Here is a 43,258-nt window from a genome sequence, read left to right on the forward strand (position 1 = left end):
GCGCCATGGCTTCGTCGACCAGTGCACGGGATCCTTTGGTAATGGGCATAGGAGTCTCCTTCAGGGTCAGGCGTCAAACACCACGCCATCTTGCAACGTTGCAGCGCCGGAGCGCACTAGGTCGTGCACCAGTTGCTGGGTGGCCTCTTCCAAGGTGGCGCCGGCAAAGTGCTTCTCGAAGGTGTGGTTGAAATAGCTGGTGTTGCGCGCCCACGCGATCAGCGCGGGCAGGGGCAAATGGCGGGCTTCGAGCAATTTGAATTTCAGCAACACCTTGGCTGCGTACTGCAGGTGCTTGGCCGGGTTTTGCACAAAACCGTTGAGGCGCTGGCGTGCATAGGCAATGGCTTGTGGGGCATCTGTGAACGGGGCGCCATGGCCGGGAATGACGGTGGCGGGGTTCAGCCGCTCAATCACATCCAGCGTGGCGGCCACTTCGTCGAACGCATCATCGCCATCAAGTTCGGGGAATACCACGCCAAAGCCTTTTTCCCACAGGGCGTCTGCCGACACCAGCGTGCGGCTTCGCGGCTCAAACAGAATGACCGAATGCGGGTCGTGCCCCGGTGCTGCATGTACCTGCCAATGCAGGTCGCCCAACAGCATCTCGGTGCCCGGTTGCAGCGTGGCATTCAGATGGAAGCGCGGGCATTGCTGGCCGGTAGGGGTGTAGCTCAGGGCGTGGGCGTCCCATACGCGCACATAGTCGGCGTGGCCCGGTGGAATATGGGTTTGCAGCGCGGGGTGACGCGCCTGCAGTGCGGCGTTGCCCCCGCAGTGGTCGCTGTGCAAATGGGTGTTGAGCAGCAGATCCAGTGGCCGGCCTTGCAGCGCCGAGTCCACCAGCGCAAGCGTCTGCTCGGCGTGGGTGCAGTAGCCGCTATCGATGAGCGCGGTGCCCCCCTCACCCTGGATCAGGATGTTGTTGCTGGACAGCCAGCCCCGCTCAAAGACGGTGACGCCGGCAGGCAGATTGGCGGCCATGGTCTTTAAGCCAGTGCGCGCTGGATGATGATCTTCTGCACGTCGCTGGTGCCTTCATAAATCTGGCACACACGCACGTCGCGGTAGATACGCTCCACCGGGAAGTCGCTCACATAGCCGTAGCCGCCCAGGGTCTGGATGGCGGCGCTACACACCTTCTCCGCCATTTCGCTGGCAAACAGCTTGGCCATGGCGGCTTCTTTCAAACACGGGCGACCGGCATCGCGCAGTGCAGCGGCATGCCAGATAAGTTGCCGCGCCGCTTCCAGCTGGGTGGCGCAGTCCGCCAAACGGAAGCCGACGGCCTGGTGATTGAAGATGGGCTGGCCGAAGCTTTGGCGGTCCTTGGCATAAGCAATCGCCACATCGAGTGCGCTGCGGGCCATACCCACGCTTTGCGCGGCAATGCCGATGCGCCCGCCTTCCAGGCCGCCCAGCGCGATGCCATAGCCCTCGCCCTCCTTGCCGATCAGGTTCTCGGCGGGAATGCGGCAGTTGTCGAAATTGATTTGCGCGGTGTCGCTGCTGTGTTGGCCGAGCTTGTCTTCCAGGCGCGCGACCACATAGCCCGGCGCGTTAGTGGGAACCAGGAATGCGCTCATGCCCTTCTTGCCGGCCGCCTTGTCGGTCACCGCGATAACGATGGCCACATCACCGTTCTTGCCACTGGTGATGAACTGTTTGACACCATTGATTACGTACTCATCGCCTTCTTTAACCGCCGTGGTGCGCAGGCTGGAGGCATCGCTGCCCACATGCGGTTCGGTCAGGCAAAAGGCACCCAGCATCTGGCCTTGGGCCAGGGGCTCCAGCCACTGCTTTTTCTGCTGCGCGTTACCGAATTTCATCAGGATGGCGTTGACCGGGCAGTTGGTGACGCTGATCACCGTACTGGTGCCGCCGTCACCCGCAGCAATTTCCTCCAGTACCAACGCCAGGGTCACGTAGTCCAGCCCCGCACCGCCCAGCTCTTCGGGCACGCAAATGCCGTAGGCGCCCAGCGCGGCCAGCCCTTGGTGCGCGGATTTGGGGAAGGTGTGTTCCTTGTCCCACTTGGCGGCGTTGGGCCAGAGCTCGGCTTGGGCAAAGTCGCGCACGGCGTCGCGGATCATTTCCTGGTCTTGGGTCAGCAGCATGGGGATGTCTCTCGGGTCGTTGTGTTGGTGTTGGATTTACCAGCTGGAAAACGGCGTTCCATCCCAGCGCAGGTAGGGCACGTCGCGGCTGGAAAATCCGGTGCTTCGGGTGGTGCGCGCGGCCACGGTTGCGCGAATGGCGGCCACACTCTCTTCAGGCAGCAAGGGGGCATCGGGCGTGCCCATATCGGTTCGCACCCAGCCCGGGTGAATCAGCAGAAACTGCGCATTCGGGTAGTCGGGCTGCGCTGCCACTACGGCCATGTTCAATGCGGCCTTGCTCACGTGGTACACCCAGGCGCGGCTGCTCTCGACGCCGCCGATTTGCCCGAAGTCGCTGGTGATGAACACAAACTGGCCCCGCGCCTCCTCGACCCAGGGTGCCACCTGCGGCAAGGCCTGCATGGCGCCCAGCACATTGGCGTGCATCATCGCGTCAAACGCCTGCTGTGTGGGGGGCGACTTGGCGTCGTCCGCGCTGAAGACACCGGCCACGTAATAGGCTCGGTCGATCTTTTCACCGTCCAGCTGCCAGCTCAGGCCGCTGACGCTGGCCGGGTTGGTCACATCCAGTTTCATGGCTTGGGCACCCAGATCGCGCAGCCGCTCCAGCCCCGCCGCATCCCGCGCGGTGGCAATGACGCGCTCGCCCGCCTCCAGGTACTGGGGCACCAGCTCCAGGCCAATGCCGCGTGAGGCGCCCACAATCAAAATAGTCTTCATGGTGGTGGTGCCCCGTGTTCAGGCCAGATAGCCCGCGTATTCAAAATAGCCCGACCACGCGGGGTCGAAGCTGACCTTGATCTCAGCGTCTGCGGCTTCGAGTCGCACCAACAGGGGGGCCAGTGTCTGGCGCGCCAAGGCCTCGTCGACCACGTAGTAGAGCGCTTGCCGGCGGCCTTCTTTGGTCAGGGTCAGCACCATCAGGCCCTGGTGCATTTGCTGCAGCAGCATGCCGGCCTGGTCTTGCAGGGCTTGGGCCCGAGCTTGGGCGTCCTCGTCTGCCACCGGCAGGTCCAGGGTCCATGCGGTGGCCAGGTCGGCGCGCATGGCAACGGCATCTGCACTCAGGTTCACCGCCACAAAGCCGGCTTCTTGCGCGTCAGAGGCATCCTCGGTGACGGTGTCGTCGTCGCCCCAAGCAAAGTCGTCGAGCTCGATCTCATTGCCGGAATCATCGACCGCGCAATTGAACTGGAGCTCCATGCCCTCCCAATGCGCCTCGCCGGTCGGGAAAATGCCGGTGCGGCCCAAGGTCTCCACCCAATAGGTGTCGAACACCTGCGCGAGTGCGCTCAAGGGCGTCCAGGAGACCGGGGCGTCAGGCGCCGGGGTCACAAAGTCGATGGCCCCGACCTTGACCGCAAAATCGTACTCACCCAGCACATGGTCGAGCATGATGAAGGCCATGTGCCGGGCCTGCTCTGCCAGGGCCTCGGGCACCTCGGGCTTGAAATGGAGCTCCAAGGCCACACGGCCGTCGTCTTGCTCCAGGGCGACCATCACCTCCGAGGTCGAGAGCTCCAGCCCGTCCATCTGGATCGAAAAATCGGCTTCCGGGCTGCGCGCCCTGAAGGCAGTCACCCCGAAGTGTGCCAATGCCGGCGCAGCACCCGCCACCTGGGACAACAAGGGGAAAAACTCGATATGGCCATGGGCGGTCAGCACCAACTTCAGCCGGGGGACATCGGGGGCGCCCAGCACCTCCAGCGTCACACCGTGCAGGTATTGGCTGGCGAGTGCGTTGATTTGCTCCACACGCTCGGCCGGCGGGAGTTGAAAGAACGCGGCTTCCTGGACTGCGAATTCGCGCCAGAAGCTGGCGATCTCGGGGGTGGGCTGCATGGATATCCTGAAAATAGTGAAGGTCGCTAGTATTTCAGAAGCTGGGTGCGCAGCCCGCCCGGTTTACAGCAGTTCCAGGGCGACGGCAGTCGCCTCACCGCCACCAATACACAAGGTGGCTACGCCCTTTGTGAGGCCCCGGGCCTTCAACGCGTGAATCAGGGTCACCATGATGCGCGCGCCGGACGCGCCGATCGGGTGGCCCAGCGCGCAGGCGCCGCCGTTGACGTTCACCTTGTCGTGCGGAATGTTCAGCTCAGCCATCAGCGCCATGGGCACCACGGCGAAGGCCTCGTTGATTTCCCACAGGTCCACGTCTTCCACTTTCCAACCGGCTTTCGCCAGCACCTTTTGGGTGGCGCCTACCGGCGCGGTGGCAAACCAGTTGGGCTCCTGGGCATGGGTGGTGTGGGCCACGATTTTGGCCAGCGGCTTGCAACCGAGGTCTTTGGCGGTGCCCTCGCGCATCAGCACCATGGCGGCTGCGCCGTCGTTGATGGAGCTGCTACTGGCGGCGGTGATGGTGCCGTCTTTTTTAAACGCGGCTTTGAGGGTGGGAATCTTGTCCAGCTTGATCTTGCCGGGGCCTTCGTCGATGCTGACCTGCACCTCGCGGGCACGGGTCTTGACGGTGACGGGCGTAATCTCCGCCTCAAACGCTCCTGATTTGATAGCTGCTTGCGCACGCTGCACGCTGGCTGTGGCGAAATTGTCTTGTTGTTCGCGGGTGAAGCTGTATTTGGCGGCGCAGTCTTCACCGAAAGTGCCCATGGAGCGGCCGGCCTCGTAAGCGTCTTCCAGGCCGTCGAGCATCATGTGGTCCATCACGCGGTCGTGGCCGATACGGATGCCACTGCGGCCCTTGAGCAGCAGGTGGGGTGCGTTGGTCATGCTTTCCATGCCACCCGCCACCAGCACATCGTGGCTGCCGGCCAGCAGCATGTCGTGGGCGAACATGGCCGCGCGCATGCCGGAGCCGCACATCTTGGAAAGCGTGACTGCACCGGCGCTCTTGGGCAGACCGCCCTTGAAAGCCGCCTGGCGCGCAGGCGCCTGGCCTTGGCCCGCCATCAGGCAGTTGCCGAAGATGACTTCCGTGACCAACTCGGACCTGATACCGGCGCGCTCCACCGCAGCTTGAATGGCGGCACCACCCAAGTCGTGGGCAGCAAGAGAAGCGAAGTCGCCCTGAAAGCCACCCATGGGGGTGCGGGCTGCGCTGACGATCACAACGGTTTCTGGCATGGTCTTCCTCGGGGTCAGGTGAATGGCACAACGCCAACCCTAGATTGACGTTTACGTAAACGTCAATTGTGGCAGAAAATCTTTACCGCAGCTTCACCCCGGGCTCACACGTCTTCATGTGGGGAGTGCACCATGACGGCATGACCCATGATGCCCGCTTATCACCCGCCACCTCGGCCGCTGCGCCCCACTCTGTGCCCACGCTGCCACGCCAGTACCACCGCCTCACGCGGCTGGCCGCATTGCTGTGCGCAAGCGCCTGTGTGTGGGCCAGTGCCCAGGCACAAACGGCCCCCGCACCGCTCGCGCCAGCTGCCCCGACCAGCGCCATTCGCAGCCTGGGTACCCCGGACTTTGCCCAGATCGTGCAGCGCTACGGCCCGGCGGTCGTCAACATCAGCACCAGCGGCACCCGGCTGGTCACCGCAGACGGCAAAGACGGGGCGGGCAACACCAAAGGCGCCGACAACGACGACCCGACCCAGCTGTTTTTACGCAGATTTCAGGAGCAATTCGGTGCCAGCGGCGCGAGCATGCAGATTCCGGTGAATGCCAAAGGCTCGGGCTTTATCGTGAGCGCTGACGGGCTGGTGTTGACCAACGCCCATGTGATTGCCCACGCCAGCGAGGTCACCGTGAAGCTGACCGACCGGCGCGAATTCAAGGCCAAAGTCTTGGGCAGCGATGCCAAGACCGATGTGGCTGTGCTCAAAATTGAAGCGGCAGGCCTTCCGGTGGTTGCCATCGGCCAACCCGCCAACCTCAGCGTGGGCGAATGGGTGCTGGCGATTGGCTCGCCCTTCGGGCTGGACAACACAGTCACCACCGGCGTGGTGAGCGCCAAAGGCCGCACCTTGCCCGACGACTACACCGTGCCTTTCATTCAGACCGATGCGGCCGTCAACCCCGGTAACTCGGGCGGCCCGCTGTTCAACGCCGCAGGCGAGGTGGTGGGCATTAACTCGCAGATCTACACCCGCAGCGGCGGCTACCAGGGCCTGAGCTTTGCCATCCCGATCGACCTGGCGCAATCGGTGGCGCGGCAGATTGTGGCCACGGGCCAGGCCTCGCACGGGGTGCTGGGCGTCTCAGTGCAAGAGGTCACCCAAGCGCTAGCCGATGCCTTCAAGCTGCCACGTCCCATGGGCGCCCTGATTTCAGACGTCCGCCCGGACAGTGCCGCTGCCAAAGCCGGCCTGCAGTTCGGCGATGTGATCGTGGCGGTGGATGGCCACCCCATCCAATCCGGCAGCGACCTGCCGCTGTGGATTGCTATGGCGGTGCCCGGCCAGCAAGTGGTGGTGGATGCCCTGCGTGGAGGCCGTGCTGTGCAGGCCCGCGCCACGATGGACGACCCCGCCCAGCGCGCAGCCGCCCCTACCAAAGGCCAGTCGCAAGTGCCCTTGATTCCCCAACTCGGCGTGGCGGTGCGCCCCTTGTTGCCGGTAGAGCTGCGCGCGGCGGATGCCCGTCACGGCCTGATGATTGAAGCCGTCCAACCCGATGCCGGCAAAGCTGGCCTCACCCCCGGCGACATCCTGCTCGCTATCAACGAAGTGCCGGTGACCTCGGTAGAGCAAGCCCGCGCCTTACTGGCCCAGACCCAAGGTTTGGTCGCCCTGCTGGTGCAACACGAGGGCGAGAAAAACTACCTCGCGGTGACGGTCAAGCCGGCGGGCTAGTCGCCCAGCCGGACAGCAAAGCGGTGCAGGCCGCCTCCGGGTCGCCTGCCTTCGTGATGGCCGAAATCACCGCGGCACTGGCTGCACCTGTGGCAGCCACCTCTGCCACATTGCCCGTATCAATGCCCGCAATACCCACCACCGGCAAAGGCAACACACCGGACCAGTACCGAAGGTTGTCCAAGCCCTGGGGGATCCACGGCATGTCTTTGCTTTGCGTGGCAAAAATGGGGCCGCAGGCGATATAGCTCGGCCGCAGCGCCCATGCGCGGGCGACTTCCCAGTAGCTGTGGGTGCTGAGGCCGAGGCGCACTCCGGCGCTTTGCAGGGCCTGCAGGTCCACCTGGGCCAGGTCTTCCTGACCCAGATGCACCCCATAAGCACCATGCTGCAGCGCGAGTTGCCAGTGGTCGTTGATGAAGAGTTGGGTGCCGGGCCTAGTGCGGGCCACCGCCACCGACGCCTGGATGTGCGCCGCAAGTGTGGGGTCGGCAGGGTCTTTTATGCGAAGTTGCACGGTGCGGATGCCAGCTGCCACCACCCGCTCGACCCAAGCGGCGCTGTCCACCACCGCGTACACGCCGAGATCCGGATGGCTGAGCGCCGCAAAAGGCGGTGCTGCGTTATCCACCACCGGCGCGGTCGCACCGAGCAGAGTGAATGCAGGCAAGTTGGCGATGTGCTGCGCAAAGTCCGGCTGCGGGTTCACCGGGCCGGCGCCCTGCCCGGCCGGATACGCATGGCGAAGCGCATGGGTGGTGGCCATTTTGGCCATGACGACCGCATCCGCAACACAGTAGCCACTGGCCAAGGCGGCCGCGGCGGTGGAGGCAAAGGTACAGCCGGTGCCGTGATGGTGGGCGGTGCTCACCCGAGGCAGGCTGAGCCAGCCCGTGGCTTGGGGGCTTTGCAACCAGTCGCAGGCCAGGCCATCCGCCTGCCCCTCATCCCCGCCGGTGATGACCACAGAAAAACAGTCCTGCACCACCGTTGCATCAGACGGCGCCCACTCCCGCGTGCCCATACGCCAACGGGCTTGCAGGGCTTGCAGGGCTTGCGCCAGCGCTGGCGCAGCCGCGGCCTGCAAGGGGTGGCCCGGCTCGCCGCCGTGGAGTAAGCGCAAGGCCTCGGCGCGATTGGGGGTGATCAAGGTGGCGCGGGGCAACAGCTGGCGGCAATAGGCGTCGAGTAAGGCTTCGTCAACAAAGTGGGTTCCCGTGGTGGAGCCCAACACAGGGTCTACCACCAAGGCGACCGCATGGCCTTCGGCACGCAGCCGGTCCACCCACCGGCAGACCACGCGCAGGTTATCCACACTGCCGAGCAAGCCGGTCTTGATGGACTGCGGCAGCATGTCTTGGGCGAGTGCGGCCAGTTGCGCATCCAGCAGCTCGGCGCTGACCGGCTCCACCCGGGTGACCGCCACTGAGTTTTGTGCGGTGATGGCGGCCACCGCCGTGCAGCCGTGCACGCCGAATGCCTGCAAGGCTTTCAGGTCCGCCTGCAGGCCGGCACCGGCGCCGGAGTCGGCGCCTGCAATGCTCCAGACCACCGGACGTTGGCCGGCAGGTGCGCGGGCGAATTCCGTACCAAAAGTGCTTCTAGCCCTCATAGGTATTGCGCGAGTAGCTTCATTTTTCATAGCAATCTCACAACAGAATGGGGTGACCTGCGACGGGGGTAGACGCCACCGCCATGTCCTGGCGGGGCATGACGCCGGCCTCATACGCCAGGCGACCAGACTCGATACCGAGCTTGAACGCCCGGGCCATGCGCACCGGGTCTACCGCATGGGCTACCGCGCTGTTGAGCAGCACCGCGTCCAGCCCCAGCTCCATGGCCTGGACCGCATCTGCCGGCGAGCCGATGCCGGCATCCACGATGAGGGGCACGCCGGGCAGGCGGGCCCGCAGGGTGCGCAGCGCGCCGGGATTGACCAGCCCCTGGCCCGAACCTATGGGCGCGCCCCAGGGCATGAGGATGTTGCAGCCGGCGTCCAGCAGGCGCTGGCAGCTCACCAAGTCGTCCATGCAATACGGGAACACTTCAAAGCCGTCTTTCACAAGTTGCGTAGCTGCGGCCAGCAGCTCGAAGGGGTCGGGCTGCAGGGTGTGGGCGTCGCCCACGACTTCCAGCTTGATCCACGGTGTGTCAAACAGTTCGCGGGCCATGTGGGCCAAGGTGATGGCTTCGCGGGCGGTGTGGCAGCCGGCGGTGTTGGGAAGCAGGTGGGCGCCCGTGGCTTTGATGAGGGCGAAGAAGTCGCCCGCCTCTGCCCCGTGAGCGAGCTGGCGGCGCAGGCCCATGGTGACGACTTGGGCGCCGGAGGCTTGGATGGCGTCTTGCAGAACTTGGGGGGAGGGGTAGGCTGCGGTGCCCAGGAAGAAGCGGCTGGTGAGGGTTCTGCCGCCTATTTGCCATTCGTTGGCTTCTGGGGGGTGACTTGGCGGCAGTGTGCTCTGCTCCGTGTCCCCCGCCCGCTTTGCGGGCTCCTCCTTGACCTGCGCAGAACACACTGCCGCCAAGCCACTTTGTGTGGCGGTTGAGCGTTCGAGTCCATCCAACTTTTGCTCGGCAGTACTTTGCTCAGCCGCTTCGTCTATTGTGTGTGTAGTCATGGGTCAACCGCCTTCGATGGGTTGAAAGGTGAGGATGGTGTCGCCCTCTGCCAGCAGCTGCCGGGCGCGCTGGCTGCGGGGTACGAAGTTGCCGTTGACGGCGGTGGCTAGCGCCGCCGGCAGCACTCCGCGTGCGTCTACCCAGGCTTGTAGGGTTCGGGCGCTTGTGGATTCCGGGGTGCCATTCACCGTGATGGTGATGGTCGTTGGCTCGGTGTCTGTGGTGGTCATAGCTTGAGCTCTTGCAATGCCTGCTCCACCAGCGCCGGGGCGATGAGCCAGCCGTGGCGGAAGAGGCCGTTGATTTCGGTTTTGCGTGCGCTGTGGCGGATGGCCGGCAGGTTGTCGGGCAACGCGGGGCGCAGGTTCGTCTCGGTGTGCACCACGCGCGCTTCGGCGAGTGCGGGCATGACGCTGTGCGCGGCACTCAACAGCTCCAGCGTGCTACGCAGGGACACGGGCGAGCGGTCTTCGCTTTCGATCTCGCTCGCACCCACCACGATCACATCCCCGGGGCGCGGCACCATGTAGATCGAGTGGCGCGGGTGCAGCAGGCGCACCGGGCGGTGCATCGGCACACCGGGCGCGTGCAGCCAGAACACCTCGCCTCGCACTCCGCGCACCGGCAGCGCAGGCTTGGAGCCCACGCCACGTACGTCGAACACATGGTCGAAGCGATGTTGTGCTCCGCCGGCATGGATCGCGCCTGCGTCCACCGCCGTGACGGTGCTACCCCAATGCCACTGCACACCTTGCACCGAGGCTTTTGCGGCCAGTGCCTGCAGCGCCTGCACGGGGTGGATCTGCCCCTCACTGGGCAGCAGCCAGGCCAGCGCCGGGCCTTGGATACCGGGCTCCAGCGCGCGCAGTGCATCCATCGTTAAAGACTGCGGCTGGTACGGCGCATCGGCCTTGGCTTGCAAGAGTCCGACAACGCGCTGGGCCGCACCGGCATCGCTGCGGTGCGCCAGCAGCAGGCTGCCCTGCATCTGCAGGGCTACCGGCTCAGACAGCGCCAGCACAGTCTGCGGCCAGAGCTGGCAGGAGCGCACGCCCAGCGTAAACACCTCAGCGCCCGCGCGCTCCAGCTCAGCCACAGGGCTGAGCATGCCAGCTGCGGTCCAGCCTGCAGCCTGCGAGCCGGACTCCGCACGCGGGCCAGGGCCCGATGCAGGGTCAAACACCTGCACGTCGTGGTCCGCGCGGCTGAGCGTGAACGCCAGCAGCCGCCCGAGCACACCGGCGCCGGCAATGCCTATGCGCAGCGCCATCTTCAAGCCTTGGTGTCGTCAGCTTGAGCCGGCACCGGGTTGATGGGGATGTAGATTTCCCCGCCCACCTTTTTGAACTCGCCCGACATCACGTCCATGCCCGATTGCAACGCCTGTTCCTCGCTCACGCCCAGGTTCTTGGCGTAGTCGCGCACCTCCTGGGTGATCTTCATGGAGCAGAACTTGGGGCCGCACATGGAGCAGAAATGCGCCACTTTGGCACCCTCAGCGGGCAGGGTTTCGTCGTGGAACTGCTTGGCGGTGTCGGGGTCCAGCGAGAGGTTGAACTGGTCCATCCAGCGGAACTCGAAGCGCGCTTTGGACAACGCATCGTCCCGCGCCCGCACTCCCGGGTGACCCTTGGCTACATCGGCCACGTGGGCGGCGACCTTGTAGGTGATGATGCCGGTCTTCACGTCCTCGCGGTCGGGCAAACCCAGGTGTTCCTTCGGCGTCACGTAGCAGAGCATGGCGGTGCCGAACCAGCCGATCATGGCGGCACCAATGCCGCTGGTGATGTGGTCGTAGCCCGGCGCGATGTCGGTGGTCAGCGGCCCGAGGGTGTAGAACGGGGCTTCGCCGCAGTGCTTGAGCTGCTCGGTCATGTTGGCCTGCACCATGTGCATCGGCACGTGGCCGGGGCCTTCGATCATGACCTGCACGTCTTGCTGCCAGGCCTTGTGTGTGAGCTCGCCCAGGGTGTGCAGCTCGGCAAATTGGGCTTCGTCATTCGCATCAGCACCGCTGCCGGGGCGCAAGCCATCGCCCAGCGAATAGCTCACGTCGTACGCGCGCATGATCTCCGTCATCTCGTCGAAGTGCGTGTACAAAAAGTTTTCTTTGTGGTGCGCAATGCACCACTTCGCCATGATGGAGCCGCCGCGCGAGACGATGCCCGTCACCCGGTTGGCGGTGAGGTGAATGAAGGGCAGGCGCACGCCCGCGTGCACGGTGAAATAGTCCACGCCCTGCTCGGCTTGCTCAATCAATGTGTCCCGAAAGATCTCCCAGGTCAGGTCTTCGGCAATGCCGCCCACCTTTTCCAGCGCCTGGTAAATCGGCACGGTGCCGATAGGCACCGGGCTGTTGCGCACGATCCAGTCGCGTGTGGTGTGGATGTTTTTGCCGGTGGACAAATCCATCACCGTGTCGGCCCCCCAGCGTATGGACCAGACAAGTTTTTCCACCTCTTCTTCGATGCTGGACGTCACTGCCGAGTTGCCGATGTTGGCGTTAATCTTCACCAGAAAGTTGCGCCCAATGGCCATGGGCTCCAGCTCGGTGTGGTTGATGTTGGCGGGGATGATGGCGCGGCCGCGGGCCACTTCATCGCGCACGAACTCGGGCGTCACGACCTTGGGGATGCTCGCACCAAAGCTGTTGCCGGCAAGGCGCTTCTCGCGGGCCGCGTTGCCGAGGTACTGGGCTTGCCACTCGAGGTTTTGGTTCTCGCGCAGAGCGACGTATTCCATCTCGGGGGTGATGATGCCTTTGCGGGCGTAGTGCATTTGCGTGACGTTGGCGCCACTCTTGGCCCGGCGGGGTTGGCGCTGCAGACCGGCGGCTTGGGCGCGCAGCGCGGCCAGGGCATCGGTCTCGCCATTCTTGAGGCCGTCGTCCAGCGCAAAGGGCTTGCGGCCTTCGTACAACTCGGTATCACCGCGACCGGCAATCCACTGCTCGCGCACCAGAGGCAAACCGGAGCGCACGTCGATGTGGGCACGCGGGTCGGTGTAGGGGCCGGAGGTGTCATACACCGTGATGGCCTCGCCATTGCTCTGCATGATTTCGCGCAGCGGCACCTGGATGTCAGGCCGGCTGCCTTGCAGATAGCGTTTGGTGGAAGCGGGAAGCGGTTCGCGCGTGAGGCGGATGAACTGAGCAAGCTTGTCGGGTGCGTTCACTGGGAAATCTCCGGGTTAACGCCCGAAGAAAGAGAAAAACACGCCCCCGAAAACTTGGAATGAGCCACGGCCCGCACGGCACACGGCCGGGGGGTACTGCTCTGCACTTCTTACGCTGGTATTAACCAGATCAAGTTCACGGGTTTGGTATCCATCTCAGCGCAACCACTGCGCACCCCGGGCAGTGCGGAGTGTACGACAAAGAATCTACTCGTTCTGATCGAAACCGTGTCTAGCGCCCTTCGAACTAAAGCGCTGTATCGGACTTGTACGCTTCAGCGGTCTCAGACGATTGGCCGCCATGAAACAAAAACAAGCAACCGCCAAGACCCCAATAGGGCGCCAAAAATAGCCCACCATAAGCCCAGAACAAGGCCATTGACTGCAGCGCCTCTGACCAGCCATGTGCATGAACTGATTGAAACAAAGGGTATGCAAGAAAGCCGATGACCGTTAGCACCGCCCCTGTGAGGGCCCCGACTTTCCCCACCCGAAGGTCAAGAACCCAAGCAAAACTCATCGCAATATGAGACATGAAATGCATCACTACTGTTACCGCCCAACACACGGCCAAGACAAAGACACTGCGAGGCGACTTCAACTCCTCAGCGACCATTGCCAAAGCCATGATGAGTCCCGGCAAGGACAAAAGGTACGCAATAGTGACAACAAAAAACCGTGAAAGCATGAAGTTTGATCTTTACGCAAACGCGTATTGAAGCGCGCCTGGAGTTCTAAATGCCACTGAGTACCGCGTCCATTGCCGCAACTATGTCATCAGCGCGCTCACGCAAGCTAGTGACTTTTGACTTCAGATGCCGCTTGTCCAACGGGGCGGCTTCAAAGGGCACCAACATCAGGCTCTGGCCTTTGACCTGCAGCAAGGGACACAAGCGCCTAGGCAGGCTGGAGGCGGGTAAGGAGGTCAACGCCAGCGGCACGACCATACGCGTGGCCAGTGCTTTAAGCAGATCGCTTTGCACGTCCAGCACATAGGGATACACATCCCGCATGCGCGGGCTCGGGTTGGGGTAGACGTCGTACTGCATCACCAAACTCGCAGATCATCACACCAGAGCCCGTTCTTTTCAAAGCGGGCGTTTTGCTCGTCTATCCATGCCTTGTGCGTTTGATTGAAGGCCTTTTGGCGCTCCGCCAAGGTCTTGGGTTGGCTGGCCGCTTTCAGCGCTTCAAAGTCTTGCAATGACAAGATCACACTGTCAATGCGGCCATCTTTTTCAACGAAAACGGGCTCCGCTTTCGCTTGTGCGCAGACGTAGCCGAAACGGTTTTTGGCTTCTGTGGCGGTGACTTGCATGGGGATGCCTCGTTCAAACGGTGTTAGCTATTTTAGCCAACCCACTCAACTCCGGGCGAACCGCTTGTCTTTCTCATACGGGTACACATCGTGCACGTACCCCGCCGCAATCCGCTCTTTCTGTGTCTGCCAGAAGGCGGGGTCTAGCAGGTTGGCGTGGTATTGCATGAAGATGTCGCGCACCAGCGGATTACCCAGCAAAAACGGTGCAAACGTCTCAGGGAACACATCGCGCGGGCCTACGGCGTACCAAACCTCGCCGGACATTTCTTCTTCCTCGTTGCGTGGCTCGGGCACTTTGCGGAAGTTGCAGTCGGTGAGGTACTCGATTTCGTCGTAGTCGTAGAACACGACCTTGTTGTTGCGGGTGATGCCGAAGTTCTTCCAGAGCATGTCACCGGGGAAGATGTTGGCGGCCACCATGTCTTTGATGGCGTAGCCGTAGTCGATCACGGAGCGCTCAATCTGGTGCCGAGCCCGCAAGGCCGCAGGGCTGTGGTTGTCCGGGTCCGCGCCGCCTGCATAAAAGGCTTCTTGCAGGTACATGTTGAGCGGGATCATGCGGCGCTCGATGTAGACGTGCTTGAGGATGACCTCGGTACGGCCATCGCCATCGCGGTCGCTGATCTCCAGTTGGCTGGGCGCAAACTGCTGCAGCTCGGCGATCAGCTCATCGCTGAAACGCTCACGCGGAAAGGCCACATCGCCGTAGTCCAGCGTATCGGCCATGCGGCCCACGCGGTCGTGCTGCTTGACCAACTGGTACTTGGCCCGCACCTGCTCGCGGGTGGTTTCTTTCTGGTGCGGAAAGTAGTCTTTGATGACCTTGAACACATAGGGATAGCTGGGCAGGTCAAACACCAGCATCACCATGCCCTTGATGCCGGCCGCGATGCGAAACTTGTCGCTGCTGTGCTGCAGGTGGTGCAGAAAGTCGCGGTAGAACAGGGTCTTGCCCTGCTTGGCCAGCCCCAGCGCGTTGTAAATTTCGTTGCGGGGTTTGCGCGGCATCATGCTGCGCAAAAACTGCACATAGGCGCTGGGGATCTCCATGTCCACCATGAAGTAGGCCCGCGCAAAGCTGAAAAGGCGCAGCAGGTCATCCTCCCCGAACAGCGCCGCATCGATACGCAGCTGGCCGTCTTTGCTGTGCAGCACTGGCAGTGCAAAACCGGCTTCGGTGTAGCCGTTGATCAGCTTGCCGATGATGTAGCCGCCCTTGTTGCGAAAGAACAAGCTGGAGAGCACCTGCACCTGAAAGTTAGCCAGCAGCTTGGCCTCGCCCAACTGCCGGGTCATCACCGCCAACACGCTGCGGGCATCGCGCTCCAGATCTTCAAACGGCACCCGCAGGTCAAAGTCTTGCACCATGCGCACCAGCTGCGCCTGCACGTCATCCACCGTGGGGTAGTAGCAGCGGTAGGTGGGCTGGTAGCGGGCGCCCGGCGCATCGAGGTTCTCGATGTACTCGGTGCTGACGGCAGGCCGCACGAAAATGAAATCGTTCTGGAAGTAACTGCGGTGCAGGATTTTGGTGGTCACCGAGTTGAAAAAGGTCTCGGCCAATTCCGGCTGATGGTGGTTCACCAATAGGCCAATGTAGTGCAGCTTGATCTGCTGCCATACCTCGGCGCCCTGCTCGCCGGCCTTGAACTCGCGCTCCAGCCGGCGCGAACACTCTTGCACCCGCAAGCCGTAAAACTCGATGCGCTCGCGCTGCGCGCGCTGCTGGCCATGCCAGTCGCGCGTTTCAAACCGGTGCTTGGCCCGCGCACTCTCGGTGCGGAAGAGTTGGTAGTGGCGGTTAAAGCCGTCGAGCAGCGCCCGCGCAATGTCGTAAGCAACCGAGGAATCAAGCCGGGTAGGAAACATGCGCGAGATTCACTATATTTTTGATAGCTGCTCGCGCATATTCCATGGGCGCCACAGGCCTTTTTGGTACTTAACGGGGATGACGGGGCATGAGCCGCACGCCGGAAATCGCTTCCCGGTACAGCGCATCGAGGTTGTCCTCGCGGCCCACCGTCATGTGCAGGTCTTGCACCAGGCCGTCGTGCACGCCGTACACCCAGCCATGCAGCGTCACTTCCTGCCCTGCGGCCCAGGCGTCTTGCAGCACGGTGCTTTGTGCGACGTTGATCACCTGTTCGATCACATTGAGCTCGCACAAGGCGGCGGCTTTGCCGTGGTCGGGAATGGCGTCCAGGATATCGCGGTGGCGGTCCCGCACGTCTTGAATATGGCGCAGCCAGTTGTCGGCCAAGCCGATGCGGGCACCTTCTAGTGCCGCTTGCACGCCTGAGCAGCCGTAGTGGCCCACGACCATCACATGCTTGACCTTGAGCCGCTCTACCGCAAACTGAATCGTGGACAGCGCATTCAGATCCGAGTGCACCACCACGTTGGCCACGTTACGGTGCACAAAAATTTCACCCGGTGCCAAACCGATGATTTCGTTGGCGGGCACCCGGCTGTCCGAGCAGCCGATCCACATGTACTTGGGCTTTTGCTGGTTGGCCAGCCCGGTGAAAAAGCCGGGGCGGGTGCGCTCCATCTCGGCGGCCCATGCGCGGTTGCGAGAGAAAAGGTCGTTGAGTTTGTCTGTCATAGCCCTGATTATTTCTTAAGAGAGATGCGCACATTCCAATCGAGGAGTGCGTACCGGGCACGTTCCTGCAAATCGTCTTGCGCATTGAACTCGCAGCTCTGCGGCGGTCGGGCCGCGGTGCATACAAACGACTTGGGGTTGCCGAGCTGCCACATGCCTTGGGCATTGCGCGCCTCGCCGGTGAAGAAAAGGCCGCGCGGGGCGTTCATCGGGTCGGGTTGTGCAGGCACGTCTTTGAGCAGGTTGCGCCCGGCGTTGATGTAATTGCCCTCAATACCGGCCAGCGGAAACAGCGTGTTGAACATGTCCCGATGGCTGGCCGGCTGGGTCAGCTGCTGGCCGCAACGCAGCTGCGAGCCCCAGATCACAAACGGCACCTGCCGCATCAGGTAGCGGCGGCTGGGCTCGGCGTACACGCCGAAGGAGCGCACATTGTGGTCACCGGTGGCGGCGATCAGGGTGGTGTCTTTCAGAGGGCCGCTTTGCACCTGCTGCACGAAAGCGCCCAACAAATCGTGCGCATAGCGGTAGGTGTGGAGATTGGGCACTAGGGTGGCTTCGCTGGTTTCGCCCTTCCACTGGGCCATGTCCAGAGCCACTTTTTGATAGTCGGCGGGCAAGTCGTAGGGCGGGTGGTTGGTCGCGGTGAGCACAAACACAAACAGGGGCCGGTCTTTGGGCTGGGCGGCCATCCGCTTTACAAGGTAGCGGTAAACATAGCTATCCCACACGCCCCATAGCCCGATGGTTGCATCGGGGTAATCGGCCTTGAGGTTGTTGGCGTCAATGACTTCGTCAAAACCTTGCACCTTGAGCACCCGGTTCAGGTCGCGCCAGCCGGAGCGGGCCGAGGTGACAAACAAGGTGTCATACCCCGCCCGCTTGGCCACCTGCGCCACACCCCAAGGCAGGGGCTTGCGACCGGCATCGCCCATGGTGAGCGGCGTGATCGGGCTCGAAAACAAAATAGCCTCCAGCGACGGGTGGGTGCCCGGCTGTGCCGACTCAAAGTTGCTGAAATGGCAGGCCCTGTCCAGGGTGGGGGCCATGCGGCCCAGCACGTCAAATGTGGGGCTTTGGTAGAGCATCGGCTCTGCACTCCACGACTCCATCAAGAAGAACACCAGGTTCTTTTTGGGGGTGCCGGCGGGCAGCGGCTCGTGGCGGTAGAGTGCGTCACGCACCTCCGCCTCGGTGGCATGGGGCAGGCCCAGCACCTCGGCTGCGGCCTGTGGCGAGTCAAAGCCCAGAGCCTTCAGGCCCACCAGCGGGTCTGACAGGTTTTGCGATTGGCGGCGGTTGTCCCACGCATATTTGAGCGCGATGACGCCGTTGGGCACCATGTCGTTCAGAAACTGGGAGGTGGTTACCGTCAAATGCTGGCGCTGCAATGCCATCTCGCGGAGGGTGCCCTTGCCCGCAAACAGCAAGGCGAACAAGGCCACCACCACTGCCAACATGCGCAAAGCGACTGCACGCTTTTGCAGCACCGTATCGGGCTCTACCCAGTGCACAACCCGGCGGTGAATCACCAGCCCCAGCAGCGCGGTAGCCGCGACTGCCACGAGGGTCCCGACCACGGGGAAATCGTGCCAGATGGTTTGCAACACGGCGGCCGTGTCGTCCTCAAACAAACCGAAAATGACCGAATCGATCGGGGTTTTGTAGAACCCGAAATAGTGCAGGTTGATAAACCCGAGAAACACATAGAGGCAAACCAGCCCGGTTACCAGCCTTCGGTAGACCGGACCCGACACCCAGGGGAGCACCAGCAGCAGCAAGAAGCCGGCAATCGCGCTGACCTTGAGGTCGAAACGGAAGCCCTGCACCGCCACGGTGGCAAGGTCGCTGCTACTGGCTTGGTAGCCTTGGGGCCAAAAATACGCCAACTGCCCCCACCGGATCACACTCAACGCCACCACCAGTGGCACGATGAGCACCCAGGCGCGCATCAGGCCGCGCAGGATGCCGTGGAGTGTGGATGTCAGGGTACGGGCAATGGCATGTTTCATAGCCCCTACATTGTCTCAGCGAACAGCTCCCGTCCGATGAGCATGCGGCGGATCTCGCTGGTGCCCGCTCCGATTTCATACAACTTGGCATCGCGCCACAAGCGACCTAGCGGGTACTCGTTGATGTAGCCGTTGCCACCAAAAATCTGCACGCCCTCGCCTGCCATCCAGGTGGCCTTCTCGGCGGTCCACAGAATGACGGAAGCGCAATCTTTGCGGACCTGGCGTACATGCTCGACGCCCAGCAAATCCAGGTTCTTGGCCACGGTGTAGGCGAAGGCCCGGCCGGCTTGCAGCACGGTATACATGTCGGCTACCTTGCCCTGGATCAGCTGGAACTCGCCGATGCTTTGGCCGAACTGCTTGCGGTCGTGGATGTAGGGGATCACGTTGTCCATCACCGCCTGCATGATGCCCAGCGGCCCGCCTGAGAGCACTGCGCGCTCGTAGTCCAAGCCACTCATCAGCACCTTGGCGCCGCCATTGACCTGCCCCAGCACGTTGGCCAGCGGCACTTCCACATTGTTGAACACCAGCTCGCCAGTGTGGCTGCCGCGCATGCCGAGTTTGTCCAGCTTCTGGGCGATGCTAAAACCCGGCATGGACTTTTCGATCAGGAAGGCGGTCACGCCGCGCGCGCCCAGCTCGGGTTCGCTTTTGGCGTAGACGACCAGGGTGTCGGCATCGGGGCCATTGGTGATCCACATCTTGTTGCCGTTGAGCAGGTAATAGCCACCCTTGTCTTCGGCCTTGAGCTTCATGCTCAGCACATCGCTACCGGCGCCAGGCTCGCTCATGGCCAGTGCACCCACGTGCTCGCCGGTGATGAGTTTGGGCAGGTACTTGGCACGCTGTTCGGGCGTGCCGTTGCGCTTGATCTGGTTCACGCACAGGTTGCTGTGCGCACCATAGCTCAGGCCCACCGAGGCGCTGGCGCGGCTGATTTCTTCCATGGCCACCATGTGGGCCAGGTAGCCCATGTTGGCGCCGCCGTATTCCTCGCCGACGGTGATGCCGAGCACCCCCAGGTCGCCCATCTTGCGCCACAAGTCCATGGGAAACTGGTCAGTGCGGTCGATCTCCGCGGCGCGGGGGGCGATTTCGGCTTGGGCGAACTCGCGCACTGCGTCGCGCAGGGCGTCAATGTCTTCGCCGAGTTGGTAGTTGAGTCCGGGCAGGTTGCTCATGGGTGTCTCCTCGTTGTAGTGGGGTTATGAGTCAGCGCGATGACGCGCAGCACAGCGGTCAGGCCTGTGCGATTTTTTTGCCAGTCGCTTTGCCTGGCACTTTGGCAGCTGGTTTGTGGGCCGGTTTCACAGGGGCTTTGTTACTTGTCTTGGAGGCCTTGTCGGCGTGGGCCTCGCTTTTGGCCAGCAGCGCCTTGGCTTCACGCTGGTGAACTTTGATCTCGTCGAGGTTGGCTTGCAGGTCTGCCATTTGCTCTTCGACCTGTTTGCGGTGGGCGGCCAACACGTCCAGAAACTTTTGCAACTGCGCGCCGGTGTCGCGCGGGCTGTCGTACATCTCGATGATGTCTTTGGCCTCGGTCAGGCTCAGGCCCAGGCGCTTGGCCCGCAGGGTGAGCTTGAGGCGGGTACGATCCCGCCCGCTGTACACCCGGTTGCGCCCGCCGGGGCCCGTGCGCTCGGGCTGCAAAAGCCCCAAGTCCTCGTAGAAGCGGATAGCGCGGGTGGTCAGGTCGAACTCTTTGGCCAAGTCGCTAATGCTGAAGGTGGTGCTCATGATGCGGTACGGCTACGGCCAGGCCGTAGAAAGTTGACGTTTACGTAAACGTCAATTATGAATCAAAAGATTCCATACCGGAAAGCCGCAAGCCCGCAGGGGCGGCTCAGGGCCTTACCACTTGGGTATTGCCGGATCCTTGAGGCTGTGGCGCAACTCGGCGTAGTCGGGTACCACGGTGCGCACCGTGTCCCAAAAGCGGGGGCTGTGGTCCATCACCCGCAAATGGCTTAACTCGTGGGCCACCACGTAGTCGATGACCGGTAACCTGAAATGAATCAAGCGCCAATTGAGGCGAATGGAGCCATCGCTTTTGGCACTCCCCCATCGGGTACCCGCATTGCTCAGGCTCAGCTTCTTCCACTGTACTTGCAACTGCGGCGCAAAGTGCTCCAGACGTTGCAGAAACAAAGCCTTGGCCTCGCGCATCAGCCAGGCCTGCACCGCATCGCGGATTTGCGCCGCTGTAGCCGTTTGCGGCAGCGCAACCCGCAGGCTCCGCACACCCGCGTCGTCTGCCTGCGCATCCAGCGCAGCGCCTTTGGCGGTGAACGCATGTGCAGAATCCAGCGCAATGCGCACCGGCGCGCCGAGGTAGGGAAACTCGGCGCCCTGCACCCATTCAATTTGCGCTTCTTGCTGGCGGGTGGTGCGTTCGCGGGTTTCACGCAGTTTGCGCATGATCCACTCGGCCTTTTCTTGCAAAGCAGCGTCTACTTCATACAACGGCGTCCAGCGGGGTGCCCGCACCGCCAAGCCGTCCGGCCCGACAGAGAAACCGATGGTTCGGCGCTTGCCCCGGGCAAAGGCGTAGCGTACCACCACACCGTCCAGCCGCACCTCGCGACTGGCCTGCGGGTGGCTGTAGTGGACGGCCTGAAGAGCCTGGGCAATCGGCTGACCGGGCTCAAAAGGCCCCCGCTCTAAAGGGGTTGCCCCCGTCACTACGCCGGCCAGCGGATCAGGAGCGGCGATGGGCGAGCGTCGTTTTGCTACTTTTTTAGGAGCTATAGGCGCAGTATTTACCTGAGCGGGAGCCTCAAAAGGCTCAAAAAGATCGAGCGTAAAGCGCAGCAGCGGATGCATGGCGCGGACCTGCCTCAATCTTTGGCGGGATAAGCCTCGGGGTCCAGGCGGCGCATCTCCGCCTCGATCCAGGTTTGTACTTCCTGCATCAAGTCTTTGGGGTCACGGCCTTCGCTGGGGATAGGTTTGCCAATCGACACTTCCACCACCCCGGGGGTTTTGATGAAGGCTTTGCGGGGCCAGCATTTGGCGCTGGTCACGGCGACCGGAATCACAGGAGCGCTGGTCGCCACAGCGAGGCGGGTGCCGCCCAATTTGTAAGTACCGGTCTGGCCACGGGGAATGCGCGTGCCCTCGGGGAACATGATGACCCAGATGCCTTGCGCCAACAGGCGTTTGCCCTGTTCGACCACTTTGGCAAACGACTCGGTCCGTTGGCTGCGGTCGATATGGATCATGTCCAAGCGCCCCATGGCCCATCCAAAAAACGGCACATAGAGCAGCTCTTTTTTGAACACATAGGCCAGCGGATGCGGCATCAAGGTGGGCATCAAAAACGTCTCGAACGTCGACTGGTGCTTGACCAGCAAAATGGCCGGCGCGGTGTCGCCAGTGGGCAGGTTCTCCCAACCGATCACGCGGGTGCGGATACCCAGCAGCACACGGGCACCATCAATCGCCCAGCCCAGCCAGCGCACCGCCATCCACCACAGCGGTTTGCCGCGCACACGGATCGAGGCGACCAACATGATGATGCCCCAGGGGATCACGGTCACCAGCATCCACAGCATGTGCAGGCACGACCGCAGCACGGCCATCAACCAGTTGGGCTTTTTGTGCGTGGGAATTGATACAACGGGGGGCATGCCGCTCATGTTCGGGTTACCAGGTAATCGGCAAAAGCCATCAGATCGTCATGGACGCGGGTGCCCGGCGGATAGTTGTCGGGCAGTGGCCGACCGCGCAGCGCGGCGGCTTTGCCGGTGAGCACCAGGTGGGGCTCGCAGCCGACCGCAGCACCGGCAATCAGGTCGCGGGCCGAATCGCCCACGCCGGGTACCCCATGCAAGTCGACACCGAACCGTTCGCCGATCTGCTCAAACAAGCCTGGCTCGGGTTTGCGGCAACGGCAGTTGTCGTCGGGTGCATGGGGGCAGTAAAAAATGGCGTCCACTTTGCCACCCACTGCCGCCAGCATGGTGTGCATTTTGGCGTGCATGGCGTTGAGCGACACCACATCAAACAAGCCACGCCCCAGGCCACTTTGGTTGGTCGCCACCACCACACGCCAACCCGCATGGTTGAGTTTGGCAATGGCTTCCAAAGCGCCCGGCAAGGGACGCCACTCGTGAGAGCTCTTCACAAACTCCGCACTGTCTTCGTTGATGGTGCCGTCGCGGTCGAGAATGCAGAGTTTCATACAGCGCTTTCGGTCAGGCTGCGAGCTTGGACAGGTCGGCCACGCGGTTCATGGCCACGTGCAGGCTCTTGAGCAGGCCCAAGCGGTTCAGGCGCAGATCGAGCTGCTCTGCGTTGACCATGACATCCTCAAAGAAGGCGTCAACCGGCACGCGCAAAGCAGCCAAAGACTGCAGCGAGGCGGTGTAGTCGCCGGCTTGCCACTGGCTTTGGGCCTGAGGCAAGACGGTTTGCATGGCTGCGAACAGCGCCTTTTCGGCCGCCTCTTGCAATAGCACTTCGCTCACGTGTGCGTCCACATCGTCGGTCTTTTTGAGGATGTTGCTGATGCGCTTGTTGGCGGCAGCCAGTGCAGCGCTCTCGGGCAATGCCGCAAAGGCGCGTACCGCGGTCAGGCGCTTGGCGACATCACCCAAACGCTGGGGCTTGAGGGCCAGCACAGCATCTACCTCTTGGGCACTGTAGCCTTGCTCGCGCAGGGAGCCGGCCAAGCGGTCGAACATGAAGTCCACGAGTGCTGCAGAGGCATCGGCAATCAGGTTGCCAAAGGCTGGCACCGCGCTTCGGACTAGCGCAGACACATCTAGCGGCAAGTCTTTTTCAACCAACATGCGGATCACACCCAGCGCGTGGCGGCGCAGGGCGAACGGGTCTTTGTCGCCGGTCGGCAGGTTGCCGATGCCGAACATGCCAACCAGGGTTTCCAGCTTGTCCGCCAGCGCGACCACCACACCCGCGGTGTTGCGGGGCAGCGTATCACCCGCAAAGCGGGGCTTGTAATGGTCTTCGATCGCGTGGGCGACGGTCTCACCCAAGCCATCGTTCAGGGCGTAGTAACCACCCATGATGCCTTGCAGCTCAGGGAATTCGCCCACCATATCGGTGACCAGATCCGTTTTGGCCAACTGCGCTGTCTGGTCGGCTTGGGCCACCAGCGTTGCATCGCCCAGTTGGGCTGCGATGGCCTTGGCAATCGCGCGCACGCGCTCAACGCGTTCACCTTGGGTGCCGAGCTTGTTGTGGTACACAACTTTGCCCAAACCGTCCACGCGGGAAGCAAGCGTCTTTTTGCGGTCCTGGTCGAAGAAAAACTTGGCATCGGCCAAACGGGGGCGCACCACCCGCTCGTTGCCGCCAATCACCAAGCTCGCGTCATCGGGGTTGATGTTGCTCACCACCAAGAACTTGTTGGTGAGCTTGCCGGCTGCGTCCAGCAGCGGGAAGTACTTCTGGTTGGCCTTCATGGTCAGGATCAGGCACTCTTGCGGGACGTCGAGGAATTGGGCCTCGAATTCGCAAATCAGCACATGGGGGCGCTCCACCAGGGCTGTCACCTCGTCCAGCAAGGCAGCATCTTCGATGGGTTTGCAGTCTCCACCCACTTTGGTTGCAGCAGCGTCCAGCTGGCGAACGATGTCGGCGCGGCGCTCCGCGAAGCTTGCAATCACCGCGCCATCTTTGGCCAAAGTAGCGGCATAGGCGTCGGCATCGGCAATCACTACGGGCGACACCGCAGCTTCAAAGCGATGGCCTTCGGTTTGATTGCCGGCGTGCAGTCCGAGAGCCTGCACCGGCACCACATCGCTACCATGCAAAGCCACCAAACCGTGCGCTGGGCGCACAAAGCTCACACTGGTCCAGCCGGGCAGCTCACAGCCGCTTTGCAGCTGGTAGCTCATGACCTTAGGGATAGGCAGCTTGGCAATGCTCTCCAGCAGGGCCTTTTGCAGGCCGTCCACCAAGGCAACTCCGGTGACCATGCTGTCGTAGAACAAGGCTTCTGCCTTGCCGTCCACGGCGCGCTTGAGGGTAGAAACCGCGCTGGCATCGGCGCCCAAGGCTTGTAGTTTTTTGAGCAAGGCGGGGGTGGCGTTGCCGGATGCATCCAGGCCCACGGCCACAGGCATCAGCTTTTTCGAGACGGCTTTGTCGGCCGCTTGGGCCGCCACCGCAGCCACGTGCACAGCCAAACGACGCGGCGATGCGAAGTGAGTCACTGCGGCATCCGCGGCCACCAGGCCTTGAGTCTTGAGGGAATCGGCCAGCACTGTGGCAAAAGCTTCGCCCAACTTCTTCAGCGCCTTCGGGGGCAGCTCTTCTACAAACAGTTCGACCAGAAGGTTTTTTGTTGTCATGTCTAAGTTTCTCCGTGCGCTTACGCGGCCTTCTTGGGCATCTGTTCAATCCACTCGCGCGGCGCCATCGGGAAGCCCAAACGCTCCCGGCTCTCGTAGTAAGACTGCGCCACGCTGCGCGCCAAATTGCGGATGCGACCGATATACGCTGCACGCTCAGTCACGCTGATAGCGCCCCGTGCGTCCAGCAGGTTGAAGCTGTGCGCGGCCTTGAGCACTTGCTCATAGGCAGGCAGGGCCAGTTGCTGTTCGATCAGGTATTTGGCTTGCTTCTCGTGCGCATTGAACGCGGTGAACAAAAAGTCGGCGTCGCTGTGCTCAAAGTTGTAGGTGGATTGCTCGACTTCGTTCTGGTGGTAGACGTCGCCGTATTTCAGCGTGTCGGTCCACTGCAGGTTGTAGACGTTGTCGACGCCTTGCAGATACATAGCCAATCGCTCTAGGCCGTATGTGATCTCGCCAGTAGCGGGCTTGCAATCAATGCCGCCCACTTGCTGGAAATAGGTGAACTGGGTGACTTCCATGCCGTTGAGCCAGACCTCCCACCCAAGGCCCCATGCGCCCAGTGTGGGGTTTTCCCAGTCGTCTTCCACAAAGCGGATGTCGTTCTTTTTAAGGTCGAACCCCAAGGCTTCCAAGGAGCCGAGGTAGAGCTCCAGGATATTGGCCGGTGCTGGCTTCAACACCACCTGGTATTGGTAGTAGTGCTGCAAGCGGTTGGGGTTCTCACCATAGCGGCCGTCTTTCGGCCGGCGGCTGGGTTGCACATAGGCAGCCTTCCATGGCTCAGGGCCAATGGCACGCAAGAAGGTGGCCGTATGTGAGGTGCCGGCACCGACTTCCATGTCATAGGGCTGCAAGAGCGCGCAACCCTGGCGATCCCAGTAGTCCTGGAGGCGAAGAATGATTTGCTGAAAAGTGAGCATGGTGTGAGAGCTATCTCCGGCATGAGCCGGTGCAAGGCAGGCGGTCAAGTAAACCACGCATTTTACGGGGTGACCGCAGGAGCGAGGGTGGTATCAGGAAGGGGGATGGGAGTCGCGTTGCCGCCACAAGACGGCCAATACAGCCAGCGCTATCAGCCACAGGGGCCATAGGCCGTATCGAGAGGCCCACCACGCAAATGGGGTGATGCCGCTTCGGCCCTGAACCTCACCTCGCAGCACTCCGCGGGTCTGGGGTGGGAGCAGGTCTTGGACAACGCCCTCGTGGCTCAATATGGCGGTCGCGCCGGTATTGGTGGCCCGCACGAACGGGCGCTGAAACTCGAGAGCGCGGGTGCGTGAAATGTGGAGGTGCTGATCCAGCGCCACGCTGCGATTGAACCAACCGAGGTTACTTACGTTGGCAAACACTGTGGGCGCAAGCGCGGCATCGGTAAACCGAGTCGCCAGCTCTTCGCCATACAAGTCTTCATAGCAAATATTCGGGGCGACCCGTTCGCCTTTCACGGTCAAAGAGGGCTGACCGAGCGGGCCACGGTTGAAATCACCGAGCGGAATATTCATCAGCCGGGTAAACCACTTGAACAGCGGCGGAATGAACTCGCCGAAAGGGACCAAATGGTGTTTGTCGTATTGCCAGCCGGTTTGACCGGCGGCGAGCGCGACCACCGAATTGGTGTAGCCCGCCTGATAGCTCCCTAGCGGTATGCCGACTAGTGCTGCCTGCGCCGAGGTCTCGAACTTGCTGCTTAAGCTGGTCCAGTAACCCTCGGGGAGCTGTTGGGGCAAAAGTGGAATAGCGGTCTCTGGTGCGACGACCAAATCGCCCTCGGCTTGCTGCAAGGCGTCGCGGTACCACTGCAACGCGAGTGGCACGCCGCTGCCGGTTTCGAACTTTTCGTCTTGGGGAATATTCCCTTGCAAGAGGGTGACCTGCAGGCTGCTTGTCGGCGTAGTCCACTGGTTGGCGCCTGCAGGCAGCAGCGTGGGCGCAAGCAATAGCACGCTGACCCACACCGCCGGTGCGATCTGACAACGCGCCAAAGCGACAGCCAGCGAAGCGGCCCAGGCGGCTGCCAAGGCGCTGACGCCGTAGCTTCCAATCCAAGGCAAGAAGAAGGCCAGCGGGCCGTCGATATGCGCGTACCCGATAGCGCCCCAGCCAAAGCCCGTGAGCCAAGTGCCGCGCGCCATTTCAGCCATGAGCCAAAGGGCCGCAAAGCCCACAATAGCGCCCCAGTAAGTACCCAGCGCCCACCGGCGCCAAGCCCACATTGCACCTGCGTAGTAAGCGGCTAACGCCACCGACAACGCAACCACCGCAACAGCCGCCAGCAGCGATGGCAAGCCACCATAGGTGTGCATCGCCACATACAACCACCAGAACGTGGTGCTGAGCCATACGGTAGCGAACCACCATGCGTAGTGGGCAGCCGCTTTGGGAGTTGGCGCCTGTGTCCCTGCGAAAACTAGCAGCGCAAGAGCAATGGGCTGTATCCACCAAAAGAGCTGCCCCTTGGAGAAATAAGCATCAAAAGGCCAGCTAGCGCTGATAGATTGTGCGATTGCCGCTATACAAAGAATAGCAACTATGCCCCAAGGAGGCGCAGGCAGTCGGTCCTGACCGCGGCGTACGACCGTCATCAGTCAGTGATGCCTGGTGCTGGAGTATGTGAAACCTTGAACCACTTCACCGCGCCACCCTTGGTGTGCAGCACCGTAAAGTCGAGTCCACACAAGCTGTAGCGCTCTCCGCGTTTGGGCACGTGGCCCATTTCATGGGCAATCAGGCCGCCAATCGTGTCAAAGTCGTCCTCAGGGTCTTCGCCCCGCATGGTGAGGGAGAACGCCTCGTTAATGCGTTCGAGGGTTGTGTCACCACTAACCCGGTAAGTCTGGTCGGCCAGCGCAAAGATGTCACCCTCGTCTTCGGCGATATCGAATTCATCCTCAATTTCACCAACGATTTGTTCCAGCACGTCTTCAATCGTGATGAGTCCAGCGACTCGGCCGAACTCATCGATCACGATGGCCAAGTGGTTGCGGTTGCCCCTGAAGTCGCGCAAGAGGTCATTCAACCCTTTGGACTCTGGAACGAAGACCGCCGGACGCAAGAGGGCGCGGATGTTGAGCTCGGGCGCGCGCTGCAGCTTGAGCAGGTCTTTGGCCATCAAGATGCCAATAATGTTCTCGCGCTCACCGTCATAAACAGGGAAGCGCGAGTGCGCGGTGTCTATGACCTTGTGCATCAGCTCATCCGGCGTAGCCTGAATGTCCAGCAGGTCCATACGGGTCGCGGGGACCATCACATCCCCCGCGGTCATGTCCGCCATCCGGATAACGCCTTCCAGCATGACCCGCGACTCAGCGCCGATGATGTTGTTGTCTTCGGCCTCAGCCAGTGTCTCAATCAATTCCGCAGTGGAATCGGGCCCGGGGTGGAGGAACTCGGCGAGCTTCTGGAGAAAGGTGCGCTTGTCTTCTCGTTCGAGATGGCGCGCTGGATGCGGATCAGACACTAGGGATTGCCCATGTCGGGCGGTGGTTTCGAAGCCTCAAGGATAGCGGATCTGAAGAGTCGCCTTCCAAGCCCCCCCCCACTTAAGCACTAAGGCGAACATATTTTTGCAGCGGCGATAGCCCGACTGCGGACACTCTGAAAGCCCTTCAGCATCTCCACCCAGATACGGCTTTGGGCCACGAGGCTGTAATGCAACCCCGCCCAATACTCTCCTGCCAACTCACGCAATCGTGACTCCAAATCAGCACGGGGCAACTTGAGATACGCCTCTGATTCTGAACCGTGCCGGTGAACGGTCGCACCCCGCTTGCGGGCTATCGCCAGCATTGCGGCATTTTCAGCGAGCGCTTGTATCTGAAGCACCTCGACACCCTCATTGCGAGCGTGCAAAGCGGCTCTTTCGTAGAGTCTGCCGCCAATTCCATGGCCGCGTAGTGACGGGGCCACTGAGACACCGAAGTCGCCTACTGGGGGGCCATTTGGGGACTGTCACTTTGCGGCATATAGGAGCCAGTGATTTTCGGCATATAGAGACCAGCCGGAGGGTGTCTGACGGACATCACTCGGGTATGGATTTTGCCTTTATTTGACGTCTTTTTGTTGCGTTGAATTCTTTGTTTTTGTCGGCATGGTGGTCGGCATCTGGCGTGGCGCCCGATAGGACTGGCCATCAAGCACCAGGCAGTATGCGTTGTGACGTAAGCGGTCCAAGGTTGCGGATGCCAAGAGCGGGTTGACTGGGAATGCCTGATCCCATTCAGTAAAGTCCAGATTGCTGGTGACGATGGTGGCAGTGCGCTCGTAGCGCTCGGCAATGAGTTCATGCAGGTCTTCGTCGGCCGGCGCACGCAGAGGCTTGAGTCCGAAGTCATCAATGATGAGTACCGGAATGCGACTCAAGGTCTGCAGCTTGCGCTCGTAGGCGTTGGTGGCGCGCGCGGCGTGCAGTGACTGCGTGAGTGCCGAGCAGTTGGTAAACAGCACATCCACGCCCTGACGGATCGCACAATGGCCCAAGGCCTGCGCAAGATGACTCTTGCCGGTTCCACTAGGGCCAACAATCAATACCGGAGAACACTCCCGCACGTAGCGCCCGGTGGCCAGGTCATGCACCAGCGCGCGGTTGAGTTGGGGTAGCCGCTCGAAGTCAAACTGCTCCAGCGTTTTGGTGGAGCGGAACTGGGCCCGGCGCAGGCGGGTACTGAAACTGTTCTGCTCCCGGCGGGCCACTTCATCGCCCATCAGGATGGCCAGGAACTCCGTATAGGCCAACTTCGATTCAATCGCCTGGCGGTTTCTGGCGTCCAGCGAATCCAGAATACCGGACAAGCGCAACTGCTTGAGATGTGGAACGAGTTCGGGGATGGGTGTCATTTGGGATGGTCTCCTGGATAGTTAATGCAGCAAATCCTGCTGCGGGTTGTGGGTATCGGGGGTGAAGAGGCTTGCGGCGTCGCGGACAAACCGGGCCTTTGCATAGGTAGGCACGATGCTGTGATCAGGCATCGGTAGCCGGTCGGAATTACTGCTCAGGATGGTCTTGACAGTGCGGTAATACGGACTGTTGTGGGCCATGGCACGTCGGCAGGCGAGCTCAACACGCTGGGCGCTGTAGGTCTTTGCCAGACCAATCACACCCTGAGCTGCGCGCAATCGCTCCAGAATCCGGTCACTCAGTAGCCAGTCAATAACCTGCTGACAGTACGGTCCGATTTGCAGCGCTTGGGTACCCAGCCACTCGCGGTCACGGGCAAAGAAGAGTTGTGCCTCGGGTGGCAAGTGGTCTTTGGTCGTGAGGCGTTCACCGGGACGCTGTCCCCGCGCATGGGTTGCCACCAATCGGTAGTCATCAAACAAAGTCACGCAGTTATCGGTGGCACGTAGCCACAGCTCTTTGCCCACCAGCGCAAAGGGGGCGGAATACAGCTTGTAGTCAAACTTGACGTGGCAGTCGCGGTGCAGCGTCACGCACTGCCAAACGCCCAAGTCCGGCGCCTGCGGTGGAAGCGGCTTGAGCAAGGCCCGCTCCAGCGCAAACAAATCCATGGGCTGCTGGCGGGTGGTGCCGTGAATGCGCACACCGGCTTCCTGCAATACCCACGCCTGCGCCTGTGCATTAAGGTCCGCCAGATCACGGAATTCGCGGGTAGACAGGAAGTTACGCTTGACGTATTTGACGCCCGACTCCACGATACCCTTCTTCTGCGGATCGTGCGGCGGGCACGGGTCAATCTTGAATTCATAACCTTCAGCGCACTCGGCATAGGAGCGCTGCACCTGCGGGTCAAATCGGCAAGCCTTGATGATGGCGCACTTGGCGTTGTCGATGATCACGCGCTCGGGCACACCGCCAAACCACTCAAAGGCACGGCGGTGGCAGCCCAGCCATGTGGCCACCGTTTGGTCCCAGACGAATTCCACATACTGATGGCGGCTGTGACACAAGGTCATAACAAAGGCCCAGGTGCGCCTACGCTGTCCATCCGGATGCACCAAAAATGGCCCCGCGCCAAAGTCAACCTGAGCGGCTTCGCCGGGCTTGAAGCTCAGTCTCACAGTGAGATCGGTACGCGGCTGTGCCTTGGCAATGTCACGCATGATGCGATAGACAGAGGAGTAGCTGCCGCAGAACTGGTGCTCGCGCACCAACGCGGCATGAATGGCTACGCCCTCAACCCCGGCAGCCATCCAGCGCGCCACTTGTTCGCGCCATGGGTGGGCTTTGGAGACCGTGCTGGATGGGCGCTTGGCCGCTGCGCACAGACTCAGGGCAATAACTTCGGGTTCGGGCAGCGGCAGCTCAGCCTCCAACCAGCCCAAGCTGCGGGCGTGTTCGCGAAAGCTCGCCACCTTGACCCGGCCCATAAGGCCCAGACGCGCGATCTCGCGATCGCCGTCACCGGCGCGTAGTCTGATTAAAACGTTTCTGTATTCATGCATCTCGATCTTTCTGCGACCCATCCGTTACTCCTGAACAAAAAATTCAGAAGGTAACGACAGTTACGTCGCGTTCGAGATGCCCGTCCAATCCCCCGGCTGGCTCCTATATGACGAAAACCAAATGGCCTATATGTGCCGAAAACGCTCTGGCTCCTATGTGCCGAAAACCAATTGGCCTGTATGTGGTGAAAAGTGACAGGGACTTACAGATAGCTAAGTGGGCCATCGCAACAATGTGCAGTCGGCGATTAAAGACCCCAAATACAGCATCGTTGATAAAGTCCAAGCGATCAACATATGCAGAAATCTGCTGGTCAGTGGCGACGTAGCCAAACCGTAGGAAACGATCGGCAGTCTCCAGCGCTAACAGATGCCTCCTTAAGCGCTCGCGGTGATTGGGGCCTAGCGCCCGTATGCTGACCGCTATGCCTGTATCTTTTGCTGCACGCACACGATCCTGGCTTCCAGCCTTAGGTGAGCTTTTGTCGTAATTCGTTGGCCGATCCATGGCCGCAAATATAAGGGTTTTCCCTTGGCTTGCGTAGAGGAAGGGCTTTAAACCCCCTCCGATGTGTTTCTTAGCCTCCAAGCCTTCCTAAGATCTCGAGCATGAAGAACCACAAAGGCGCCGATCAGATACACCGGGCATTTCATGAAATCGCGCTCCTTCGGAGCTCTAACGAATCTCACCCATCACGCAGTGTGACTTTACGGGCGGTCAAAGCCTACCAGAGCAAGCGCTTTCAAGAGACTTACCACGATCTGCTCGCTAGCGAGGCCTATGGTCCTGCATGCGACTTCTTTCTCACGGAGATCTATGGAGACCAAGACTTCTCACAACGAGACCGGGAGTTTGAACGCATTGCCAAATCTATAGAGCGCATGTTCACGAGGAATATCCTCGAGGTGGCCATAGACCTCACTGAACTTCACGCGCTGACTGAGCTTTTAGATACAAAAATGGCCAAGGCGATCGAATCATTGGGCTACAAACCTCGCCAAGTGCCGTTGGATAACGCGACCTATGCGGTAGCGTGGCGTGTGAGTGGACTTTCAGCACAAAGAACGCAGCAACTGAGAATGGTCTTGGATCTGGGCAAAAGGCTGGAACGCATAACAACCATGCGTGGGATTCGAATGACCCTTAGGGCGATGCGCCTACCCGCCCGCGCAGCCAATCTGTCTGCGCTTCAAGCCTTTCTCGAAAAGGGCTTTGAGACGTTCAGTGAACTGTAACCGGTCACTGTCCGGCGTTATTGCCTACGTTACCAAACCGTGTAATGGTGAACGCAATGGATTCTCGGCGAAGTGCTGCTTCCATTGACGAGGCGTCAGTTCTGAAACTCTGGAGGCGGGGTGGTGGCCTACGCGTTGCAAGACATCAACCAGGTAGGTGTAGGGGTCAATGTCATGTAAACGGCATGTCACGATCAGGCTCTGCATGATGCCCGCGCGCTTGGCGCCCACCTCCGTCCAGCAGAATAACCAATTGCGCCTGCCCATTGGTATCGCGCGCAAGGCGCGTTCCAGATGGTTCGTATCCATGGCCACATCCGCATCGCCCAGAAACACCTGCAGTTGCGCGCGGCGCTCGCGTGCATAGGCCAATGCCTTGGTCAACGGATTGCTGGGCAGGAAGCCTTGCCGCTCGAACTGCAAATCCACCCATTCAAAGAAGTTCTGCACCAGCGGTTTGCTGTGGCTTAGACGGTGCTCTCGTTTGGCATCCCCGTAGAGGTCACGTTCACGAATGGCTTCTTCCTGGGCGTAAATCTCGCCAATTTGCTGCAGCGCCTGGCCAGCGGCCTGTGGCTCGGCCCCTAGAGCTTCAAAGAAGCCACGCCTGCAGTGCGCCCAGCATTGGGCATGCGTAATGCCGGTCTTGGCAGCGTAACGTGCATAGGCCTCATAGCCGTCAGTGAGCAACACGGCATCTGTGGCCCCTGGCAGCCCCAATGCCTGCTGTACGTGCTCGTGGCGGCGCGACTCGAAATAGGCAAAGCACACCTCATCGAGTTCGCCGTACACAGGCCAGAAGTAGGCCGCCTTCATCTTGCCGGGCCCACTGCGCCCGGCCTTGATGGGGGTCTCGTCCATTGCCTTGACCCGGCTGTTGCGGATCGACTCGAGCTGCGTGTCGTAAATCGGCTCCAGCAGGGAAATGGTCTTTTGCGCCAGTTGCGTCAGCCACGCCCGGCTGAGTTTGAAGCCCGCTTGGCTCAGGCGCTGGTGCTGCCGGTACAGCGGAATGTGCCAGGCAAACTTGTCAACAACAACGCCTGCGAGCAAGCTCACGTCAGCGCGGCTGCCCTCAATGATGCCTGTTGGCGCGCCCGCACAGTGCAGGGTTTGCGTGTCGTGGCGCTTGATGACAGAGCGCACATACTTCAGCACCACATAGGCACCGGGGCGCTGTGCCAAGCGGTGGCTGACCTTCTGGCTGACAACCTCGTACTGATCGGGCGAGAGGTCTTTGGTCTCGGGGTTGGCCAGCTCGATGGTGTGCACGGGCACCTTGGTTTCGTCAAAGAACGATGCGGGCGTGCCCTCGTCGGCAAAGTTGCTGCGGGGTTTGCGTCGCTGGTGTGCAGGGATGGTGTTGGAGTCGGAGTCGGCTTCGGGCGCATCAGTGGCAGGGAGGTCGCCCAGGAGTTGCCCCAGGTGCATTTGCTGCGCATCGGGCAAGGGTGCAAAGCGCTCGCTCTTCTTGCCAAAGAGTTGGCGTTTGAACCATTCGAGCTGCTGCTCCAGCGCGCTGATGCTGGCGGCCTGTGCTTGCAGTGTCTGCGCGATGCTCTGCGGCGACAGCCCCATGACCGTTTCGACGGTAAATGTGGGAGTGCTGGTATTGGGCATCGACATGGGCCTTATCTTGCGGCCTTTAGGGACAAAGCAAAAGAGTGCTTCTCCGGATTGAAAATGGGCACATCGTCACCTCCGCGCAGGGTGTTGGTAGCGTTTGTGGCGTCGGCGCACTTCGATGCCTTCGAGCATCAGTTTGAGCGCCGTGCAGTCGATCTCGCCACTGCCGCCTTGAACGCCTTTACGGGAGAACTTGCCGCTCTCCAAACGCTTGCACCACAGGCACCAGCCGCTGCGGTCAAAGTACAGCACCTTCATCTGTGTTTGCCGCCGGTTGATGAAAACAAACATGTGTCCGGCCAGCACATCCACTTCAAACCCCTGGCGTGCCAGAGCGTACAAGCCGTCGTAGGACTGGCGCATATCGGCAGCTTGGCCATACAGGAACACGCGAATGCGGCCCTCGGGAAAGAACATTACCGGCGTACCAGATGCAAACTCATGCCCGAGCCGAGTTCGATGCGTAACTCCATGGCTCCATTGCCGCTGCCGTGCACTCCAGCAAGGTCGCCCAGATCAACGAACGCCGCCTTCGGCACGGTGGTGGGGGCTACCTTGTTCGTTCGCAGCGGGGACGCGATTCCCCTCTGTTTATTCCTAAGCGTGCGTCGGCGAGCAAGGCTGCTGCGACTGATGCCTTCGCGGCTGCAAAATTCATCTATCGTCAATCCAGCGCGGTCAAAACGATCCAGTACCTCAGCCCAAGTCTGTTCACTCAACACTGCACGCCTGAGCACGCTCTGCGTCTCTTCCATATCCGACCCCGTCCTGTTTGTTGATCAGGGCGCATTCTTTGGTACCTGCAATCAGTTCGCAAGAACGCCGGACAGTGACCGGTTACAGTGAACTTGCTCAGCTAAAAGGCCGCAGTGACATGTTTCTTAAGACGATCGAGGACCGAGAAGAGGCGTGGATAAGGCACCTAAATGCGACCAATTGAAGCGCCATAAAACGATAGGCAAAGTACAGGCGAAAAAAAACCCCACCTACACAGGTGGGGTTTTCTCTGCTGTAATAGCCTGACGATGACCTACTTTCACACGGGGATCCGCACTATCATCGGCGCTGACTCGTTTCACTGTCCTGTTCGGGATGGGAAGGAGTGGTACCAAGTCGCTATGGTCGTCAGGCATAACTTGTTGTCACCCAGACTAGAGGTCTGGGCAACCAATTTATAGAGCTAATCAGCTTGTCTTTTACGACGCCATCTCGCTTGGAGATGGTCATTTGAATGCGTCAACTTGGCATAACTTCCTTGAAGTACTTGCGTACATCAAAGTTATAGGGTCAAGCCGCACGAGCAATTAGTATCGGTTAGCTTAACGCATTACTGCGCTTCCACACCCGACCTATCAACGTCCTGGTCTTGAACGACTCTTCAGGGGGCTCAAGGCCCCGGCAGATCTCATCTTGAAACGAGTTTCCCGCTTAGATGCTTTCAGCGGTTATCTCTTCCACACTTAGCTACTCGGCAATGCCACTGGCGTGACAACCGATACACCAGAGGTGTGTCCACTCCGGTCCTCTCGTACTAGGAGCAGGCTTCCTCAAATCTGCAGCGCCCACGGAAGATAGGGACCAAACTGTCTCACGACGTTTTAAACCCAGCTCACGTACCTCTTTAAATGGCGAACAGCCATACCCTTGGGACCGGCTACAGCCCCAGGATGAGATGAGCCGACATCGAGGTGCCAAACACCGCCGTCGATATGAACTCTTGGGCGGTATCAGCCTGTTATCCCCAGAGTACCTTTTATCCGTTGAGCGATGGCCCTTCCATACAGAACCACCGGATCACTATGTCCTGCTTTCGCATCTGCTCGACTTGTCAGTCTCGCAGTTAAGCACGCTTATGCCATTGCACTATCATCACGATGTCCGACCGTAACTAGCGTACCTTCGAACTCCTCCGTTACGCTTTGGGAGGAGACCGCCCCAGTCAAACTGCCTACCATGCACTGTCCCCGATCCAGATAATGGACCTAGGTTAGAACCTCAAACACACCAGGGTGGTATTTCAACGTTGGCTCCATAAGATCTAGCGACCCTACTTCAAAGCCTCCCACCTATCCTACACAGATCTGTTCAAAGTCCAATACAAAGCTACAGTAAAGGTTCATGGGGTCTTTCCGTCTTTCCGCGGGGAGATTGCATCATCACAAACATTTCAACTTCGCTGAGTCTCAGGAGGAGACAGTGTGGCCATCGTTACGCCATTCGTGCAGGTCGGAACTTACCCGACAAGGAATTTCGCTACCTTAGGACCGTTATAGTTACGGCCGCCGTTTACTGGGACTTCAATCAAGAGCTTGCACCCCATCATTTAATCTTCCAGCACCGGGCAGGCGTCACACCCTATACGTCCACTTTCGTGTTTGCAGAGTGCTGTGTTTTTAATAAACAGTCGCAGCCACCGATTTTTTGCAACCTCATTGGGCTCCATCCGCGAGGGACTTCACCTACTAAAGGCACACCTTCTTCCGAAGTTACGGTGTCAATTTGCCGAGTTCCTTCTCCTGAGTTCTCTCAAGCGCCTTAGAATACTCATCTCGCGCACCAGTGTCGGTTTGCGGTACGGTCGTGTGTAGCTGAAGCTTAGTGGCTTTTCCTGGAAGCAGGGTATCACTCACTTCGTCTGCAAGCAGACTCGTTATCACTCCTCATCTAAGCCCGGCGGATTTGCCTACCAGGCACGACTACAAGCTTGAACCAACATGTCCAACAGTTGGCTGAGTTAACCTTCTCCGTCCCCACATCGCACTACACATCGGTACAGGAATATTGACCTGTTTCCCATCAGCTACGCATCTCTGCCTCGCCTTAGGGGCCGACTCACTCTACGCCGATGAACGTTGCGTAGAAAACCTTGCGCTTACGGCGAGGGGGCTTTTCACCCCCTTTAACGCTACTCATGTCAGCATTCGCACTTCTGATACCTCCAGCACGCTTTACAACGCACCTTCACAGGCTTACAGAACGCTCTCCTACCACTTGCAATAAATTGCAAATCCGCAGCTTCGGTAACTGGCTTAGCCCCGTTACATCTTCCGCGCAGGACGACTCGATCAGTGAGCTATTACGCTTTCTTTAAATGATGGCTGCTTCTAAGCCAACATCCTGACTGTTTTAGCCTTCCCACTTCGTTTCCCACTTAGCCAATTTTAGGGACCTTAGCTGGCGGTCTGGGTTGTTTCCCTCTTGAGTCCGGACGTTAGCACCCGGTGCTCTGTCTCCCAAGCTGTACTCTGCGGTATTCGGAGTTTGCATTGGTTTGGTAAGTCGCCATGACCCCCTAGCCAAAACAGTGCTCTACCCCCGCAGGTAATACTTGAGGCACTACCTAAATAGTTTTCGGAGAGAACCAGCTATTTCCAAGTTTGTTTAGCCTTTCACCCCTATCCACAGCTCATCCGCTAGTTTTGCAACACTAGTCGGTTCGGACCTCCAGTACCTGTTACGGCACCTTCATCCTGGCCATGGATAGATCACTTGGTTTCGGGTCTACACCCAGCGACTAGACGCCCTATTCGGACTCGATTTCTCTACGGCTTCCCTATTCGGTTAACCTTGCCACTGAATGTAAGTCGCTGACCCATTATACAAAAGGTACGCAGTCACCCTTGCGGGCTCCTACTTTTTGTAAGCATGCGGTTTCAGGATCTATTTCACTCCCCTCCCGGGGTTCTTTTCGCCTTTCCCTCACGGTACTAGTTCACTATCGGTCAATGATGAGTATTTAGCCTTGGAGGATGGTCCCCCCATATTCAGACAGGATTTCTCGTGTCCCGCCCTACTTTTCGCAAGCTCAGTACCACACAGGTCATTTCACGTACGGGGCTATCACCCGCTATGGCCAGCATTTCCAGGCTGTTCCGTTATGTCTTGTGCTATCACTTGCAGGCTTCTCCGATTTCGCTCGCCACTACTTTCGGAATCTCGGTTGATGTCTTTTCCTCGAGCTACTGAGATGTTTCAGTTCACCCGGTTCGCCTCGCATACCTATGTATTCAGTATGCGATACCCCTAAGGGTGGGTTTCCCCATTCGGAAATCTCCGGATCAAAGCTAATTTGCCAGCTCCCCGAAGCTTATCGCAGGCTATCACGTCCTTCGTCGCCTATCATTGCCAAGGCATCCACCACATGCTCTTATTCACTTGACCCTATAACTTTGACCACTCTTGCGAGTATCTCCGTCATCTTCAAGGAATGTTTGACAGGTCTCTCACCTGTCGCGTTATGCCGTAAATGACATCACCACTTGCTTTCGCAAACAGTTAGCCTAATTACTTTCGAATTTCAAACAAAGTTTGATATTCATTTTGACGCAATCAAATATGTTGCCAACAACCACGCAAGGCACGGTCTGCACTAAACCTTTACGAATGTGCAGTTTCCTTGGCGCAGCTTAAAGTTGGCAACGCTGATTAAACTCTATAAATTGTTAAAGAACAGCCGGTTGATCAAGAGATCTTGATCAACAACAAAGCAGCCTCTTCATTGCAAGCAATGCAAAGCTACTTTGGTGTTGACTTCATGTGTATCGGAAGTTTGGTGGAGGATGACGGGATCGAACCGACGACCCCCTGCTTGCAAAGCAGGTGCTCTCCCAGCTGAGCTAATCCCCCGTATTTCCCAATATCTACCTGTTTATTGGACGACGATGGTGGGTCTGGTTGGTCTCGAACCAACGACCCCCGCCTTATCAAGACGGTGCTCTAACCAACTGAGCTACAGACCCAAGCCGGTCACTTATGACCAGGCATAAGCCCAAGTCGTTAGCGACAACCTTCCAACAACCGATAAGTGTGAGCGTTCAAATTAGATTGCAGTTTTCCAGAAAGGAGGTGATCCAGCCGCACCTTCCGATACGGCTACCTTGTTACGACTTCACCCCAGTCACGAACCCTGCCGTGGTAATCGCCCTCCTTGCGGTTAGGCTAACTACTTCTGGCAGAACCCGCTCCCATGGTGTGACGGGCGGTGTGTACAAGACCCGGGAACGTATTCACCGTGACATTCTGATCCACGATTACTAGCGATTCCGACTTCACGCAGTCGAGTTGCAGACTGCGATCCGGACTACGACTGGCTTTATGGGATTAGCTCCCCCTCGCGGGTTGGCAACCCTTTGTACCAGCCATTGTATGACGTGTGTAGCCCCACCTATAAGGGCCATGAGGACTTGACGTCATCCCCACCTTCCTCCGGTTTGTCACCGGCAGTCTCATTAGAGTGCCCAACTGAATGTAGCAACTAATGACAAGGGTTGCGCTCGTTGCGGGACTTAACCCAACATCTCACGACACGAGCTGACGACAGCCATGCAGCACCTGTGTTACGGCTCTCTTTCGAGCACGAAGCTATCTCTAGCGACTTCCGTACATGTCAAAGGTGGGTAAGGTTTTTCGCGTTGCATCGAATTAAACCACATCATCCACCGCTTGTGCGGGTCCCCGTCAATTCCTTTGAGTTTCAACCTTGCGGCCGTACTCCCCAGGCGGTCAACTTCACGCGTTAGCTTCGTTACTGAGTCAGTGAAGACCCAACAACCAGTTGACATCGTTTAGGGCGTGGACTACCAGGGTATCTAATCCTGTTTGCTCCCCACGCTTTCGTGCATGAGCGTCAGTACAGGTCCAGGGGATTGCCTTCGCCATCGGTGTTCCTCCGCATATCTACGCATTTCACTGCTACACGCGGAATTCCATCCCCCTCTACCGTACTCTAGCGATGCAGTCACAAATGCAGGTCCCAGGTTGAGCCCGGGCATTTCACATCTGTCTTACATCACCGCCTGCGCACGCTTTACGCCCAGTAATTCCGATTAACGCTCGCACCCTACGTATTACCGCGGCTGCTGGCACGTAGTTAGCCGGTGCTTATTCTTACGGTACCGTCATTAGCAAACTGTATTAGAGCTCACCGTTTCGTTCCGTACAAAAGCAGTTTACAACCCGAAGGCCTTCATCCTGCACGCGGCATTGCTGGATCAGGCTTGCGCCCATTGTCCAAAATTCCCCACTGCTGCCTCCCGTAGGAGTCTGGGCCGTGTCTCAGTCCCAGTGTGGCTGGTCGTCCTCTCAGACCAGCTACAGATCGTCGGCTTGGTGAGCCTTTACCTCACCAACTACCTAATCTGATATCGGCCGCTCCAATCGCGCGAGGTCTTGCGATCCCCCGCTTTCATCCATAGATCGTATGCGGTATTAGCGTAGCTTTCGCTACGTTATCCCCCACGACTGGGCACGTTCCGATATATTACTCACCCGTTCGCCACTCGCCACCAGGATTGCTCCCGTGCTGCCGTTCGACTTGCATGTGTAAGGCATGCCGCCAGCGTTCAATCTGAGCCAGGATCAAACTCTATAGTTCGATCTTGATTTTTTCGCTCTTTCGAGCAACTCATAAACTGGAATTGACATGAACTTCATTTCTGAATTTCACATCTTTTTTCATTCATGAGCGTTTAAAGTCTTGCGACTAGTTCCAAAAGAACTTGGCAACCACCTTCAAACGCCCACGCTTATCGGCTGTAAATTTTTAATGATCAGAAATCTCTTCAGATTTCTTGGCACGCTGCGATCAGCGAAGCCTTCAATTATGACACACTTTTAAGCGCATCACTACGCCCGAGAGCATATTCTTGCTTTTTTTAGCACTGCTCGCAGTACTAAAAAAAACACCCCGCCACTTGACGGGGTGTTTTGCTGTAATAGCCTGACGATGACCTACTTTCACACGGGGATCCGCACTATCATCGGCGCTGACTCGTTTCACTGTCCTGTTCGGGATGGGAAGGAGTGGTACCAAGTCGCTATGGTCGTCAGGCATAACTTGTTGTCACCCAGACTAGAGGTCTGGGCAACCAATTTATAGAGCTAATCAGCTTGTCTTTTACGACGCCATCTCGCTTGGAGATGGTCATTTGAATGCGTCAACTTGGCATAACTTCCTTGAAGTACTTGCGTACATCAAAGTTATAGGGTCAAGCCGCACGAGCAATTAGTATCGGTTAGCTTAACGCATTACTGCGCTTCCACACCCGACCTATCAACGTCCTGGTCTTGAACGACTCTTCAGGGGGCTCAAGGCCCCGGCAGATCTCATCTTGAAACGAGTTTCCCGCTTAGATGCTTTCAGCGGTTATCTCTTCCACACTTAGCTACTCGGCAATGCCACTGGCGTGACAACCGATACACCAGAGGTGTGTCCACTCCGGTCCTCTCGTACTAGGAGCAGGCTTCCTCAAATCTGCAGCGCCCACGGAAGATAGGGACCAAACTGTCTCACGACGTTTTAAACCCAGCTCACGTACCTCTTTAAATGGCGAACAGCCATACCCTTGGGACCGGCTACAGCCCCAGGATGAGATGAGCCGACATCGAGGTGCCAAACACCGCCGTCGATATGAACTCTTGGGCGGTATCAGCCTGTTATCCCCAGAGTACCTTTTATCCGTTGAGCGATGGCCCTTCCATACAGAACCACCGGATCACTATGTCCTGCTTTCGCATCTGCTCGACTTGTCAGTCTCGCAGTTAAGCACGCTTATGCCATTGCACTATCATCACGATGTCCGACCGTAACTAGCGTACCTTCGAACTCCTCCGTTACGCTTTGGGAGGAGACCGCCCCAGTCAAACTGCCTACCATGCACTGTCCCCGATCCAGATAATGGACCTAGGTTAGAACCTCAAACACACCAGGGTGGTATTTCAACGTTGGCTCCATAAGATCTAGCGACCCTACTTCAAAGCCTCCCACCTATCCTACACAGATCTGTTCAAAGTCCAATACAAAGCTACAGTAAAGGTTCATGGGGTCTTTCCGTCTTTCCGCGGGGAGATTGCATCATCACAAACATTTCAACTTCGCTGAGTCTCAGGAGGAGACAGTGTGGCCATCGTTACGCCATTCGTGCAGGTCGGAACTTACCCGACAAGGAATTTCGCTACCTTAGGACCGTTATAGTTACGGCCGCCGTTTACTGGGACTTCAATCAAGAGCTTGCACCCCATCATTTAATCTTCCAGCACCGGGCAGGCGTCACACCCTATACGTCCACTTTCGTGTTTGCAGAGTGCTGTGTTTTTAATAAACAGTCGCAGCCACCGATTTTTTGCAACCTCATTGGGCTCCATCCGCGAGGGACTTCACCTACTAAAGGCACACCTTCTTCCGAAGTTACGGTGTCAATTTGCCGAGTTCCTTCTCCTGAGTTCTCTCAAGCGCCTTAGAATACTCATCTCGCGCACCAGTGTCGGTTTGCGGTACGGTCGTGTGTAGCTGAAGCTTAGTGGCTTTTCCTGGAAGCAGGGTATCACTCACTTCGTCTGCAAGCAGACTCGTTATCACTCCTCATCTAAGCCCGGCGGATTTGCCTACCAGGCACGACTACAAGCTTGAACCAACATGTCCAACAGTTGGCTGAGTTAACCTTCTCCGTCCCCACATCGCACTACACATCGGTACAGGAATATTGACCTGTTTCCCATCAGCTACGCATCTCTGCCTCGCCTTAGGGGCCGACTCACTCTACGCCGATGAACGTTGCGTAGAAAACCTTGCGCTTACGGCGAGGGGGCTTTTCACCCCCTTTAACGCTACTCATGTCAGCATTCGCACTTCTGATACCTCCAGCACGCTTTACAACGCACCTTCACAGGCTTACAGAACGCTCTCCTACCACTTGCAATAAATTGCAAATCCGCAGCTTCGGTAACTGGCTTAGCCCCGTTACATCTTCCGCGCAGGACGACTCGATCAGTGAGCTATTACGCTTTCTTTAAATGATGGCTGCTTCTAAGCCAACATCCTGACTGTTTTAGCCTTCCCACTTCGTTTCCCACTTAGCCAATTTTAGGGACCTTAGCTGGCGGTCTGGGTTGTTTCCCTCTTGAGTCCGGACGTTAGCACCCGGTGCTCTGTCTCCCAAGCTGTACTCTGCGGTATTCGGAGTTTGCATTGGTTTGGTAAGTCGCCATGACCCCCTAGCCAAAACAGTGCTCTACCCCCGCAGGTAATACTTGAGGCACTACCTAAAT

34 protein-coding genes, 2 tRNA genes, 5 rRNA genes and 1 riboswitch (2 of these 42 cut by a window edge) are annotated in these 43,258 nt (G+C 59.4%); of the genes, 2 read left to right on the plus strand and 39 right to left on the minus strand.

Translation table 11 applies throughout. From position 1 onward, the window contains the following. The 6 genes from RAE19_RS06315 to RAE19_RS06340 form a co-directional block, all read right to left on the minus strand. Positions 1-49, minus strand: partial view of a rhodanese-like domain-containing protein gene (locus tag RAE19_RS06315; protein ID WP_313874118.1) — the 5' portion only. The gene continues 374 nt to the left of window position 1, outside the view; 49 of the gene's 423 nt are visible here — the first part of the coding sequence; the start codon lies at positions 47-49; its stop codon lies beyond the left edge, outside the window. 17 nt (positions 50-66) lie between these two features. Next, a complete protein-coding gene (locus tag RAE19_RS06320) occupies positions 67-984 on the minus strand; it encodes an MBL fold metallo-hydrolase (protein WP_313874119.1) in 918 nt (305 codons plus the stop codon). Between the two features lie 5 nt (positions 985-989). Then, positions 990-2,120 (minus strand): acyl-CoA dehydrogenase family protein, encoded by a 1,131-nt coding sequence (locus RAE19_RS06325; protein WP_313874120.1) that lies wholly within the window; start codon positions 2,118-2,120, stop codon positions 990-992. A gap of 36 nt (positions 2,121-2,156) precedes the next feature. Then, positions 2,157-2,843 carry an SDR family oxidoreductase gene (locus RAE19_RS06330; RefSeq protein ID WP_313874121.1) on the minus strand — a complete coding sequence of 229 codons (687 nt, stop codon included), beginning with the start codon at positions 2,841-2,843 and terminating at the stop codon, positions 2,157-2,159. 18 nt (positions 2,844-2,861) lie between these two features. Then, positions 2,862-3,965 (minus strand): DUF695 domain-containing protein, encoded by a 1,104-nt coding sequence (locus RAE19_RS06335; protein WP_313874122.1) that lies wholly within the window; start codon positions 3,963-3,965, stop codon positions 2,862-2,864. 63 nt (positions 3,966-4,028) lie between these two features. Next, a complete protein-coding gene (locus RAE19_RS06340; protein ID WP_313874123.1) occupies positions 4,029-5,210 on the minus strand; it encodes an acetyl-CoA C-acyltransferase in 1,182 nt (393 codons plus the stop codon). A 140-nt stretch (positions 5,211-5,350) separates the two neighbouring features. Between RAE19_RS06340 and RAE19_RS06345 the strand changes: the two genes are divergently transcribed. Next, complete coding sequence (locus tag RAE19_RS06345; RefSeq protein ID WP_430962568.1) at positions 5,351-6,892, plus strand: Do family serine endopeptidase; 1,542 nt, start codon at positions 5,351-5,353, stop codon at positions 6,890-6,892. Here the strand turns inward: RAE19_RS06345 and RAE19_RS06350 are convergent. The 23 genes from RAE19_RS06350 to istA form a co-directional block, all read right to left on the minus strand. After that, entirely contained in the window at positions 6,876-8,504 is a 1,629-nt protein-coding gene (locus RAE19_RS06350) for a bifunctional hydroxymethylpyrimidine kinase/phosphomethylpyrimidine kinase (RefSeq protein WP_313874125.1), read from the minus strand. The two genes, RAE19_RS06345 and RAE19_RS06350, sit on opposite strands and share 17 nt — an antisense overlap. A gap of 37 nt (positions 8,505-8,541) precedes the next feature. Then, a complete protein-coding gene (locus tag RAE19_RS06355; RefSeq protein ID WP_313874126.1) occupies positions 8,542-9,510 on the minus strand; it encodes a thiazole synthase in 969 nt (322 codons plus the stop codon). A 3-nt stretch (positions 9,511-9,513) separates the two neighbouring features. Then, positions 9,514-9,741, minus strand: a complete 228-nt coding sequence (gene thiS / locus RAE19_RS06360; protein ID WP_313874127.1) for a sulfur carrier protein ThiS — start codon at positions 9,739-9,741, stop codon at positions 9,514-9,516. After that, a complete protein-coding gene (locus tag RAE19_RS06365; RefSeq protein WP_313874128.1) occupies positions 9,738-10,781 on the minus strand; it encodes an FAD-dependent oxidoreductase in 1,044 nt (347 codons plus the stop codon). Before RAE19_RS06365 ends, thiS begins: the two co-directional genes overlap by 4 nt. 2 nt (positions 10,782-10,783) lie before the next feature. Beyond that, positions 10,784-12,685, minus strand: a complete 1,902-nt coding sequence (thiC, locus tag RAE19_RS06370; RefSeq protein ID WP_313874129.1) for a phosphomethylpyrimidine synthase ThiC — start codon at positions 12,683-12,685, stop codon at positions 10,784-10,786. Positions 12,686-12,774: 89 nt separating this feature from the next. Then, positions 12,775-12,875, minus strand: a riboswitch (TPP riboswitch). Between the two features lie 57 nt (positions 12,876-12,932). Beyond that, entirely contained in the window at positions 12,933-13,373 is a 441-nt protein-coding gene (locus RAE19_RS06375) for a hypothetical protein (RefSeq protein WP_313874130.1), read from the minus strand. Between the two features lie 46 nt (positions 13,374-13,419). Continuing rightward, on the minus strand, positions 13,420-13,734 hold the full coding sequence (locus RAE19_RS06380; protein WP_313874131.1) for a CcdB family protein: 315 nt from the start codon (positions 13,732-13,734) through the stop codon (positions 13,420-13,422). Then, the gene (locus RAE19_RS06385; RefSeq protein WP_313874132.1) at positions 13,734-14,003 is read right to left on the minus strand and encodes a type II toxin-antitoxin system Phd/YefM family antitoxin; all 270 of its coding nucleotides are present in this window, start codon (positions 14,001-14,003) and stop codon (positions 13,734-13,736) included. Before RAE19_RS06385 ends, RAE19_RS06380 begins: the two co-directional genes overlap by 1 nt. A gap of 45 nt (positions 14,004-14,048) precedes the next feature. After that, positions 14,049-15,875, minus strand: a complete 1,827-nt coding sequence (gene aceK / locus RAE19_RS06390) for a bifunctional isocitrate dehydrogenase kinase/phosphatase (protein ID WP_313874133.1) — start codon at positions 15,873-15,875, stop codon at positions 14,049-14,051. Positions 15,876-15,945: 70 nt separating this feature from the next. Next, positions 15,946-16,611, minus strand: coding sequence for a carbonate dehydratase (gene can / locus RAE19_RS06395; protein WP_313874134.1), 666 nt, complete (start codon positions 16,609-16,611; stop codon positions 15,946-15,948). An 8-nt stretch (positions 16,612-16,619) separates the two neighbouring features. Then, positions 16,620-18,623 carry an LTA synthase family protein gene (locus RAE19_RS06400; RefSeq protein ID WP_313874135.1) on the minus strand — a complete coding sequence of 668 codons (2,004 nt, stop codon included), beginning with the start codon at positions 18,621-18,623 and terminating at the stop codon, positions 16,620-16,622. A 5-nt stretch (positions 18,624-18,628) separates the two neighbouring features. After that, entirely contained in the window at positions 18,629-19,810 is a 1,182-nt protein-coding gene (locus RAE19_RS06405) for an isovaleryl-CoA dehydrogenase (protein WP_313874136.1), read from the minus strand. 58 nt (positions 19,811-19,868) lie between these two features. Then, positions 19,869-20,366: a MerR family transcriptional regulator gene (locus tag RAE19_RS06410; protein ID WP_313874137.1), complete on the minus strand. Its 498-nt coding sequence runs from the start codon at positions 20,364-20,366 to the stop codon at positions 19,869-19,871. 114 nt (positions 20,367-20,480) lie between these two features. Beyond that, positions 20,481-21,452, minus strand: a complete 972-nt coding sequence (locus tag RAE19_RS06415) for a M48 family metallopeptidase (RefSeq protein ID WP_313874138.1) — start codon at positions 21,450-21,452, stop codon at positions 20,481-20,483. Between the two features lie 14 nt (positions 21,453-21,466). Next, positions 21,467-22,210 carry a lysophospholipid acyltransferase family protein gene (locus RAE19_RS06420; RefSeq protein ID WP_313876188.1) on the minus strand — a complete coding sequence of 248 codons (744 nt, stop codon included), beginning with the start codon at positions 22,208-22,210 and terminating at the stop codon, positions 21,467-21,469. Between the two features lie 53 nt (positions 22,211-22,263). After that, positions 22,264-22,812 (minus strand): D-glycero-beta-D-manno-heptose 1,7-bisphosphate 7-phosphatase, encoded by a 549-nt coding sequence (gmhB, locus tag RAE19_RS06425; protein ID WP_313874139.1) that lies wholly within the window; start codon positions 22,810-22,812, stop codon positions 22,264-22,266. 13 nt (positions 22,813-22,825) lie between these two features. Beyond that, on the minus strand, positions 22,826-24,946 hold the full coding sequence (gene glyS, locus RAE19_RS06430; protein ID WP_313874140.1) for a glycine--tRNA ligase subunit beta: 2,121 nt from the start codon (positions 24,944-24,946) through the stop codon (positions 22,826-22,828). Positions 24,947-24,966: 20 nt separating this feature from the next. After that, positions 24,967-25,872: a glycine--tRNA ligase subunit alpha gene (glyQ, locus tag RAE19_RS06435; protein WP_296509318.1), complete on the minus strand. Its 906-nt coding sequence runs from the start codon at positions 25,870-25,872 to the stop codon at positions 24,967-24,969. Between the two features lie 93 nt (positions 25,873-25,965). After that, a complete protein-coding gene (gene lnt / locus RAE19_RS06440) occupies positions 25,966-27,534 on the minus strand; it encodes an apolipoprotein N-acyltransferase (protein ID WP_313874141.1) in 1,569 nt (522 codons plus the stop codon). Continuing rightward, entirely contained in the window at positions 27,534-28,409 is an 876-nt protein-coding gene (locus RAE19_RS06445) for an HlyC/CorC family transporter (RefSeq protein ID WP_313874142.1), read from the minus strand. The genes lnt and RAE19_RS06445 overlap by 1 nt, the downstream gene beginning before the upstream one ends. Before the next feature lie 89 nt (positions 28,410-28,498). Then, positions 28,499-28,858, minus strand: coding sequence for a GNAT family N-acetyltransferase (locus RAE19_RS06450; RefSeq protein WP_313874143.1), 360 nt, complete (start codon positions 28,856-28,858; stop codon positions 28,499-28,501). Between the two features lie 135 nt (positions 28,859-28,993). Continuing rightward, entirely contained in the window at positions 28,994-29,785 is a 792-nt protein-coding gene (gene istB / locus RAE19_RS06455) for an IS21-like element helper ATPase IstB (RefSeq protein ID WP_313873002.1), read from the minus strand. Between the two features lie 21 nt (positions 29,786-29,806). After that, positions 29,807-31,351, minus strand: coding sequence for an IS21 family transposase (gene istA / locus RAE19_RS06460; RefSeq protein WP_313876140.1), 1,545 nt, complete (start codon positions 31,349-31,351; stop codon positions 29,807-29,809). Positions 31,352-31,960: 609 nt separating this feature from the next. On the opposite strand from istA, the gene RAE19_RS06465 reads away from it, so the two are divergent. After that, positions 31,961-32,587, plus strand: coding sequence for an FFLEELY motif protein (locus RAE19_RS06465; protein WP_313874144.1), 627 nt, complete (start codon positions 31,961-31,963; stop codon positions 32,585-32,587). Between the two features lie 24 nt (positions 32,588-32,611). Here RAE19_RS06465 and tnpC read toward each other — a convergent pair whose 3' ends face one another. The 10 genes from tnpC to RAE19_RS06515 form a co-directional block, all read right to left on the minus strand. After that, a complete protein-coding gene (gene tnpC, locus RAE19_RS06470) occupies positions 32,612-34,213 on the minus strand; it encodes an IS66 family transposase (protein WP_313872998.1) in 1,602 nt (533 codons plus the stop codon). A 69-nt stretch (positions 34,214-34,282) separates the two neighbouring features. Further along, positions 34,283-34,630 (minus strand): IS66 family insertion sequence element accessory protein TnpB, encoded by a 348-nt coding sequence (tnpB, locus tag RAE19_RS06475; RefSeq protein WP_313873004.1) that lies wholly within the window; start codon positions 34,628-34,630, stop codon positions 34,283-34,285. Beyond that, the gene (locus tag RAE19_RS06480; protein WP_313873005.1) at positions 34,630-34,968 is read right to left on the minus strand and encodes a hypothetical protein; all 339 of its coding nucleotides are present in this window, start codon (positions 34,966-34,968) and stop codon (positions 34,630-34,632) included. The genes tnpB and RAE19_RS06480 overlap by 1 nt, the downstream gene beginning before the upstream one ends. Positions 34,969-35,230: 262 nt before the next feature. Continuing rightward, positions 35,231-35,343, minus strand: a 5S ribosomal RNA gene (gene rrf / locus RAE19_RS06485). Positions 35,344-35,496: 153 nt separating this feature from the next. After that, positions 35,497-38,374, minus strand: a 23S ribosomal RNA gene (locus RAE19_RS06490). A 389-nt stretch (positions 38,375-38,763) separates the two neighbouring features. Next, positions 38,764-38,839: transfer RNA gene (locus RAE19_RS06495), tRNA-Ala, on the minus strand. Positions 38,840-38,875: 36 nt separating this feature from the next. After that, positions 38,876-38,952 (minus strand) — tRNA-Ile (locus RAE19_RS06500). Positions 38,953-39,051: 99 nt separating this feature from the next. Further along, positions 39,052-40,586 (minus strand): 16S ribosomal RNA (locus tag RAE19_RS06505). A gap of 343 nt (positions 40,587-40,929) precedes the next feature. Beyond that, positions 40,930-41,042, minus strand: a 5S ribosomal RNA gene (gene rrf / locus RAE19_RS06510). 153 nt (positions 41,043-41,195) lie between these two features. Next, a 23S ribosomal RNA gene (locus RAE19_RS06515) occupies positions 41,196-43,258 on the minus strand; it runs 815 nt beyond the window's last position. The 16S, 23S and 5S rRNA genes sit together here with 2 tRNA genes alongside, the layout of an rRNA operon.

Source organism: Rhodoferax potami (assembly GCF_032193805.1).
Taxonomy (GTDB): Bacteria; Pseudomonadota; Gammaproteobacteria; order Burkholderiales; family Burkholderiaceae_C; genus Allorhodoferax; species Allorhodoferax potami_A.

Excerpts from the sequence above, each read along its gene's own strand:
- RAE19_RS06320 (WP_313874119.1), bottom strand. The coding sequence starts at position 984 with ATGGCCGCCAATCTGCCTGCCGGCGTCACCGTCTTTGAGCGGGGCTGG.
- RAE19_RS06325 (WP_313874120.1), bottom strand. The coding sequence starts at position 2,120 with ATGCTGCTGACCCAAGACCAGGAAATGATCCGCGACGCCGTGCGCGAC.
- RAE19_RS06330 (WP_313874121.1), bottom strand. The coding sequence starts at position 2,843 with ATGAAGACTATTTTGATTGTGGGCGCCTCACGCGGCATTGGCCTGGAG.
- RAE19_RS06335 (WP_313874122.1), bottom strand. The coding sequence starts at position 3,965 with ATGCAGCCCACCCCCGAGATCGCCAGCTTCTGGCGCGAATTCGCAGTC.
- RAE19_RS06340 (WP_313874123.1), bottom strand. The coding sequence starts at position 5,210 with ATGCCAGAAACCGTTGTGATCGTCAGCGCAGCCCGCACCCCCATGGGT.
- RAE19_RS06345 (WP_430962568.1), top strand. The coding sequence starts at position 5,351 with ATGACCCATGATGCCCGCTTATCACCCGCCACCTCGGCCGCTGCGCCC.
- RAE19_RS06350 (WP_313874125.1), bottom strand. The coding sequence starts at position 8,504 with ATGAGGGCTAGAAGCACTTTTGGTACGGAATTCGCCCGCGCACCTGCC.
- RAE19_RS06355 (WP_313874126.1), bottom strand. The coding sequence starts at position 9,510 with ATGACTACACACACAATAGACGAAGCGGCTGAGCAAAGTACTGCCGAG.
- thiS (WP_313874127.1), bottom strand. The coding sequence starts at position 9,741 with ATGACCACCACAGACACCGAGCCAACGACCATCACCATCACGGTGAAT.
- RAE19_RS06365 (WP_313874128.1), bottom strand. The coding sequence starts at position 10,781 with ATGGCGCTGCGCATAGGCATTGCCGGCGCCGGTGTGCTCGGGCGGCTG.
- RAE19_RS06375 (WP_313874130.1), bottom strand. The coding sequence starts at position 13,373 with ATGCTTTCACGGTTTTTTGTTGTCACTATTGCGTACCTTTTGTCCTTG.
- RAE19_RS06380 (WP_313874131.1), bottom strand. The coding sequence starts at position 13,734 with ATGCAGTACGACGTCTACCCCAACCCGAGCCCGCGCATGCGGGATGTG.
- RAE19_RS06385 (WP_313874132.1), bottom strand. The coding sequence starts at position 14,003 with ATGCAAGTCACCGCCACAGAAGCCAAAAACCGTTTCGGCTACGTCTGC.
- aceK (WP_313874133.1), bottom strand. The coding sequence starts at position 15,875 with ATGTTTCCTACCCGGCTTGATTCCTCGGTTGCTTACGACATTGCGCGG.
- can (WP_313874134.1), bottom strand. The coding sequence starts at position 16,611 with ATGACAGACAAACTCAACGACCTTTTCTCTCGCAACCGCGCATGGGCC.
- RAE19_RS06400 (WP_313874135.1), bottom strand. The coding sequence starts at position 18,623 with ATGAAACATGCCATTGCCCGTACCCTGACATCCACACTCCACGGCATC.
- RAE19_RS06405 (WP_313874136.1), bottom strand. The coding sequence starts at position 19,810 with ATGAGCAACCTGCCCGGACTCAACTACCAACTCGGCGAAGACATTGAC.
- RAE19_RS06410 (WP_313874137.1), bottom strand. The coding sequence starts at position 20,366 with ATGAGCACCACCTTCAGCATTAGCGACTTGGCCAAAGAGTTCGACCTG.
- RAE19_RS06415 (WP_313874138.1), bottom strand. The coding sequence starts at position 21,452 with ATGCATCCGCTGCTGCGCTTTACGCTCGATCTTTTTGAGCCTTTTGAG.
- RAE19_RS06420 (WP_313876188.1), bottom strand. The coding sequence starts at position 22,210 with ATGGCCGTGCTGCGGTCGTGCCTGCACATGCTGTGGATGCTGGTGACC.
- gmhB (WP_313874139.1), bottom strand. The coding sequence starts at position 22,812 with ATGAAACTCTGCATTCTCGACCGCGACGGCACCATCAACGAAGACAGT.
- glyS (WP_313874140.1), bottom strand. The coding sequence starts at position 24,946 with ATGACAACAAAAAACCTTCTGGTCGAACTGTTTGTAGAAGAGCTGCCC.
- glyQ (WP_296509318.1), bottom strand. The coding sequence starts at position 25,872 with ATGCTCACTTTTCAGCAAATCATTCTTCGCCTCCAGGACTACTGGGAT.
- lnt (WP_313874141.1), bottom strand. The coding sequence starts at position 27,534 with ATGACGGTCGTACGCCGCGGTCAGGACCGACTGCCTGCGCCTCCTTGG.
- istB (WP_313873002.1), bottom strand. The coding sequence starts at position 29,785 with ATGACACCCATCCCCGAACTCGTTCCACATCTCAAGCAGTTGCGCTTG.
- istA (WP_313876140.1), bottom strand. The coding sequence starts at position 31,351 with ATGCATGAATACAGAAACGTTTTAATCAGACTACGCGCCGGTGACGGC.
- RAE19_RS06465 (WP_313874144.1), top strand. The coding sequence starts at position 31,961 with ATGAAGAACCACAAAGGCGCCGATCAGATACACCGGGCATTTCATGAA.
- tnpC (WP_313872998.1), bottom strand. The coding sequence starts at position 34,213 with ATGTCGATGCCCAATACCAGCACTCCCACATTTACCGTCGAAACGGTC.
- tnpB (WP_313873004.1), bottom strand. The coding sequence starts at position 34,630 with ATGTTCTTTCCCGAGGGCCGCATTCGCGTGTTCCTGTATGGCCAAGCT.
- RAE19_RS06480 (WP_313873005.1), bottom strand. The coding sequence starts at position 34,968 with ATGGAAGAGACGCAGAGCGTGCTCAGGCGTGCAGTGTTGAGTGAACAG.